The sequence below is a fragment of the Pseudarthrobacter sp. rb genome, assembly GCF_056389225.1.
On record NZ_JBWJAR010000002.1, the window covers coordinates 403,926 to 459,598 of the forward strand.

At 66.1% G+C, this 55,673-nt stretch carries 56 protein-coding genes and 1 pseudogene (2 of these 57 cut by a window edge); 27 read left to right on the plus strand and 30 right to left on the minus strand.

Features of this window, described 5'->3' with window-relative positions:
* The 4 genes from ACWRN3_RS04590 to ACWRN3_RS04605 all read left to right on the plus strand — a co-directional run.
* Positions 1-1,909, plus strand: the 3' portion of a protein-coding gene (locus tag ACWRN3_RS04590) for a cation-translocating P-type ATPase (RefSeq protein WP_476739976.1). Its footprint begins 902 nt before the window's first position; 1,909 of the gene's 2,811 nt are visible here — the last part of the coding sequence; the start codon falls outside the window, past its left edge; the stop codon is at positions 1,907-1,909.
* Between the two features lie 141 nt (positions 1,910-2,050).
* On the plus strand, positions 2,051-2,308 hold the full coding sequence (locus tag ACWRN3_RS04595) for an SHOCT domain-containing protein (RefSeq protein WP_255172366.1): 258 nt from the start codon (positions 2,051-2,053) through the stop codon (positions 2,306-2,308).
* A gap of 40 nt (positions 2,309-2,348) precedes the next feature.
* A complete protein-coding gene (locus ACWRN3_RS04600; protein ID WP_255172367.1) occupies positions 2,349-2,666 on the plus strand; it encodes a DUF3040 domain-containing protein in 318 nt (105 codons plus the stop codon).
* Positions 2,663-3,193, plus strand: a complete 531-nt coding sequence (locus tag ACWRN3_RS04605) for a hemerythrin domain-containing protein (RefSeq protein ID WP_476739977.1) — start codon at positions 2,663-2,665, stop codon at positions 3,191-3,193. The genes ACWRN3_RS04600 and ACWRN3_RS04605 overlap by 4 nt, the downstream gene beginning before the upstream one ends.
* Before the next feature lie 76 nt (positions 3,194-3,269).
* On the opposite strand, the gene ACWRN3_RS04610 is transcribed toward ACWRN3_RS04605, so the two are convergent.
* Positions 3,270-3,770: a universal stress protein gene (locus ACWRN3_RS04610; protein ID WP_476739978.1), complete on the minus strand. Its 501-nt coding sequence runs from the start codon at positions 3,768-3,770 to the stop codon at positions 3,270-3,272.
* A 248-nt stretch (positions 3,771-4,018) separates the two neighbouring features.
* Between ACWRN3_RS04610 and ACWRN3_RS04615 the strand changes: the two genes are divergently transcribed.
* Positions 4,019-4,693 carry a response regulator gene (locus ACWRN3_RS04615; RefSeq protein WP_307490489.1) on the plus strand — a complete coding sequence of 225 codons (675 nt, stop codon included), beginning with the start codon at positions 4,019-4,021 and terminating at the stop codon, positions 4,691-4,693.
* Positions 4,694-4,712: 19 nt separating this feature from the next.
* Here ACWRN3_RS04615 and ACWRN3_RS04620 read toward each other — a convergent pair whose 3' ends face one another.
* Positions 4,713-6,395, minus strand: a complete 1,683-nt coding sequence (locus ACWRN3_RS04620) for a GAF domain-containing sensor histidine kinase (RefSeq protein WP_476739979.1) — start codon at positions 6,393-6,395, stop codon at positions 4,713-4,715.
* A 243-nt stretch (positions 6,396-6,638) separates the two neighbouring features.
* On the opposite strand from ACWRN3_RS04620, the gene ACWRN3_RS04625 reads away from it, so the two are divergent.
* The 4 genes from ACWRN3_RS04625 to ACWRN3_RS04640 all read left to right on the plus strand — a co-directional run bounded on the left by ACWRN3_RS04625 (position 6,639) and on the right by ACWRN3_RS04640 (position 10,990).
* Complete coding sequence (locus ACWRN3_RS04625) at positions 6,639-7,097, plus strand: pyridoxamine 5'-phosphate oxidase family protein (protein WP_255172372.1); 459 nt, start codon at positions 6,639-6,641, stop codon at positions 7,095-7,097.
* A 52-nt stretch (positions 7,098-7,149) separates the two neighbouring features.
* On the plus strand, positions 7,150-8,010 hold the full coding sequence (locus ACWRN3_RS04630; RefSeq protein WP_476739980.1) for a universal stress protein: 861 nt from the start codon (positions 7,150-7,152) through the stop codon (positions 8,008-8,010).
* Positions 8,011-8,034: 24 nt separating this feature from the next.
* On the plus strand, positions 8,035-10,482 hold the full coding sequence (locus ACWRN3_RS04635; RefSeq protein WP_476739981.1) for an HAD-IC family P-type ATPase: 2,448 nt from the start codon (positions 8,035-8,037) through the stop codon (positions 10,480-10,482).
* 85 nt (positions 10,483-10,567) lie between these two features.
* Positions 10,568-10,990, plus strand: a complete 423-nt coding sequence (locus ACWRN3_RS04640; RefSeq protein ID WP_255172375.1) for an Hsp20/alpha crystallin family protein — start codon at positions 10,568-10,570, stop codon at positions 10,988-10,990.
* 51 nt (positions 10,991-11,041) lie between these two features.
* Here ACWRN3_RS04640 and ppsA read toward each other — a convergent pair whose 3' ends face one another.
* From ppsA to ACWRN3_RS04660, 4 genes are all read right to left on the minus strand, one after another.
* Positions 11,042-13,459, minus strand: a complete 2,418-nt coding sequence (gene ppsA, locus ACWRN3_RS04645) for a phosphoenolpyruvate synthase (RefSeq protein ID WP_476739982.1) — start codon at positions 13,457-13,459, stop codon at positions 11,042-11,044.
* A 47-nt stretch (positions 13,460-13,506) separates the two neighbouring features.
* Entirely contained in the window at positions 13,507-16,062 is a 2,556-nt protein-coding gene (locus ACWRN3_RS04650) for a cation-translocating P-type ATPase (RefSeq protein ID WP_476739983.1), read from the minus strand.
* A complete protein-coding gene (locus ACWRN3_RS04655) occupies positions 16,059-16,520 on the minus strand; it encodes a universal stress protein (protein WP_255172378.1) in 462 nt (153 codons plus the stop codon). The genes ACWRN3_RS04650 and ACWRN3_RS04655 overlap by 4 nt, the downstream gene beginning before the upstream one ends.
* 77 nt (positions 16,521-16,597) lie before the next feature.
* Complete coding sequence (locus ACWRN3_RS04660) at positions 16,598-18,577, minus strand: heavy metal translocating P-type ATPase (RefSeq protein ID WP_324642109.1); 1,980 nt, start codon at positions 18,575-18,577, stop codon at positions 16,598-16,600.
* A gap of 188 nt (positions 18,578-18,765) precedes the next feature.
* Here ACWRN3_RS04660 and ACWRN3_RS04665 point away from each other — a divergent pair, with 188 nt between their 5' ends.
* Positions 18,766-19,134, plus strand: coding sequence for a DUF5655 domain-containing protein (locus tag ACWRN3_RS04665; RefSeq protein ID WP_255172380.1), 369 nt, complete (start codon positions 18,766-18,768; stop codon positions 19,132-19,134).
* Positions 19,135-19,202: 68 nt separating this feature from the next.
* Entirely contained in the window at positions 19,203-19,673 is a 471-nt protein-coding gene (locus ACWRN3_RS04670) for a GyrI-like domain-containing protein (RefSeq protein WP_324642110.1), read from the plus strand.
* A 76-nt stretch (positions 19,674-19,749) separates the two neighbouring features.
* Here the strand turns inward: ACWRN3_RS04670 and ACWRN3_RS04675 are convergent, their stop codons facing one another.
* Positions 19,750-20,103: a hypothetical protein gene (locus ACWRN3_RS04675; RefSeq protein ID WP_255172381.1), complete on the minus strand. Its 354-nt coding sequence runs from the start codon at positions 20,101-20,103 to the stop codon at positions 19,750-19,752.
* Positions 20,104-20,280: 177 nt separating this feature from the next.
* Here ACWRN3_RS04675 and ACWRN3_RS04680 point away from each other — a divergent pair, with 177 nt between their 5' ends.
* Both ACWRN3_RS04680 and ACWRN3_RS04685 read left to right on the plus strand, forming a co-directional pair.
* Positions 20,281-21,030 carry a DUF4386 family protein gene (locus ACWRN3_RS04680; RefSeq protein ID WP_324642111.1) on the plus strand — a complete coding sequence of 250 codons (750 nt, stop codon included), beginning with the start codon at positions 20,281-20,283 and terminating at the stop codon, positions 21,028-21,030.
* 184 nt (positions 21,031-21,214) lie between these two features.
* Positions 21,215-21,496 (plus strand): YegP family protein, encoded by a 282-nt coding sequence (locus ACWRN3_RS04685; RefSeq protein WP_476739984.1) that lies wholly within the window; start codon positions 21,215-21,217, stop codon positions 21,494-21,496.
* Positions 21,497-21,614: 118 nt separating this feature from the next.
* Here the strand turns inward: ACWRN3_RS04685 and ACWRN3_RS04690 are convergent, their stop codons facing one another.
* The gene (locus ACWRN3_RS04690; protein ID WP_476739985.1) at positions 21,615-23,072 is read right to left on the minus strand and encodes a DUF5129 domain-containing protein; all 1,458 of its coding nucleotides are present in this window, start codon (positions 23,070-23,072) and stop codon (positions 21,615-21,617) included.
* A 103-nt stretch (positions 23,073-23,175) separates the two neighbouring features.
* Here ACWRN3_RS04690 and ACWRN3_RS04695 point away from each other — a divergent pair, with 103 nt between their 5' ends.
* The 6 genes from ACWRN3_RS04695 to ACWRN3_RS04720 are packed head-to-tail and all read left to right on the plus strand — an operon-like array spanning position 23,176 to position 27,855.
* On the plus strand, positions 23,176-24,024 hold the full coding sequence (locus ACWRN3_RS04695; RefSeq protein WP_476739986.1) for a universal stress protein: 849 nt from the start codon (positions 23,176-23,178) through the stop codon (positions 24,022-24,024).
* Positions 24,025-24,083: 59 nt separating this feature from the next.
* The gene (locus ACWRN3_RS04700) at positions 24,084-24,614 is read left to right on the plus strand and encodes a hypothetical protein (RefSeq protein ID WP_324642115.1); all 531 of its coding nucleotides are present in this window, start codon (positions 24,084-24,086) and stop codon (positions 24,612-24,614) included.
* Positions 24,611-24,805, plus strand: a complete 195-nt coding sequence (locus ACWRN3_RS04705) for a hypothetical protein (protein ID WP_159631839.1) — start codon at positions 24,611-24,613, stop codon at positions 24,803-24,805. The genes ACWRN3_RS04700 and ACWRN3_RS04705 overlap by 4 nt, the downstream gene beginning before the upstream one ends.
* Before the next feature lie 51 nt (positions 24,806-24,856).
* Positions 24,857-25,726, plus strand: coding sequence for an HNH endonuclease (locus tag ACWRN3_RS04710; RefSeq protein WP_324642116.1), 870 nt, complete (start codon positions 24,857-24,859; stop codon positions 25,724-25,726).
* A 30-nt stretch (positions 25,727-25,756) separates the two neighbouring features.
* Complete coding sequence (locus ACWRN3_RS04715) at positions 25,757-26,848, plus strand: alpha/beta hydrolase (protein WP_324642117.1); 1,092 nt, start codon at positions 25,757-25,759, stop codon at positions 26,846-26,848.
* A gap of 59 nt (positions 26,849-26,907) precedes the next feature.
* Positions 26,908-27,855, plus strand: coding sequence for an alpha/beta fold hydrolase (locus ACWRN3_RS04720; protein WP_324642118.1), 948 nt, complete (start codon positions 26,908-26,910; stop codon positions 27,853-27,855).
* A gap of 17 nt (positions 27,856-27,872) precedes the next feature.
* On the opposite strand, the gene ACWRN3_RS04725 is transcribed toward ACWRN3_RS04720, so the two are convergent.
* Both ACWRN3_RS04725 and ACWRN3_RS04730 read right to left on the minus strand, forming a co-directional pair.
* Positions 27,873-28,613 (minus strand): glycosyltransferase family 2 protein, encoded by a 741-nt coding sequence (locus ACWRN3_RS04725; protein ID WP_324642119.1) that lies wholly within the window; start codon positions 28,611-28,613, stop codon positions 27,873-27,875.
* A 14-nt stretch (positions 28,614-28,627) separates the two neighbouring features.
* A complete protein-coding gene (locus ACWRN3_RS04730; protein WP_324642120.1) occupies positions 28,628-29,236 on the minus strand; it encodes an SRPBCC family protein in 609 nt (202 codons plus the stop codon).
* Positions 29,237-29,425: 189 nt separating this feature from the next.
* On the opposite strand from ACWRN3_RS04730, the gene ACWRN3_RS04735 reads away from it, so the two are divergent.
* Genes ACWRN3_RS04735 through ACWRN3_RS04745 form a run of 3 tightly spaced genes read left to right on the plus strand, consistent with a single transcriptional unit; the run spans position 29,426 to position 31,083 of the window.
* The gene (locus tag ACWRN3_RS04735; RefSeq protein WP_324642121.1) at positions 29,426-29,944 is read left to right on the plus strand and encodes a DUF2087 domain-containing protein; all 519 of its coding nucleotides are present in this window, start codon (positions 29,426-29,428) and stop codon (positions 29,942-29,944) included.
* A gap of 42 nt (positions 29,945-29,986) precedes the next feature.
* Complete coding sequence (locus ACWRN3_RS04740) at positions 29,987-30,472, plus strand: hypothetical protein (RefSeq protein ID WP_324642122.1); 486 nt, start codon at positions 29,987-29,989, stop codon at positions 30,470-30,472.
* Positions 30,473-30,528: 56 nt separating this feature from the next.
* Positions 30,529-31,083, plus strand: a complete 555-nt coding sequence (locus tag ACWRN3_RS04745) for a DUF3090 domain-containing protein (protein WP_476739987.1) — start codon at positions 30,529-30,531, stop codon at positions 31,081-31,083.
* A 24-nt stretch (positions 31,084-31,107) separates the two neighbouring features.
* On the opposite strand, the gene ACWRN3_RS04750 is transcribed toward ACWRN3_RS04745, so the two are convergent.
* The 4 genes from ACWRN3_RS04750 to ACWRN3_RS04765 all read right to left on the minus strand — a co-directional run bounded on the left by ACWRN3_RS04750 (position 31,108) and on the right by ACWRN3_RS04765 (position 33,589).
* The gene (locus ACWRN3_RS04750; protein WP_476739988.1) at positions 31,108-31,653 is read right to left on the minus strand and encodes a hypothetical protein; all 546 of its coding nucleotides are present in this window, start codon (positions 31,651-31,653) and stop codon (positions 31,108-31,110) included.
* Between the two features lie 46 nt (positions 31,654-31,699).
* Positions 31,700-32,437 carry a PspA/IM30 family protein gene (locus ACWRN3_RS04755; protein WP_476739989.1) on the minus strand — a complete coding sequence of 246 codons (738 nt, stop codon included), beginning with the start codon at positions 32,435-32,437 and terminating at the stop codon, positions 31,700-31,702.
* Between the two features lie 302 nt (positions 32,438-32,739).
* Complete coding sequence (locus ACWRN3_RS04760) at positions 32,740-33,138, minus strand: DUF7793 family protein (protein WP_255172396.1); 399 nt, start codon at positions 33,136-33,138, stop codon at positions 32,740-32,742.
* Positions 33,139-33,316: 178 nt separating this feature from the next.
* Positions 33,317-33,589 (minus strand): hypothetical protein, encoded by a 273-nt coding sequence (locus ACWRN3_RS04765; protein ID WP_476739990.1) that lies wholly within the window; start codon positions 33,587-33,589, stop codon positions 33,317-33,319.
* Between the two features lie 104 nt (positions 33,590-33,693).
* Between ACWRN3_RS04765 and ACWRN3_RS04770 the strand changes: the two are divergent.
* Positions 33,694-34,888: pseudogene (locus ACWRN3_RS04770) on the plus strand (HNH endonuclease signature motif containing protein); the annotation flags it as partial.
* 132 nt (positions 34,889-35,020) lie between these two features.
* Here ACWRN3_RS04770 and nrdF read toward each other — a convergent pair.
* From nrdF to ACWRN3_RS04810, 8 genes are all read right to left on the minus strand, one after another.
* Positions 35,021-35,995, minus strand: coding sequence for a class 1b ribonucleoside-diphosphate reductase subunit beta (gene nrdF / locus ACWRN3_RS04775; protein WP_255172411.1), 975 nt, complete (start codon positions 35,993-35,995; stop codon positions 35,021-35,023).
* 89 nt (positions 35,996-36,084) lie between these two features.
* Positions 36,085-38,205, minus strand: coding sequence for a class 1b ribonucleoside-diphosphate reductase subunit alpha (gene nrdE, locus ACWRN3_RS04780; protein ID WP_255175597.1), 2,121 nt, complete (start codon positions 38,203-38,205; stop codon positions 36,085-36,087).
* A gap of 20 nt (positions 38,206-38,225) precedes the next feature.
* On the minus strand, positions 38,226-38,696 hold the full coding sequence (nrdI, locus tag ACWRN3_RS04785) for a class Ib ribonucleoside-diphosphate reductase assembly flavoprotein NrdI (RefSeq protein WP_476740013.1): 471 nt from the start codon (positions 38,694-38,696) through the stop codon (positions 38,226-38,228).
* A 104-nt stretch (positions 38,697-38,800) separates the two neighbouring features.
* Positions 38,801-39,046 carry a glutaredoxin-like protein NrdH gene (gene nrdH / locus ACWRN3_RS04790; protein ID WP_013601222.1) on the minus strand — a complete coding sequence of 82 codons (246 nt, stop codon included), beginning with the start codon at positions 39,044-39,046 and terminating at the stop codon, positions 38,801-38,803.
* Positions 39,047-39,412: 366 nt separating this feature from the next.
* Positions 39,413-39,934 (minus strand): TspO/MBR family protein, encoded by a 522-nt coding sequence (locus ACWRN3_RS04795; RefSeq protein WP_255172412.1) that lies wholly within the window; start codon positions 39,932-39,934, stop codon positions 39,413-39,415.
* Positions 39,935-39,971: 37 nt separating this feature from the next.
* Positions 39,972-41,348, minus strand: coding sequence for a class I SAM-dependent methyltransferase (locus ACWRN3_RS04800; protein ID WP_476739991.1), 1,377 nt, complete (start codon positions 41,346-41,348; stop codon positions 39,972-39,974).
* Positions 41,345-42,076, minus strand: coding sequence for a DUF1365 domain-containing protein (locus tag ACWRN3_RS04805; protein ID WP_255172414.1), 732 nt, complete (start codon positions 42,074-42,076; stop codon positions 41,345-41,347). The genes ACWRN3_RS04800 and ACWRN3_RS04805 overlap by 4 nt, the downstream gene beginning before the upstream one ends.
* On the minus strand, positions 42,073-43,470 hold the full coding sequence (locus ACWRN3_RS04810; RefSeq protein WP_476739992.1) for an NAD(P)/FAD-dependent oxidoreductase: 1,398 nt from the start codon (positions 43,468-43,470) through the stop codon (positions 42,073-42,075). The genes ACWRN3_RS04805 and ACWRN3_RS04810 overlap by 4 nt, the downstream gene beginning before the upstream one ends.
* A gap of 96 nt (positions 43,471-43,566) precedes the next feature.
* Between ACWRN3_RS04810 and ACWRN3_RS04815 the strand changes: the two genes are divergently transcribed.
* From ACWRN3_RS04815 to ACWRN3_RS04825, 3 genes are read left to right on the plus strand one after another with little or no spacing between them, the layout of a single operon-like run.
* Entirely contained in the window at positions 43,567-44,484 is a 918-nt protein-coding gene (locus ACWRN3_RS04815; protein WP_188573030.1) for a LysR family transcriptional regulator, read from the plus strand.
* A gap of 45 nt (positions 44,485-44,529) precedes the next feature.
* Positions 44,530-45,036 (plus strand): DUF2004 domain-containing protein, encoded by a 507-nt coding sequence (locus ACWRN3_RS04820; protein ID WP_255172416.1) that lies wholly within the window; start codon positions 44,530-44,532, stop codon positions 45,034-45,036.
* 45 nt (positions 45,037-45,081) lie between these two features.
* Positions 45,082-45,798, plus strand: a complete 717-nt coding sequence (locus tag ACWRN3_RS04825; RefSeq protein WP_476739993.1) for a hypothetical protein — start codon at positions 45,082-45,084, stop codon at positions 45,796-45,798.
* Positions 45,799-45,820: 22 nt separating this feature from the next.
* On the opposite strand, the gene metE is transcribed toward ACWRN3_RS04825, so the two are convergent.
* From metE to ACWRN3_RS04860, 7 genes are all read right to left on the minus strand, one after another.
* Positions 45,821-48,151: a 5-methyltetrahydropteroyltriglutamate--homocysteine S-methyltransferase gene (gene metE / locus ACWRN3_RS04830; RefSeq protein WP_476739994.1), complete on the minus strand. Its 2,331-nt coding sequence runs from the start codon at positions 48,149-48,151 to the stop codon at positions 45,821-45,823.
* A gap of 80 nt (positions 48,152-48,231) precedes the next feature.
* Positions 48,232-49,197 carry a methylenetetrahydrofolate reductase gene (locus ACWRN3_RS04835; RefSeq protein ID WP_255172419.1) on the minus strand — a complete coding sequence of 322 codons (966 nt, stop codon included), beginning with the start codon at positions 49,195-49,197 and terminating at the stop codon, positions 48,232-48,234.
* 325 nt (positions 49,198-49,522) lie between these two features.
* Positions 49,523-50,239, minus strand: coding sequence for a hypothetical protein (locus ACWRN3_RS04840; RefSeq protein WP_476739995.1), 717 nt, complete (start codon positions 50,237-50,239; stop codon positions 49,523-49,525).
* Positions 50,236-52,221, minus strand: a complete 1,986-nt coding sequence (locus ACWRN3_RS04845; RefSeq protein WP_324642134.1) for a VWA domain-containing protein — start codon at positions 52,219-52,221, stop codon at positions 50,236-50,238. The genes ACWRN3_RS04840 and ACWRN3_RS04845 overlap by 4 nt, the downstream gene beginning before the upstream one ends.
* Entirely contained in the window at positions 52,212-52,688 is a 477-nt protein-coding gene (locus ACWRN3_RS04850; RefSeq protein ID WP_255172423.1) for a hypothetical protein, read from the minus strand. Before ACWRN3_RS04850 ends, ACWRN3_RS04845 begins: the two co-directional genes overlap by 10 nt.
* Positions 52,678-53,580: a DUF58 domain-containing protein gene (locus ACWRN3_RS04855; protein ID WP_476739996.1), complete on the minus strand. Its 903-nt coding sequence runs from the start codon at positions 53,578-53,580 to the stop codon at positions 52,678-52,680. The genes ACWRN3_RS04850 and ACWRN3_RS04855 overlap by 11 nt, the downstream gene beginning before the upstream one ends.
* 6 nt (positions 53,581-53,586) lie before the next feature.
* The gene (locus tag ACWRN3_RS04860) at positions 53,587-54,594 is read right to left on the minus strand and encodes an AAA family ATPase (protein WP_255172425.1); all 1,008 of its coding nucleotides are present in this window, start codon (positions 54,592-54,594) and stop codon (positions 53,587-53,589) included.
* Positions 54,595-54,733: 139 nt separating this feature from the next.
* Between ACWRN3_RS04860 and ACWRN3_RS04865 the strand changes: the two genes are divergently transcribed.
* On the plus strand, positions 54,734-54,931 hold the full coding sequence (locus ACWRN3_RS04865) for a hypothetical protein (protein WP_251046755.1): 198 nt from the start codon (positions 54,734-54,736) through the stop codon (positions 54,929-54,931).
* Here the strand turns inward: ACWRN3_RS04865 and ACWRN3_RS04870 are convergent.
* A protein-coding gene (locus ACWRN3_RS04870; RefSeq protein ID WP_476739997.1) for a carbohydrate ABC transporter permease crosses the window boundary here: on the minus strand, positions 54,928-55,673 show its 3' portion. 85 nt of this gene lie beyond the right edge of the window; 746 of the gene's 831 nt are visible here — the last part of the coding sequence; the start codon falls outside the window, past its right edge; it ends in the stop codon at positions 54,928-54,930. The genes ACWRN3_RS04865 and ACWRN3_RS04870 overlap by 4 nt on opposite strands.

Consider the following 55,673-nt stretch of genomic DNA (forward strand, 5'->3'; position numbering starts at 1 on the left):
CCCTGAGGGACTTCCCGCCGCCGTGACGGTCACGCTTGCCATCGGCGTCCGGCGCATGGCCCGGCGCCGTGCCGTGGTGCGCCGGCTGCCCGTGGTCGAAACGCTGGGCAGCACCACGGTGATTTGCTCGGACAAGACGGGAACCTTCACCGAGAACCAAATGACAATCCGTGCGCTGTGGACACCCTCCGGGTGGTACGACGTGACAGGCTCCGGGTACGGTCCGGAAGGACACATCACCCCGTCCGGCGGACAGCAGCCGGACGGCCGGAACGTGCCCACCGGTGCGACACGTCCCGGAGGTGCTGCACTGCCTGGGGACGCCCTGCTGCCCGGGGATGCTGCCCTGCAGTGGTCCCTGTTGGGCGGAGCAGCCTGCAATGACGCCAGCATCCGCAGGGAGGGGTCCGGCTGGCAGGTGCGCGGTGATCCCACGGAGGCCGCGATGCTCGTGGCGGCAGGGAAGGGCGGCATCAAAGTGCAGGACTTCCTGGCTGCCAATCCGCGGCAGTCAGAGCTGCCCTTCACGTCCGAGCGGCAGTTCATGGCCACGCTCCACGCCTCTACGCTCCCGCAGGACGGCGGCACCGTGTTCGTAAAAGGCGCCGTGGAGCGTGTCCTGGAACTCTGCGCCCACGAAATGGACGGCCAGGGCGCCGGCAGCCCCGTGCGCAGGCACGCCGTGCTCGGTGCGGCCCACGCGCTCGCGGACAAGGGGCTCCGGGTCCTTGCCACGGCCATGATGAGCCTTCCGGCCGGCTCGGGTCCCCTCTCGGCCACGGCGTTGCGCGGCCGGATGACCCTGACCGGCCTTCACGCCATGCACGACCCACCGCGGGAAGCAGCCGCAGCATCGGTGAAGGCCTGCCAGCGCGCCGGCGTGGGCGTGAAGATGATCACCGGGGACCACGTGCGCACCGCCGTGACGGTGGCGGCGGCCGTGGGTCTGGCGGCTGACAGCGCCGCAGGGACGGCCCTGACCGGGGCGGATCTGGATGCCATCCCGGCGGACCGGCTGCCGGAGGCCGTGGAACGGGCCACGGTATTCGCCCGGGTTTCACCGGAACAGAAGCTTCGGCTCATCGATGCCCTGCAGTCCCGCGGGCACGTGGCCGCCATGACCGGGGACGGCGTCAACGATGCACCTGCCCTTCGCCAGGCAAACGTGGGCATCTCCATGGGACGCAGCGGAACGGAAGTGGCCAAGGAAGCATCGGACATTGTCCTGACCGACGATGACTTTGCCACCATCGAGGCAGCTGTTGAAGAAGGCCGGAACGTCTTTGACAACCTGACCAAATTCATTGTCTGGACCCTCCCCACCAACATGGCCGAGGGCCTGGTGATCCTCGTGGCCATCCTGCTGGGGGCGACGCTGCCCATCCTGCCCACCCAGATCCTCTGGATCAACATGACCACCGCCGTCGCCCTCGGCCTGATGCTCGCCTTCGAGCCGAAGGAACCGGGACTGATGTCCCGTCCGCCTCGCCCACCGGACCGTCCCCTGCTGACGTGGGCGCTCACCGTGCGGGTCCTGCTCGTGTCAGCCCTCCTGGTGGCCGGCACGTGGTGGCTCTTTGAACACGAGGTGGCCACCGGCGCCTCTGTTGCCCAGGCCCGCACTTCGGCCGTAAACCTGTTCGTGGCGGTGGAAGTCTTCTACCTATTCAGTTGCCGGTCCCTGACCCGGCCGGCCTGGCGGATTCATCCTTTCGGCAACCGGTGGCTCCTCCTCGGCGTCCTGGTCCAGGCAGGCGGCCAACTGGCCCTCACCTACACACCGCTGATGAACGGGCTTTTCCACACCGCCCCCATCGGCGCCGACGCCTGGCTGCGGATCCTCGGGCTGGCCCTGCTCGCATCTCTGGCCGTCGCCGTGGACAAGCGGCTCCGGCGCCGCGGCTTCTAGCACCTGGTCCCACCGGAAGGCCCCGCAGCCACGGGCCGAAACAGGACCAATGGCTCTCCCCCGGACCCCTGCGGGAGCCCAATACTGGAACGGAAAGCAGACGGCTGGCGTCCGCCTTTCAGTGGACCGGAGGTCGCGGAAGTGTACGGCTGGAACGACGGCATGGGCCTGTGGGGCTATGTCCTGATGAGCATCAGCATGGTGGTGGTCTGGGGAGCAATCATCACCGGCATTGTCCTGCTGGCCCGTTCCCTGCGGGCGCCCTCCCCATACGACGCCCACCCTCAACCCCCTCGGATGGCAGAAGACGTCCTGGCTGAGCGCTTCGCCCGCGGGGAGATCGACGCTGCCGAGTACCAGAACAGGCTGGCTGTCCTGCGCGGCCAGCCTGGTACCTGAGTCCGTGGCTCCCGCAGGCAATGGACAGTGGGGTGCTGCTATGCCACTCTCTGAATTCGAAAAACGCGAACTCGACCTGATCAGCCACGGCCTGGAAGCGGAAGACCCCAAGCTGGCAGCCCTGCTCAACAAGGATGCCTTTGCGCTGTCACTGCGTACCCGCTTCCGGCGGGGGCTCGTCCTTGTCGCAGCGGGCGCCTGCGTCCTGCTTCTTGGGTTGGTGGTCCGGGTCCCCTTGCTGGGCATCGCAGGTTTTGCGGTGATGAACGGGGCGGCCTACTGGGCAATCAAAGACCTTCGGTGGTCCCTGCGCACCACGAACCGGCATGTCACCCAACTGGAAGGCAACAGCGAATGAACGCCGTAAACGAAACAGGTAAGGATGCTTCCGCCGAGGCCCACGCGCTGCAGGCAGTCGAGGCGCATCACGCCGACATGCTGCGCCACCTGAACGGACTGGTGGGCCTGCTCACGGAGGCCGTGGAGGCGGGCGATCCCGGCGCCGGGCAGGAAACGCAGGCCGCCCTGCTGGACTGGTGTGACAAGGAGCTGGTGCCGCACGCACTGGCAGAAGAGGGACCCCTTTACAGCGGACCGCACGGCATGCCGGAGGCAAGGCTGCTGGTGGACGGCATGCTGGCCGAGCATCAGGTCATCGTGGGCCTGGTCGATGAGCTCAGGACGGCCGATGGCGTTGCTGCCGCGGTGGCCGCCGGTGCCATTCAGCGGATCTTCGCCCTCCACCTGGACAAGGAGAACCGGCTCCTGATGCCCTTCGTCGTCGAATCCCCCGGCCTGTCACTCGCCCAGGCGGTCGAAGGACTTCACGAACTGGTGGGAGAAGGTGCGGCCCACCGCCATGGGCAGGGCCACCACGGGCACTAGGACCACCAGGCACACGGACGACGGCGGCGGGCCGGGTGCCGGAGCCAGGGCCCGCGGGCGTCAGGTCACCACAGCGTCAGGGCACCACAGCAGGCTGGGGCTGGGCAGCATCGTCCCCGGCTCCGGTGTCCGGGGCGTGCACCACCAGCACGGGGCAGTGCGCGTGGCTCACACACGCGGAACTGACAGACCCTGGCACAAAGTTCCCATGGCCCCTCCGGCCGACAACCAGCAGCGACGCGTTGCGGCTCGCGTCGATCAGCGCGGGGCCGGGCCTGCCGCGCACCAAACGTGGGTGCACAAAGGTCGGCACTTCCTCGAAAGCATCCGCCAGCGCCTGCTCCAGCACCTGGTGGGCGGCATACTTGAAGCCCTCAATCCCCACGGCCAGGTACACGCCGTAACCGGCTGGAACGTCCCAGCAGGCCCAGGCCTCCACCGGTGCGGACAGCGGCTCCGCCAAGGCCCTGGCAACCCGCAGCGCCGCGATGGAAGCCTCGGAGCCGTCCACCCCCACAATGATCCTGGAGCGCCGACCGGAAGGAGGCACCGCTGCCCCGTTCCCTGCTGTTGCCACGTTGCCTCCTGTCGCCGTCCCACCCCAGCGTGAACCCGAACCTCTGCCCGGAACAGGGCCAAAGGTCATCACGGGTGCACCAGTGCCATCGTGCCATGCGCAACACCGGCAGCGACTTGCGCTGCCCGGCGGACTTTGGTCCCTTCCGGCACAGCGCCCGGCAGGGAACAATGGGACCAGGCCCTTCCCGGGGCCTGGCCCGCGCAGGCGGGACTGGGTCGTGAAGATTTTGGGAGCGTTCGGTGCAGATGCATGAAACTGGGGCTGATGAAGCGGCAGGATCTTCCGGGCAGGTCCGCGTGTTCATCCTTGATGACCACGAACTTGTCCGGCAGGGGCTGAAAGACCTGCTGGAAGGCGAAGGGTTCCTGGTGGTCGGCGAAAGCGGATCCGCGGCCGAAGCCACGCGGCGCATCCCCGCCCTGCACCCGGACATCGCCATACTGGACGGCCGGCTTCCGGACGGCACCGGGATCGAAGTCTGCCGGGACGTGCGTTCACTCGATCCCCGCCTGCGCTGCCTGATCCTCACCAGCTACGACGATGAACAGGCCCTCCGTGGGGCGGTCCTGGCCGGCGCCTCGGGGTACATCCTGAAGCAAATCAGGAGTGATGACCTCCTGGCGGGTATCCGCCGGGCCGCGGCGGGCGAGTCCCTGTTTGATCCGGGAGTCGAGCAGCAGATCATTGCAGGGCTGTCCACGGCACCCACCGACCCCCGGCTGGACGGCCTGAGCGCGCAGGAGAAAAAGGTGCTGGCCCTGATCGGCCAGGGGTTGACCAACCGCCAGATCGGCGATGACCTGTTCCTGGCCGAGAAAACCGTTAAGAATTACGTGTCGTCCATCCTGGCCAAACTGGGCTTCGAGCGCCGGACGCAGGCCGCCGTGTACGTCACCAAGAGCTCCACGGACTCTGCCTGACCCGCACCCTGGACGGGCCTTACGCCAGCGGGACGGACCATTTCACGCAGGTGCCCCCGCCCGGGACGCTGTCGATAACGCAACTGCCCTCCAGTTGCCCGGCGCGGTTGCGCATGTTGGCCAGGCCGCTCACCTGGACAGGTTCGGCGAAGCCCTGGCCGTTGTCACTGATAAGGAGCTCCACCTGCTCCCGGCCAACGGCGACCGAGACCTGGATTTCGTCTCCGCCGGAATGCCGCAAAGCGTTGCTGAGGCCCTCCGACGCCACAGACAACAAATGGACAGCCACGTCTTCCCCGATCGAATCGACCGGCCCGTCCAGGGACACCTTGGGAGTGACGGCGTAACTGCGTGAGCTCTCCCGGACTACGCGCAGGATGCGGCCCGTCAGGGGTTCGCGTTCCTCATCCGCGGTCCTGAGCGAGTAGATGGTGTCCCTGAGCTTGCGGATGGTGTCATCGAGTTCGGTGGTCACGGCGGCAATCCGCTCGTGCGCCACAGGGTCCAGGGTGTAGCGGCGCAGGGTCTGGATGCTGAGCCCGGCGGCAAACAAGCGCTGGATCACCAAGTCGTGGAGGTCCCGGGCGATCCGCTCCCGGTCTGTGAACAGGAGGTTTTGTTCACGCAGGGCATTCACCCGCGCCAGGTCCAGCGCCAGCCCAATCCGACTCCCAAAAATGGCACCGGATTCTGCCTCAGCCTGGTTGAACGCGGGCGCTCCGTGCGCGCGGGCCAGCAGGAGGACTCCGTTGTCGCCGGCGCTGTGGCCCAACGAAAACACAAGGACGGAGCCGAGCTTCTCTGCCATCCTGTCTTCGAAAACCTGCCGCGGGTTCCGTGCCACGAACGACCCCCCGTTCTGGATTACGCCGGAGACCGCACTCGAGGCCATCAGTTCCTGGCCTGTCTGGAGGCCCTGCACGCCAAGGCATGCCCTGCACCGCAGCGCTCCATCGCCCGCCGGCACGGCTATCACCGCAAGCGCCGAATCGGACACCTTCAAGGCGGTCTCGGCAACGACGTCAAGGTTGTCCGCATCCCCCGGTTGCGAGGTCATGATCAAGCGGCTGCTCAGCTCCATGCCCGCCTCCAGCCATTTCTGCCGCCGGCTGCTGTTTTCGAAGAGGCGGGCGTTCTGGATTGCCACACCTGCCGCTGCAGCCAGGGCAACGGCAAGGTCTTCGTCCTCCGGAGTGAAGTCCTCCCCGCCCTGTTTCTCGGTCAGGTAGAGGTTTCCGAACACTTCATCCCGGACGCGGACAGGGACTCCGAGGAAGGTCCGCATGGGCGGGTGGTTTGGGGGAAATCCGGACGTAATGGGATGCTGGCCCAGGTCATGGAGACGCAATGGCTTTGGGTCGCGGATGAGCAGGCCCAGGACGCCGTTGCCGGTGGGCAACTCGCCAATGGAACGGATGCCTTGTTCGTCGATGCCGACAGTGATGAAGTGGCTCAGCCGGCGGTCCTCGCCGATGACACCCAGGGCTCCGTACCTGGCGCCCACCAGGGCGCAGGCGGAGCGCACCAGGCGGTCCAGGACGGCTTCCAGGCTGAGGTCCTCAGCGAGGGCCACCACCGCAGCCAAAAGGCCATTGATGCGTTCCTGGGTGTCCGGCAGGTCATCTCCCCGGACGGTGAAGTCCCGCTGGTGGCCTTCCACGGTGTCCCTTATCGGGGAGTGCCGAGGCCGCTCAGTGCTCACGTCCCACCTCCTGCGGCAGGAACCTGCGGCGCTGCGGGTCCATGGCGCGGTCTAAGTGCATGAAACGGAAGTGCCGGCCTCCGCCCCCAATTCCGCCTTCACATGAGCATGAAGGCGCTTCGCCTCCCATTCTAGGAGAGGTGGGGAGAAAAAACCCTCAGTGAGCTTGTTAATTCGGGGCAGGCGCGCGCGGGACCTTCTTCTTCCCTATCCGTGGCGGGTAAGCGGCCCTAGGCTACGGCCATGAACAGCGCAGCGACAGAACCGGAAATCAAGGAACTCGGCGTCCACGATTGCTGGCGATACCTCAGGTCAACTTCCCTTTGCAGGATTGCCTTCACCGATGGCGTCACCGTGGAGAACTACCCGGTGAATTTTGTCCCCACCAACGGCACATTGCTCATCCGCACCGGCGAAGGAACAAAGCTCGCTTCCCTGACCGACCGGAAGGCTGTAACCGTCGAGGCGGACGGAATGAACCAGTACGGCACCATCGCCTGGAGCGTCGTCCTGAAGGGCCATGCCATGGTGGTGTCCGATGAGGAGGAGATCCGGGATGCCATGGAGGCAGGCCTGTCCCCCTGGCAGCCGGGTCAAAAAAACATCCTGATCCGGATCACGCCGGAGGAGATGACCGGCCGGAGGTTCGTGATCGCAGCTCCGACCCATTGGTGGCCGCCGCGCGAGCCCGCCGCAGACTAGCCCACCAGCCCGACCTGACACCCCTCACCAGAACCCCAAAGGATGGTTTCCCGTGGCACCTGCCAAGCCAATCGCCGTCGGCATCTCAGACACTGCGGCGTCCAATGCCGCCCTTTTGTGGGCAGCAGCCCGGGCCAACCGGCTCAAGTGCCCCCTCGCCGTCGTGAACGTTGTCGACGACCGCTGGATGGCGGCAGAAGTGCTTCCCTACCTTGAAGTCCTGCGTGAATCAGGCCTGGGCCTGCTGAAGGAGGCCGGCGAAAAAGCCGTCGCCGCCGAACCCGGCCTGCAGATTTCGCTCCAGCTCCTCGAAGGAGGGGTGGGGGCGGCACTGGGCGACTATTCCAGGAACGCCTCCATGCTTGTCCTGGGCACCAGCGGGCACAACCGCGGTGCACTGACGGACCGCGCGCTGCAGGCGGCTGCCACGGCTGAGTGCCCCGTTGCTGTCATCAGTGAAGGCCAGGCGGAGGGCCGCGGCATCCTGGTTGGCGTGGATGGGTCGCGTGAGTCAACCCAGGCAGTGGCATTCGCGGCCGCCGAAGCTGACGCGCTCGGCGAGGAACTGACGGTCCTCTACGCTTTCACCGGCCCCAACCGGTGGATCGCGGCCGGGCTCCCGCAGAGCAGCTTTGCCACCCATGTGGTCGAGGAAGAGCAGATCGTGCTCTCCGAAACAGAGGCGGGACTCCGGCAGGACTACCCGGACCTTGTGGTGCACACCGTGATGGAAACCGTGCTGGAGCCGGCGGACGCCCTGCTCCGGACTGCCGCAGGCGCCCGGCTGCTGGTCCTGGGCAGCCGCGGAAAGGGCGGCTTCGAGAGACTCGTGCTGGGTTCCACGGCGCACGCGGTGCTGACCCAGCCACCGTGCCCCACCGTGATCACCCGCATGCACAAGCACAACGGCTGACCGGGCCTGCTGCCTGGCCGCACCATGTCACCAGCTGGGGAAAACGGGACGCCGGTCCCGGGGGTGGACCTGCGCCATGCCCGGGACGGGCTTTCCACGGCCGAAGTACGCGAACGGACCGCTGCCGGCCGCATCAACAGCGTGCCCACGGCAACCAGCAGGAGCGTCGGTGAAATCGTCCAGGCCAACGTGTTCACCCTCTTCAACGGCGTGGTGGGAGGGTGCTTCATCCTGCTCCTGGTCCTTGGCCAGTGGCGTGATGCGCTCTTCGGCCTGTCAGCCGTCAGCAATTCGCTGATCGGCATCATCCAGGAGTACCGGGCCAAGCGGTCGCTCGACCAGCTGGCCATTTTGCAGGCTGCCCGGAGCACTGTGGTCAGGAACGGGGCCAGGGAAAGTATTTCTTCGGACGAACTGGTGCCGGACGACCTCGTTGTCCTCAACGCCGGAGACCAGGTCACGGCGGACCTGTTGCTGCTGGGCGAAAGCCCGCTTGAGGTGGACGAATCCCTGCTGACCGGCGAATCCGAGCCCGTCCCCAAGCAGGACGGGGCCGTACTGCTGTCCGGTTCACTGATCCTCGCGGGAAACGGGCAAGCCAGCGTGCTCCGGGTTGGACCTGAAACCTCCGCTTACCGGCTGGCCGCCGAGGCACGGCGATTCTCCCTGGTCACGTCGGAGATCCGCAGGAGCCTGGAAAAAGTCTTCACCGTCATCACCTGGCTGCTCCTGCCCGTCGCCTTGCTGCTCACGAATGCGCAGATGCAGGACCAGGGCGGTTGGACCGGAGCGATGGGATCGGGACGGTGGGTACCTGCGGTCGTGGGAGCTGTCGCCGGGATCATGGCCATGATTCCGCTTGGCCTGCTGCTGATGACCAGTGTGGCATTTGCCGTCGGCGGCCTCCGCCTTGCCCGCCAGAAAGTCCTGATCCAGGAACTCGCCGCCGTGGAAGTACTGGCACGGGTGGACGTCCTCTGCCTGGATAAAACGGGCACACTGTCCTCCGGCTCCATGGTCTTCGATGCCGTCCACGACACCGGGGACGGCCGCGCAGGCGGGTGGCGGAGGGCGGTGGAGTGGTTTGGCGCCAGTCCGGACGCCAGCAGTACCGCTGCCGCGATCGGGGCAGCGTTTCCTGCCCAAATTCCGCTCACGGAGCAGGATTCAATCCCGTTTTCCTCCGCCCGGAAGTGGAGTTCGGTGACGTTCGCGCCGGAATCCGCCGCTCCGGGCACGTGGGTCCTCGGAGCCCCCGACGCGGTGCTCGGCTCCCCTGGCTGCGGGAAAGCACACGGCAGGGCGGTGGCCCTGGCATCCACCGGGCTGAGGACGCTGGTACTGGCACATCTTCCGGGACCGCTGGCGCCGGACGCCGCAAAGGTGGACCTGCCGCCGGAGCTGGTGCCGGTCCTGCTGCTCACCTTCCGGGAAAGCATTCGCGCCGACGCAGCGAAAACGCTGGACTACTTCCGCCGGCAGGGGGTTACCGTCAAGATCATCTCCGGTGACGATCCCCGGACGGTGGCAGCACTGGCCCGCGGGGTGGGCTTTGGAACCGGGGCTGCCTATGACGCCCGCACACTGCCCCGGGACCCAATCCAACTGGAGGAGACCGTGGAAGCCTGCAACCTCTTTGGAAGCGTGACGCCATCCCAGAAGCGGGACCTGGTCCAGGCCCTGAAGCGACGGGGGCATACCGTGGCAATGACCGGGGACGGAGTGAACGACGTCCTGGCCCTCAAGGAGGCGGACCTGGGCATCGCCATGGACTCGGCGTCGCCTGCGACCAAGGCCGTGGCCCGTATGGTCCTCCTGGACGGCCGCTTCGAAAGGCTGCCGGCGGTGGTGGACGAGGGGCGCCGCGCCATCAGCAACATTGAGCGCGTCTCCCTGGTCTTCCTGAGCAAGACCGTCTATGCAACGGTCATCTCCGTGGTCACCGGCATCCTGTTGCTGGCCTTTCCGTTCCTGCCGCGGCAGCTGTCCGCCCTGGACGGACTGACCATCGGCCTGCCGGCGTTCTTCCTGGCCCTGCAGCCAGGCGGTCAGCGTTACGCCGCCGGGTTCCTGCGGCGTTCCCTCGCCTTCGCGGTCCCGGCAGGAATCTGCACGGCCCTGTGCGTCCTGGCGGTCAGCGCGTATGGGCAGTTATGGGGCGGACACAGCCTTGCGTCCGCCCAGTCTGCGGCGACCATGACCCTGGGACTGGTGGCGGCGTGGATCCTGGTGATGGCATCGCGTCCCCTCAACTGGACCAAGGTGCTGATCCTCGCCGGAATGTACGCGGGCCTGGTCCTGCTGTTCACCGTGCCGTTGACGCAGGAATTCTTCCGCGTGGACTGGCCCCCGGCCGGCCTGCTGGTCCCCGCGGTTGCAGTGGCCGCGGCAGGATGCGCGGCCATCGAAATCATTGGCCGTCTGACACGCCGCCGGCCCGCGGCCGCCGATGGACCGGGCTGGGACCTTTGACTCTGGAACCGGCATCACGGGAAGGGGATGGTGGAAATGCCGGGCACCGCGATGGTCCGGTATCCAGATGAGCAGGAGGCAAAGAATGACTGACCTGATGAAATGGTTCGAAAGCCGCCGTTCCCCGATGGATGTCATCGAGAGGCTTTTCGAAGGCGACGTGGGTTCCTCGGCCATTCGGGTTGAGGAGATGGTGGACGGCAACACGCTCGTGGTGCGCGCCGAACTGCCCGGCATCGATCCGGAGAAGGACGTCGACGTGACGGTTACGGACGGCGTGCTGTCCATCAAGGCGGAGCGGCAGGAGAAGACGGAGCAAAAGGACAAGGACAGCTACCGGTCCGAGTTCCGGTACGGATCCTTTGTCCGGCGGATTCCCCTTCCCAGCGGCGTCCAGCAGGGTGACGTCACCGCCTCCTACAAGGACGGCCTCCTTGAAGTCCGGGCACCCATGCCGGACCAGGGACAGGCGGCCGCGGCGTCGAAGATCCCCATCAGCAGGGGTTGAGGACAGTCAGGGTACGACGCCGGTGCCTGGCCCTGTGACGGGCCAGGCACTTTATTGCCCCTTGGCCAAGGCGGCCTCCGCCGCCGCAATGACGGGCAGCGTTTTTACGTACGTATCAGGGTTCAGGGACACCGAATCGATTCCCTGGCTGACCAGGAACTCCGCCAGGTCCGGATGGTTGCTGGGCCCCTGACCGCAGATGCCGATTTTGATGCCGGCGGCGTGGGCCTTGGTGATCGCCTGGGCAATCATGGACATCACCGCCGGGTCCCGCTCATCGAACAGTCCGGCAAGCTCCTCCGAGTCGCGGTCCACGCCAAGCACCAGCTGTGTGAGGTCGTTGGACCCGATGGAAAAGCCGTCAAAGCGCTTGGCGAATTCCTCCGCCAGAACCACGTTGGCAGGGATCTCGCACATCATGTACAGCTGCAGCCCGTCCACGCCGCGCACCAGGCCGTGCTCTTCCATGGCCTGGATGACCTTGTCCGCTTCACGCACCGTGCGGCAGAAGGGAACCATGACGATGACGTTGGCGAACCCGGCCTGTTCCCGTACCCGTTTGAGGGCCTTGCACTCCAGGGCGAACCCCTCCCGGTAGTGGCTGCTGTAGTAGCGGGACGCCCCGCGGAACCCCAGCATGGGGTTCTCCTCCGGGCGCTCAAACGCGCTGCCGCCGATCAGGTGGCTGTATTCGTTGCTCTTGAAGTCGCTGAGCCGGACGATCACCGGCTTGGGGTGGAACGGAGCGGCGATCTTGGCGATTCCGGTAGCCAGCACGTCAATGAAGTACTCCTGCGGGTCCTGGTAGCCGCGGGTGAGCTGCCGGATCAGCGCCGCCTCATCCGGGTCAACCACCCTTTCAGGGTGGACCAGGGCCATGGGGTGGATGCGGACCAGGTTGTTGATGATGAACTCCATCCGGGCCAGGCCCACGCCTGCCGCGGGCAAACGCCACCATTTGAAGGCTGCCGCCGGGCTGGCGATGTTGATCATCACGTCCGTGCGGGTGGCCGGGAGGGCCTGCATGTCCACGTCTTCCACGGAGAACTCCAACAGCCCCTCATAGACGCGTCCCTCCTCGCCTTCCGCGCACGATAATGTGACCTGGACGCCGTCGGCAACCACCTCGGTGGCGTTACGGGTCCCCACGACGGCGGGCACACCCAGTTCGCGGCTGACGATGGCGGCGTGGCTGGTTGGGCCGCCATGGTCGGTGATGATGCCCGCGGCCCGCTTCATGATGGGCACCCAGTCCGGGTCAGTCATCCGGGTGACCAGCACGGAGCCATCAACAAATGATTCGATGTCCTTCGCATCCTGGACCACACATGCCCGGCCCCTGGCGATGGAGTCGCCGATCGCGGCGCCGGTGACCAGGACCGGGCCCGGTTGCACAAGATGATAGGTGCGGAAGGTGGACGTGCTCCGGCGGGCCTGCACCGTCTCCGGCCTTGCCTGGACCATGAAAAGCTCTCCGGTCACCCCGTCCTTGGCCCACTCCATGTCCATCGGCCGCCCGTAATGGTCCTCCACCGCAACGGCCCAGCGGGCCAGCAGGACCACTTCCCGGTCATCCAGCACCAGCGAGCGCTGCTCCCGCTCGGTGGTTTCGACGGTCCTGGTCCGTGCATCCCCGCCCTGGCTGTAGACCATTTTTCGTTCCTTGGCCCCCAACTCCCGCTCGATGACGGGGCTGAAGCGCCGGTCTGCCAGGAGTGGCTTGAACACCTGGAATTTGTCGGGATTGATAGTCCCCTGGACCACCGTCTCCCCCAGTCCCCAGGCGGCGCTGATGACCACCACGCCGGGAAAACCGGACTCGGTGTCGATCGAGAACATCACCCCTGATGCGCCAAGGTCCGAGCGGACCATCCGCTGCACGCCCACCGAGAGGGCAACGTCCAAGTGCCCGTAACCCTTCATTTCCCGGTAGCTGATGGCCCGGTCCGTGAACAGGGAAGCGTAGCAGCGCCGGCACGCGTCGAGGACCCCGCGCTCCCCGGCCACATTGAGGAAAGTTTCCTGCTGCCCGGCGAAGCTGGCATCCGGCAGGTCCTCGGCCGTGGCGCTGCTGCGGACCGCAACGGAAGCCTGGGCCTGCCCGGCGCGGCGGCAGAGGGTCCGGTAGTGCTCCTGGATGTCAGCCGCGATGCTTTGGGGGAAGGTTGCCTGCAGGAACAGTTCACGGATCGCTGCCCCCGCCTGGCGCAGCGTAATGGTCCCCGCGCGCTGTTCCTCCATGTACTGCTTGATCCGGGGCTCCAGGTTATTGGCAGCAAGGAAGGCGCGGTAGGCGGCGGCCGTGGTGGCGAAGCCTTCGGGAACCCTGACGCCGGCGGATTTCAGTGCCCGGCTCAGCTCCCCAAGGGACGCATTCTTGCCTCCCACGGAGGGGATGTCCGCGATTCCTGTATCTTCGATCCACTTGACGCTGATGTCGGCCAGGAAGGTTTCTGCGGCGGCAGTCATGGCTCGATTGTGGCCTCCGGCCAACGGGCCAGGCAGAGTCTTTGGTCCTAGCTCCGCCGCAGCCGCCTCCGGGCCGCTTTGTGGATCCAGTCAGCGACGAGAACGGCCGGGACCGCGAGGAGTGCGATCTGGAATCCTATCGGGGCAGGTGGTGCCTGGCCCAGCAATTCGGCGAGGTAGGGCACGAACAGGCACACCGCCAGGATGGCCAGTTCAGCCAGCACGGCCCACACCAGGAGCTTGTTGGTGCCCCACCCCAGTGTCCAGGGCGGCAGGCTGGCACTGCGGCAGGCAAAAGCGTTGGCGAGCTGCCCCAGGACGACGGCGGTGAAGGCGGCACCGGAGGCAGCCATCAGGAGCCCTGTGTCCGGGACCTGTCCCCGGCTCCAGCCACCCGCAAAAAGGACGGCCGAAAATGCTGACATCTCCATAAACGCCTCCACGGGACCGAGGACGGCGAATACCCGGATCATCAGTTGCCGGTCCATCAGGTGGCGGCGCTCGGGGGCCCTGGCCAGGATGCGTTGCCCTGGCCGTTCGGCTCCGAGGGCCAGCGCCGGCAGCAGGTCCGTCCCGATGTCCAGGGCCAGGATCTGCAGGACGCCCAGGGCAAGGGGGAACTGGCCGGCGGAAAGCGCCCAAATCACAAAGGGAGTAAGTTCCGCCACATTGTCGGTGAGGTGGTAAGTGAGGAACCGGTGGATATTCGCATAGGTTGCCCTGCCTTGTTCGATGGCCGCCACGATGGTGGCGAAATGGTCGTCCAGCAGGACCAGGTCGGATGCCTCCCGCGCGACGTCGGTTCCGCTCAGGCCCATGGCCACGCCGATATCGGCCTCACGAAGGGCGGGGCCGTCATTGACGCCGTCGCCGGTCATAGCCACGACATGGCCCCGGGCCTGCAGCGCCTTCGCCACCCGAAGCTTCTGTTCCGGCGATACCCTGCTGACCACGATGCCGTCGCGGTCCAGGAGCGCTCCAAGCATCTGCCCGTCATCCGGAAGGTCCGCGCCCTCCACCACGCATTCGGGAGCTCCGATCAGACCGATCTGCCGGGCAATTGCGGCCGCCGTGGCGGGATGGTCGCCGGTGATCATGGCGATTTTCAGGCCCGCCCGGCGGGCCGTTCGGATGACTTCGCTGACGTCCGGCCGCGGCGGGTCATGGAGTCCGATCAAGCCCAACAGCTCCATGCCCGATTCAAGGTCAGCGGCGGGAGCGGTCTGCCATGGACGGGGTGGACCGTCGAGCCCCCGCCGCGCCACCGCGATCACCCGTAGTCCCCGGGAAGCCATCTCCTCCACCTGGTCCTTGACCGCCGGGGGCACAAACTCGCAGAGGGGAAGCACGGTTTCCGGGGCGCCTTTGCAGAACAGGTGCGGCCCGGCGATCACGGATTCGCGCCGGCGCACGGGGTCGAACGGCAACCGGCGCGTAAGGGCCGGTTCGGTCCCGGTGCCAGTCAGCCTCCGCGCGAGGACGTCCAGTGCGGCTTCCATCGGGTCGCCGCGGGCACGCCATTGTCCGCCGTGCAGTTCAGCCCGGCCCTGCGACGCGGCACGCGCCGCCAGCGCCGCGTCAGCAGCCCTTAGCAGCCCCTGCCCCTTGATTTCCGCTTCCGGGGCATAGCCCTCACCTGTCACCAGGACGGACCCTTCGGTGGTATAGACCTCGACGGCGTTCATCCGGTTCTGCGTCAGGGTCCCGGTCTTGTCCGTGCAAATGAAGGTCGTGGAGCCCAGGGTTTCCACGGCCTCCAGGTTGCGGATCAGGGCATTGCGGGAGGCCATCCGCTGCGCCCCCATGGCCAAGGACAACGTAACGGTGGGCAGGAGGCCTTCCGGGACCAGGGCAACCGCAACTCCAATGGCGAACAGGAACGAATCGCGCCACTGAAACCCCACCAACAGCGATACCAGGAAAAAGAGAGCGGCAATGCCAAGGGCCACCACGGCGATGACCCGCACTATCCTGCGCAGCTCCAGCGACAGCGGAGTGGGTGGAGGAATAGCACCGCTGGTCAGGGCCGCTATCCCGGCCAGGCGGGTGTCACCGCCGGTTGCGGCGACCGCTGCCTCGGCGTCGCCATTGACCAGGAAGGTTCCGCCCCACGCGGAGTCGCCGCCGGCTTTCGGGACCGGCTCGCTCTCCCCGGTCAACATGGACTCATCCACGGCGCAGGCGGATGCTGAGAGAAGAATGACGTCGGCGGGAACCCGGTCACCGGCGTTGAGCAGCACCACGTCGCCGGCCACCAGCTCGCTCGCGTGGACTTTGCGCGCCCTGCCATCGCGCCGGACCATCACGTCGGCGGGCAGCAATCCGCGCAGCTTGGCCGCCGCATGCTGGGCACGTTCCTGCTGGATGTGGGCGAACACTCCGTTGACTATCACGACGACGACGATCGCCACCGCGAGCTGCGGCATGTCCGCGATGAAGGCCAGGCCGGCAGCGCACCACAGCATGAGGGCGAAGAAGTGCGTCATCTCCCCCCACAGCTTCCGCCATTGCGGGACCGGTTTTTCCCCGGGCAGCTGGTTGGGGCCAGTCTGCTCCAGGAGCTGCGCGGCCCGTTCAGAGCTCAGGCCCTCAGCGGTCCTCACACAGCGTCCGCCTCCTGCCCCACCAACAGCACCGGGCACTTGGAGTGGGCCGCGCAAGCCCTGCTGACCGAGCCCATCGACGACTTAAGCAGCCCGCCCTCGCCATGCCGTCCAACCACCAGCATCTGTGCCCGCCCGCTCTCCTCCACCAGCACCTTCGCCGGCGGCCCGAACTTGACGGTCACATCGATGTTTTCCGGCCGCTCCCCCGAAAAGGCCCGGCCCAGGGCATCCTCGACCAGCCGCCCTGCAGCATCCTCGAGCCTGGCGGTGAACTGCCGGTCCGCCCCTTCAAGGCGGGACATGACCAGGTAGTCCGGCATCCCGACGCATGAGATGACTTCGAGCCGGGTGCCCAGGCGGGCTGCCAGCGTGCCCGCGTAACGGAGGGCTGCGGAGGAGTATTCAGAACCGTCCACACCCACGATGACGGGCTTCGCCCCTGTTTCTGCGTTCATGGACACCACGATCCCGGCCCCGGGTTGCGGAGGGAAGGGCCGAAAGTCATGCCGGCCGGCCCCCGTCCCTGGCTGGCTCAGCCGGAAGCAACTGCTCTTGGCTGCGCTGCCGGTTTTCGGTCAGCCCCGCTTTTCCGGTCAGCCCCATGCAATGCCCTCAGCCCGTTCAGGATGGTGGCCAGGTCCACGAGCTCCTGCAGGAGGGCGCCGGCGACGGCGGGAATGTATCCCGTCATGGCTATGGCCATCAGGACCAGGCTGAGTCCTATCCCGGTCCAGATACTCACCAAAGCCACCGCCACCGTCCGTTTTCCGATGGCCACGGCCTGGGCCACCTTGGACACGTCGTCGAGCATGATCACAACGTCCGCCGATTCACTGGCCGCGGTGGCACCCTTGGCGCCCATTGCGATTCCCACGTCTGCCGCTGCAAGGACGGGGGCATCATTGACGCCGTCGCCCACCATCAGGACGGGCCGTTCCTGGATGCCGGCCACCGTGTTGACCTTGTCCTCGGGAAGGCATTCGGCCTGGACCCGGCCGATTCCCGCTTCCTCGGCGATGTGTGCAGCCGTAGCGTGGGCATCACCGGTCAGGAGCATGGTGTTCCGGACACCCAGGCTGTTCAGGCGGGCCAGGGTGTCCACGGCATTGCGTCGCAACGGGTCCTTCATGATCAGTGCACCGGCGTACTCGCCGTCCACCGCCACGTGGACAGCCAGCTGGCCGCTGCGCACGGCTGCCTCCCGGAATCCGGTTGATGAACTCCGCACCAGGCCTGCTTTCCCCACCACCACCCGCTGCCCGTCGCAGACGGCGTCCACGCCGTGGGTGGCGCTCTCCGTCGCCTGTTGCACCGTCAGCAGTCCAAGGCCGGCGGCCTTGGCGGCTTCAATCACGGAGCCTGCGAGCACGTGCGAGGAGTACTGCTCAGCGGAGGCAGCCAACTGCAGGATCCTTCGGCTCCCCAGGGCTTCGCCGTAGCCCGGCGCCAGCTGGATCTCGTCCAGGACGGGGCGCCCTGACGTGAGCGTGCCGGTCTTGTCGAAGACCGCTGTTTGTGCCTTTGCAAGTTGCTCGAGGGTCCGGGTGTTCTTGATGATGATGCCTTTGTGGGCGGCCTGGCTCGTGCCGGCAAGAAAGGCCACCGGAGCGGCGATGAGGAGCGGGCAGGGCGTTGCCACCACCAGGACCTGGGCGAAACGGAGCGGCTCGCCGGACAGGAACCAGGCTGTTCCGGCCATCGCCAGCGCCAGGACGGTGAAGGGAACGGCGTAGCGGTCCGCCAGGCGGACCACCGGCGCGCGGCTGTTGGACGCCTCCTCCACCAAGGCGATGATCCGGCTGTATTGGGAATCGGCCGCGCTGGCCGTTGCACGCATGCGTATGGCGGCTACCCCATTCACCGCGCCACTGAGCAGCGTTTGCCCCCTGGTGTGTTCCACCGGCAGGCTTTCGCCGGTGAGCGATGATTCGTCGAGGCTGGCGGAATCGGACAGCAGTTCGCCGTCAACGGGTACCAGCTCCGAAGGCCGGACCACCAGAACGTCTCCCGGGGCCACATCACCGATTGGCGTCTCCTCGAGTACGGCACCAGCCCCCTCCCGGTGGGCAAAACGCGGAGCCCGGTCCAGCAGGGACCGCAGCTCACGCGCCGCACGTCCCTGCGCAAAGTTCTCCAGCGCTTCACCGCCCGTGAGCATCAGGATCACCACCAGCGCGGCGAGATACTCGCCCACCACCACCGTGCTGGCGATCGCCATCAGGGCCAGGAGGTCGATCCCCCAGCGCCCCTCCCGCAACGACCGGACCATTCCGGCCGCCCGTACCACCACAATGACGGCCGCGTAGGCGGACGCGAGCACGCGGACCTGAAGTCCCAGATTAAACTGCAGCAGCACCAAAGTGGCCACGAGCACCAGGAAGGTCAGGGCGACGACGGGATACCGCCTGACGAAGCCCCGGGCCTTTTCGACGGGCGAGCCGGCAGGTTCCTCGTCGTCAAAGCTGCCGGCACTCCCACCGGTTCCCGCAGACGGGGCGGCCTGCTTCCTCATCCGTGACACTTCGACACGGGATGGAAACGGTCATCGCACATAGAGCCGAACCTACCCTGATCCTGTCAACCGGGGTAGGGCATTTGGCCCCGCCCACCCCTACGGCATGACTTTTGGCACTCCCCCGGTGCCGGGTCCCGGGAGAGAGTTGAAGGCGCCCTGATCCTTACGCACACCCGGAGCCCACCATGAATGCTGCGCCTTGGACGGTGGAGCGGTTTTTCGACGGCGACCCGGCGGCCCTGGGGCTTTACCAGGCTGCGGAACGGATGGCATCGGAACTGGGTCCCCATGAGGTCCGGGTCAGCAAGAGCCAGGTCTCTTTTCGCCGGCGCCGCGGGTACGCCTACCTCTGGCGGCCGGGGGTCTACGTCAAATCCGCGGTTCCACTGGTGCTGTCCCTTGCCTTGCCCCGCACCTTGGACTCACCGCGCTTCAAGCAGGTCGTCCAACCGGCACCCGGAACCTGGATGCACCACCTGGAGCTCACAGACGGCAGGCAGCTCGATCCCGAGGTCCGCGGCTGGATGCTTGAAGCGTACGAGGCGGCCGGCTGATCAGGGGTGGTGGCCCCCAGGGTCCTATGGCCCTGTCACTTCCCAGCGCGGATGGCAAGGCTGATGGCATGACTGAAAATGGCCAGCAGCCGCAAAAGATCCACATCACCGAACAGCCCGTCGCCGTTGTCCGCGAACGTGTTCCCATGGACGCATTGACCGGTTTCTTCGGCCGGGCCTTTGGTGCCGTCATGGCCGCGGTCCAGATGCAGGGCGCCAGCCCGGCCGGCCCGCCGTTTGCGCTGTACCACGGCATGCCGGGCGAAACGGTGGACGTTGAAGCCGGGTTCCCCGTCGCCGGAAGTTTCCACGGCACCGGTGAGGTGGCCAGCAGCACGCTTCCCGACACGGATGCCTTCGAAGCCATCCACACCGGCCCCTACGACACCCTGGGCACCACGTACGATGCGATCAGGAAGAGCATTGAAGCCGACGGCGCTTCCCCTGCAGACTCCATGTGGGAGTACTACCTGACCGATCCGGAACAGCAACCGGACCCTGCCACCTGGCAAACAAGGGTGGTCTGGCCGGTCGCCTGAGGCCGGGATCAGGCGACCCAGAACCGGCCGGAACCGTGGCCGGCCATGGAAACCCGCCGGCCGCCAAGCACAGCGGTCAGGACCCCCGGCGACGGCTGTAGGTCACATCCCAAGGCTGCGTGCCGCGGCTGGTTTCCAACCATCCGTCCCGGACGATCTCCTGCCGCAGCCGGGTAAGGCTCGCCTCCAGGCCAGGTGCCCACGCCTCCTCGGGAGGCGTTCGGTTCAGGGGCGGCCCGGGGAACGTATCGCCTGTATAGAGCCGCCGGCCGTCCTCCGCCTTTCCCACGAACCGCAGCTGTGTCCGCCCGTACTGTGAGCCAAGTGTGTACAGGATCCGCGCCCACCATTTCACGGATGCAGCATCCTCCAGCTCTATTCGCAGCCGCTCCTCCGTGCCGTGGCCTGAATGGGGGCCATTTGTCGCCATCTCTGCCTCCTGGTGCGGGACCATGGTTCAATTCAGCAAGCTTCCCAGACCCCGCTGCAGGGCCAAGGGTCCTTGGTCACGGAACACGGAAGAACCTGAAGCCCGGTCGGGCCCAAAGGCACTATCCGGCCCGCGGGTCGGGTAGCAGAGTCGGGGCATGACCAGGAACCGTTCCTCATGACTGGCAGTCCGGGCGTCCGGCGCACGCCAGGGGCCGCCGGTGCTGCCGTCCAGGCCGGCGACCACCACGGCTGGAAGCTCCTCTACCTTGTGGCGGGCGCGTCGTCCATCCTGTTTGTGCTTCTGCTGATAACGGCCCTGGTGCTCGACTTCATGGCTCCCCCTCCCGTTCACGGCGGAGCCGCCACCCTTGACTTCATTGCGTCGCACAAGGCGGGCTATGTGGCCGAGCAAATCCTGTGGATCCTCCCGAACATCTTCCCGGTCCTTGTTTTTACTGCCCTCTTCGTTGCCCTCTCGGCCTTCCGGAAGAGCTTGCCCCTGATGGCGCTGGTCGTCGGCGCCCTCCCTTGGGCGCTGCTGCTTGCCGTTCCGGTCAGCAGCCGCGGCTCCCTCAACCTGGTCTATCTCAGCGACCGCTTCGTGGCCGCCGGGACCGAGGAGGAACGCAGGACCTATGCCACCGCCGCCGAAGCCATCATCGCCGAAAACAACACCCCGGCCATCGTCGGCGTCCTCTCCGCCCTTGGGATCCTGCTGATGGGACTGGCCATGCTCACGTCCGGCAAGGCAACCTTCCCGCGGTACCTGGCGTGGCTGGGCATTGCCACTGGCGCACTGGGGGTGGTCAGCGAGCTCCTTCGCCACGCAGCTCCCGGCTTCTATTGGGGGTACGGCATTTTGCTGTGGGTGTGGTTCATTACCACCGGAGTTGCGTTGATCCGTTTGTCGCGCGTAGCGGCCTGATTCCCCCCGGCACCTGCGATCAGGGACCTTGGTCCCTAAAAGTGGGGAGGTGGCCTCTGAGATGGTGGTTTAGGTCGAAAGGCGCACCACGATGGGGTAGTGCGCCCTGAGTTTTGCCGTGCCGTTTCCGGCATGGCATGCAGCCTCACCACTGGAGGCAGGACGATTGAGGAGAACAAGGCTTATGGCAGGTACGTTCGAACTGTTTGTCGATGATGATTCACAGATTCGGTTCCGGCTTGTGATGCCCGATGGACATGTGCTGGCGGTTTCCGGACAGTTCACGGACAAGCATGCGGCGGCCGCCGCCATCGAGGAGGTACGGGAATGTGCAGGCACCGGCCTGATCCAGGACGTAGCGCCGCCGCCGCCGAACGTTCTCCTCGCTCCCCCGCAGCACCCGCAGCACCCGCACTACACCGTCCGCCGCGGGACCCGCAGACTCAACTCCCTCGGCGCCGCCTAGGTCCGGGCTGTAAAGGCCGACGGCGGAACCCGCCGTCCAGGCCATGCATTCAGCCAGTGGGGCACATCCAACGACGGGCCCCACTGCTGTGTCCGCAGCGCCGTGTGTGCCCGCTGCGCTAGAAGCCTGATGAGCTGCCGGAGCCGGAAAAGCTGCCGCCGCTGCTGCCGTATCCGGTGGTGCTGCCGCCGCCCCTGGCGGAATTGACGCTGCTGACCCCGGTATTGAAGCCGGAGTTGAACGTGGCCACGGAGAAGAACATGTAGGACGGGTACACCGTGCCAAGGATGCTCGGTTCGTAAGTCCGCTGCCTGCGGTGGTCCGTGCCCTCATGGGCCGTCTCCATTTGTTCGCGCATCAGGCGTGCCTCGCGGTCATTCCTGGCAAATCCCTGGATGACCGTTTCGGCATGGTTCTCCAACAGCTCCGAGAGCCGGGAACGCGCCGCATAGAGACGGTCCAGGGCCTCTTCCGGGCTAATCCGCCGGTCGGCCAGTTCAGCGGTCCACCGCTCAATCTCCCGCAGGCTTTCGTCGCGGAAGGACCGCAGTGCAGCAGCCGTTGCCGAGTCCCCCTGCCCGTGGCGTTTGGCCAGGAGCTGCTCCAGTCCGGCCAGGTCCTTGCGGAACGGGGCCAACTGCCGGTCCCAGGCAGTGGGCCACGTGTCGGCGCGGTTCAGGAAGGCGTTGCTGTCCGCGATGACGTCATCCAGGGCATCCAGCTCGGCGGCACTGTCCGCGAACTGCCGGGCAAGCTTGAGGTTCTTCCGGCTGCTCAAGGCCCGCCTGCCCAGTGCGTGCACCTGGTTGGAAAGCTGCGTAACGGCGGCATAGCGGCTAAGGAACGTGCGGTGTTTCTCCAGGACCTGGCTGCCGTAGCGGGATGATTCGGGAATGGTGCCGGCATTCAGTTCCGTGACGTCCAGGTCCATGCTGACGTTGGAGTAGCTGCGATCCCCGCGTTCCATCTGCTTTCGGCATCCGGTCCTGGTCACGGCACGGACAATCAGCCATGCGGCCGCGCCCAGGGCCGCGGTTCCCGCGGTGACCCAGGCGGTAACCAGGAAGGCCGCGGAGCGGTACCAGGGCTGGTTGATGAGCTCTGCGCCGCGGCGGATGCCGGCCACGGTGCCGTCCGTCCACTGGGCGTCGCGGAAAAGTTCCTTGGACGCGTCCTGGATGTCGCTGCGCTGCTCGAGCGACACCTTCCGGTCCTCGCCCATGTACGTCCCCACATGCCGGCCCACGGGGTCGAGCGCGAAGATGAACAGTCCGTCGGCCCATTTTTGGCCGTCCGGGCTGATCCACTCCGGATGCCTGGACCGCGCGAATTTCAGGACCTCTTCATTGAGGTTGTCCTCCGCCTTGCCGTTGTACGTGAAGACGGCAACGCGGGTGGGCTCGTAGAACTGGATCCGTTCGACGGCGGGCACCAGGGTGTTCTGGTCGAGCACCCCTGCCGTGTCCTCCACAATGACGGCTGCCGGCACCACAGCGGTGCCCGGCGCCGCCGCCCCCACCAGCAGGGCAGCCAGGGCGAGCACCATCAACACGATCCGGCGCACCATGCTGCCCATGTCCCTCCCCACTGCCTAGAATCAGGATGAAACCAAGGAGCAGGCCGGCCAAAGGGCCGAAGGTCCCGCCGGTGAAGATCATGGCGGTCAGGAGCGCTGAGACGTGACGCAGGAGTCAGGGTCCATTGTGGCCGGCTATGACGGGTCGGATGAGGCTGCCGCCGCCGTCCGCTGGGCGGCGCGCTGCGCACACGCCACCAACGGCTCCCTCCGTGTGGTGCACTGTTCGCTGTGGCCGCTGCTGACCCGGCACCTCGGTCCGGTCCCTGGCGTGTCGGGCAGCGGCCTGGAACAGTCGGCCAGGTCCATCCTCGAGGACGGCGTCGCGGTGGCCACCGCGGAGGTACCCGGGCTTCAGGTCAGGAGCACCCTGCTGCACGGATTGCCGGCGCAGCATCTGGCCGAAATTTCCGCAGGTGAACGGATGCTCGTGGTGGGCAGCCGCGGCCTGGGCGGCTTCCTGGGCCTCCTGGTGGGCTCCGTGAGCCTGGAACTGGCAGCCACCGCCACCTGCCCTGTTGCGGTGATCCGGCCGGAGCTCCACCCGGACGGTCCCGTCGTCGTTGCCGTCGATGCGTCGGGTTCCCCCGCAGCACTGGATGATGCATGCGCCCTGGCGTCGGCATGGCAGGCACCCCTCAAGGTGGTCCACGTCCGGCACGAGCCCGCAGGCTATCAACTGCCTGACCGACAGGGCGCCGCCGGAGCCCAGGAAATCCTGGCGTCGGCAGTGAACCGCGCAACTGCCAAAGCGCCCCTTGTGCGGGTGGACGGTGAAGTGCTTGCGGACACCTCGGTCCCCCACGCCATCCTCAAAGCCGCAGGGGAAGCCCGGATGGTTGTGGTGGGTTCCCAGGGCCGCGGCATCCTCAGGGAGACCATCGGCTCAACTGCACACGCCGTTTTGCACCACGCCCGCGGACCTGTCCTCATTTCACGGCACGGCGGCTGATGCAGCGGACTGCGGGTGTCGGCCCGGCTGCCGGCCGCGCTGCGGCCTAAGCTGGTCGGGTGACCCCTGTTCCCTCCCCCGGCCCGTTGGATGTCGTGGTCCATTCCGGCCCGGCGGACTGGTGGGTCATCCTGGCCGGCCTCGGACCCCTGGCGGTCCTCATCGCCGCGTTGCTGGCCTTTTACATCAACTGGCGCACGCTCAAGCAGCGCACGGCCGCCGACAAAACAGCGCTGGAGCAGAAGCGCGAGGCCGACGCCAACGCCCTTCAGCAAAAGACCGAGTCGGACAGCCGGGCCGAGTGGTGGCGACGGACCCAGTGGGCGCTGGACCGGGCACTCGATCCCTATGAAGGGACCAAGGCGCTGGGGCTGGCGACGCTGGAAGTCCTGGCCCGGAGCGAACTGGCCCGCAACGAGGAGCTCGAGCTGTTCGACATCGCCTGGAAGAGCGTGTCCGGAGACGAGAACGGCGATGAGCCTGAGCCTGACGCCGGCTCCGGGCAGGAATCGGCCTTCGTGGACGACCGCGGCAACTTAGGCGAGAATGGAACGACGGATGAAGACAGTACCAAGGAGGTTGGACCATGAGCGCAACGTCGCCTGAACACCGGTTTGTCCACGCTCCCCGGAACAGCGCTGCCAAGCCCGCCACGAAAAAGGCCTCACCTGCCGAGCACCGTGTCCAGGTTGCCGCCGCACGGCTGCGCGTCACCCTGGATGAACGCCTGGGGCGCGAGACGCCCGCAAAGACCAAGGCACTGGCCAAGGAACCGATCTAACCCGCCTTCAGGGCTTGGGGGTCGACGACGCGTGGCGGGGTTTGGTGGACAGTGGCTGCAGTAATTCTCCGCTGCGACGCCGAAACGCTGCGTCGCTGGAACTACCGTGCCGCCGTCGCGCAGGTATCCGGGTCCGGAACCTTCCTGGACCGCTGGCACACCGGCTTCCGTCCTGACGTCAGTCCGGGAACCGAGGCCTGGCTCCTCCTGGAGGGAAGCAATGACGCCGCGAGCGGCCTGATCGGCCACGGGTTCGTGACGTCCGAGCCGTACCAGGCTGCCGCCGGTGTGGAGGCCGTCTCCCTTGGCTGGTTCTTCGCGCTGGCTTTGGATTCACTCCTGCCGCTCGGCGAGCAGATCCGTCCCGGCATCCTGGGCGGCGCCCTCCCCAACGGCCTGCGCACCAGCCTGAAGGACCCGTCCTTGGTGACCCTGCCGCCGTCGTCCGTGCCTGTACTGCGCCGGCTGTGGCGGGACCACGGGCCGTCGACGGCGGACCCTGCGCAGGTGGCGGGCGGAACCTTCCCGCCGGACGCCGTCAGCACCATCCAGGTGAACCGCTACGAGCGGGATGCCGATGCGCGACGGGCCTGCCTGGCCTTCCATGGCACGTCGTGCGCCTCCTGCAGCTTCTCATTCGAGTCCGTCTACGGCGGGGCGGGGACGGGGGTGATGGGCGTCCACCATCTGGCTCCCCCAGCGATGCTTGACGGCCCTTATCAGCTTGACCCCATTGCCGACCTCGTTCCGCTCTGCCACAACTGCCATGCCGTGGCGCACAGCGCAAGCCCGCCGCTGACCGTGACCGAACTCCGAAGCATCATCTCCGCCGCCGGCCATGTGAAGGGTGAGGTGGTCACGGAGGTGGCACTCCGGGCGCAGGAGGATGCACGGCGGATCCTCGATGGCGGCCAGGCGTAGGTTCCATGAGCTGGCGGTAAAATTGCAGGGATGACGTTGGCCGCCAGTTCCGCCGGGGCGTTGCCCTTTGCGCGGAAAGCCCGCAGTGTAATGCGCCGCGTACCCGTGTGGGCGTGGCGCCTCTTGATGCGCTCGGTCAGCGCCCGCGAGCAGGCGCGGTTCAATACGGACCCAATCACTGCGGTGGCTTACACGCACGACATTGACTACGTGGGCGATGGCCTCCGTTCCCACCGCCTCGACATACTGGCGCCGCTAAACCCGGCACCCCGCTCTGCCGGCGGAGGGGACGTGGCCGGCCGAGGGGACGTGACCGGCCGACTGCTTCCCGTTTACGTGTACTTCCATGGCGGAGGCTGGACGTCCGGTGACAAGGCAGCGCTGACCAAGTACTGCGCCAACCAGGTGCTGGGCGGGATGGTGGTGGTCAACGTCAACTACCGGCACGCACCCAGGTTCCACATGGGACACGTGCTTGAGGATGCCAACGCGGCCGTGGCGTGGGTCGCCGCCAACATCGAGGGATACGGCGGGGATCCCGGGCGCCTGGTGCTGGGAGGGGACTCAGCCGGCGGCCAGATCGCTGCTTTGCTGACCGCTGCCAGCCTGCGCCCCGAGTTGGCGGCGCACTACTCCCTGCGGCCCGCTGTTCCCGCCGCGCATCTGAAAGGGCTTGTTCAACACTGCAGTGCAGTGGATTTCTCGGTTTTCTTTGAGGCCGGGTTTGTCCTCAGCCTCAATTTCGTCCGTATGCTCCTTCCTGCCGCGGCGGCGGCAGCGGATCCGGAGGCAACAGCTCCGTCCGGAGGCGGCAGCCACGGGCCGTCGCCGACCCGCACGACCAGTGCGCGGCTAAGGGTTGCCGCCGGCTTCCTGTCCCCGATCGAATGGCTGGACGGGAGCCATCCCCCCGTGCTCGTCACCACCTCCGAGCGGGATTACTTCTACCAGGCGAACTTGAACTTCATCGACCGGCTTCAGCAGCACGGCATTCCCGTGGATACCCTGATCTACCCCTGGAACAGCGCTAACACTGAGCACACCTGGCAACAGGATTACCGCTACCCGGAATCCCAGGAGGTGTACCGGCGCCTGCACGCATTCGTCCGTGATGTTGCCTGACTGACCGCCGCTTCCTCCCGGTCCTGACGAAGGTCAACGGGCTGGACTATGTTTGGACCATGCCGGAGCCGGACCAAGAAGACTGCGGGGTCAACCTTGACGAGTTTGGTTCCGCCCGCGTGGATGCCGCCGCGAGGCTGGATGCGGAGCTCGGTGACGTGGACTGGTTCGTGCCGCCTCCCGGCGCGGTCCACTGCAGCATCGACGTTCCCAGTGGCCAACTGGCCGCCATGGCGCTGGGCGACCCCGGTGATCCCGGCGTTGTTCTGGTTCCCGGCGCCACGGGGTCCAAAGAGGATTTTTCACTCATGATGCCCGACCTCGCCAACGCCGGCTACTTCACCCTGAGCTATGACCTGGCGGGCCAGTACCAGTCCGCAGCAGCGGGCCCGGAGAGGCTGGTGCCGCCCAGAAAGCACTATGACTACCGGCTCTTCGTGGACGACTTCCTGGCGGTCCTTGAAACGGCCACTGCCCCTGTCCATGTTGTGGCTTACTCCTTCGCGGGCATCATAGCCCAGCTGGCCTATGTGGAGCGGCCCGAGCTCTTCAGGTCCCTTACCCTGCTCAGCTGCCCGCCGGAGCCGGGCCACAGCTTCAGGGGCGTCAGCCGCATTGGCCGGTTCAGCACGTGGGTAAATGGCCGGGCCGGCGCTGCCCTGCTGATCTGGGGCATCCGCAGCGGCAGGGTGGCCCACGTACCAGCGGGAAGGCAACGGTTCGTGGACTACCGTTTCCGCTTCACGCGCCGCGAGTCCGTGCGCGACATCTACACACTGATGCAGAACGTTCCGGACCTTCGGCAACGACTCGCCGAGGCGCCCTTGACCAAGTTCGTGGCGGTCGGCGAACACGACCTGTGGCCGCTCCAGCTTCACCGCCTGTTCGCGCAGTCTATCCGGGCCCGGATTGGGGTCTACAGGGGTGGGCACAGTCCATGCGAAACGTCGCCGCATGAGCTCAGCCGGGACCTCCTGGCCCTTTATGCCAAGGCAGAGGAAGGGTGAAAGCTTACCCGTGGATGCTACCGCTGCCGGCGGGAATGTTCGCGTCGGCGGCGCAGGGGTGGCTGGTACCGGAATTCAACGCGAAACGTGACCAGCGACATTATGAGCCGGCGTTTGAACGCGGACCAACTGGTGAAGGGGCGCGCGGATACGCCCACTCGAAGCGTGGGATCGTAAATGACATCCATTTCCGGCCGGAGCCGGTAGGAGATGTCCAGGTCGTCGTGGACCAGCGCGTTGTCCCGGACAACTGCTGTCCGGATGCCGGCCCACAGTTCCCGGTGAAGCGCGAAATTGGATCCATACACGGGAGGATGGCCCAACAGAAAGCCAATCAGTCCGAAGTAACCGCCCAGGAGCAGGCACCGGCCGGCCAGGCGGGCCAAGAAGTTTCCACCATGGAAGTCGCCGGGCCCGGTAACGGCGGTGAGGGGTCCGGAAGCGAGGAGGATCTGTTCGATGCGCTCGAGCCAATCCGACGGCGGCCGCGAGTCACTGTCCAGTCTGGCGATGATTGCGCCTGCCGCCGCATCAAAACCCGCCGCAGCCGTGGCCGGAATGCCCGGCAGATCCACAGGTAACCGCCGCACACCGGCGGCTGCACAAATGTTGGCAGTGTCATCGCTGCTGGCGTTGTCCACCACAATGATCTCGTCCGCAGGCCTGGTCTGCACGGCCAGCAGGGCCAGGCAGGCCCTCAACTCACTGGCGTCATTGCGCGTCGGAATGACCACGGAGATGGGAATGACGGCGTCCATGCCCGGCAGCCTATCTAGGTTTGCGCCGTTCCGGCACGCTCGCGGATGTTTAGCAGCATCTTGCGCATCATCCAAATGTCACCGAACTCCACAAGCGCGGAGAAGGCCAGCGTCGGGGAGAGCCACCGGTATCGGGAGCGGATACGGCTAACAAGCCGGGTTGAGCCTTCCGTGAGGGGGTCAAGCTGCCACGTCCAGCTGGTGTCCCCGGGAGTGCCCCAGACCATGAACCGCGGAGGCTGCATCGCGCGGACCGGGATGCCGTGTTTGCCGTCGGGACTCATGGGCACGATGTCGCCCACCGCCAGGTTCTGCAGTTCCGGGATGATGCGCCGTGCGCTCGGCCGCCCGAGGTTATCGAGGAGGTCGTAGCTGTACCAGCCGCCGCGGGTAACTCCGGCCTGCACCAGCCACGGCCAGACCCTCTCCGGTGGTGCGGCGATGGTGATGGCACGGGTGGCGTTGAAGGTCGGCTTGGGCACGAGGTCATCGCCCGGCAGTGGCCTGGAAACCTCTTCCGGCGTGGCACCCCAGGTGAGCTGCCATGGGCGAACCCAGCGGACATAGACGACAGCCGCGGCCGCAGCCACCAGGACAGGGACCAATCGCGTGCCGGATCGCATTCCCCAAGTCTGGCAACAACGGCCTGCCGGGTCCCAGTGCCGAATGTCCCTTCGGATCGAGCCGCTGCGGACAGGGCACCGGTACAGATCCACTGAACCGGGGCTTCCCGGAACCACGGCATCAGGGCTAGGATCTTTCGGCACACTCCAACACCTGGGCGTGAGTCAGCGGCAGAGGGGAAAACCGACGTGGCCGGAGGCACCGGAATAAACGGCCCGCACTGGCGGCGGGTGCTGGCAACACTGGGCAATGCTGATGCGAGGATTGCATACGCCCAGATAGTGCTGGGTGCGGCGGCCAAGGACGTCCTGCCTGAGCTGAAGGAACAGCGGCGGGTACGGGCCCTCGCAGCACTGACTGAGTCGGGGCTCGTTCAACAGCACGCATCGGGTGGGCTGGTGGCAGTGGACTCGATTTTCCGCGACCTGCTGGCCCAGCAGCCACGCCGGCAGCCGCGGACTGGGCTGGACAGATTCATGCGGCTGGGGCGGATCGAGCGATACCCCGCGAACGTTGCCGAGCGGCGGGCCCTGTTGGCAAAGATCGCCAACGAGATCATCGAACCTGGCGAAACGCTGACGGAGCGGCAAATCAACGAGCGGCTGCTCAGCTATACCGACGACGTCGTCCTGCTCCGCCGCTACTTGGTCGACTTCGGCCTTTTGCAGCGCACGCCCACGGGCTCTTCATACTCCTTGGTGGAGTAGCCGGCCCCGTGCCCTTTGCTGGAGTGCAGTAGCTTGGAGCGCATGAGCGACTCGTCATGTGTGAAGCCGGGAGGCGCTATGAAGGGGGCCGTGGCTTTCGGCGCGGTCGCGCTGTTGTGCGTTGTGGCAGGCGGGTTGGTTGCGGCAGTCACCGGTCCGCTCCATCTTGAGCATGGGTCGTGGGCAGCTGCGTACCTGGTGCTCGTCGGAGGAGTGGCACAGGGGGCTTTGGGCATTGCCCAGTACTTCCTGGCACCGAAACGCCTTACCGGCTGGAAAAGCGTTGCGGGGCTGGTGGCATGGAACGGCGCCTCCGCTGCAGTCATCGGGGGGACATTAATCGGCAACCCATGGGTTGTCGATGCCGGCGGGGCGCTGCTGGTTGTTGCGCTGGCATTGATGTTCCGGACCGTGCAAGGTCGGGGCGCAACGTCCGGTTGGCCTCTTTGGGGATACCGGGCCCTGCTGGTAGTGATCGCCGTCAGCATACCTATCGGGCTGGTGCTGGCTCATTTGCGTGCTCCGTGAACTCCCCTGCGGCAGGGCAGACCCACCGCGGACCTTGTCTCCCCTAAAATACTCACATGCCTACACTTGTTCACGAGTTTGCCTGGCCGGATCGGGTCGTCATCGGCACCATCGGAGCTCCGGGTGCGCGCACGTTCTACCTGCAGGTACGCGCCGGGGCGCAGCTCGTGAGCATCGCCATGGAGAAGCAGCAATCGGCCCTGCTCGCCGAGAAGGTCGACGAAATACTCGACCAACTCATCACCCTCGAGGGGAACCCCTTCAGCGTTCCCACCGGCACGCCCATCGAGCTGGTTGACAACGATCCGCTTGAGGCTGTTGAGGAGCAGTTCCGCACCGGCGCCATGGGCCTGGGCTGGGACCCAGCGACGGCGCAGGTGGTGATTGAGGCCTACCCCCTCACCGACGCCGATGCTGATGCGGACGACGAATCCCTGAACCAGGACGGGGCCGAGGCACCCGAAATGCTGTTGGTGCGGATGCCGGTGGGAACGGCCCGCGCCTTCACCAAGCGCACGCGTGAGGTAGTGGGCGCCGGGAGACCCCTCTGCCCGCTCTGCGGATACCCGATCGACGCCGAGGGGCACGTCTGCACTCCTCCGGAGCTGTGATTCCGGCGATCTGCCAGCCAAAGGCTACGGGGACGGAGACTGGGCGGCGTGCTGGATTTTCTGGAGGGTAGCCGGGCCGGCTGCAATTTCAATGACGCCGCCGTCTGAGTCCAGGGTGAGGATCCGGAAGTCCAACGGCACGTCCTGTTGATTGTCGTGGCGGTTAGCTTTCCGCACCGGGACGCCTGTTGTTCCAAGCCCGGTGAAAGCCTTGCGGCGGCCAGTGGGGATCAGCGTGTCGTCGACGATCGGCTGGAAATCGATCCGCTTATCGCCCGGCCTGGCAATCCCCATCTGCCAAATGCTGCTCAACGAGCCCGCCGATGAATCGGGGAATCGCAGGAAGACGACCAAGTTGCCGCGTTCATCAAGCTTCTCCGCCGTCGTCGGGAACCGTTTCGTCAGGAAGAACACCCCGCCACCGATCATCAGCGCGTAGAAAACGGCGTTGGAGATGGCGTCGTCGAGGCTTCCCTTGGCGATAAGCCCTGCCGCCAGAATGACGGCGCACGCGACTGTACCAACCAGAGCGGCACGGAGCGCGGGATGCATCTCGCCCCACTTCCTCATGGCGCCATCCTAGGGGCAGAATCTTCCCGCAGCTACGGCTCTGTCCTCACTCTTCCCGTGAGCCGAGGGCCTTACGGTCGCCCGCTTTGAGGGCCGCCAGCCGGGCTTCCACTTCGGTCTGCTCTCCGAGGTTTTCCAGGGAGGCGAACTGGGCTTCAAGGGAGGAGGCAGCAAGTTCCTGCTGGCCGCGGACGGTGGCTTCCTGGCGGCGGACACTGTCCTCGTAACGGCCGATCGCCGATGCCGGGTCTCCGCCGCCCAGGGCTTTGAGGGCGTCGTTGACCTGGGACTGGGTGGCGGCGACCCGGGCACGGTTGACCAGCTCGTTGCGCTTTACGGTCAGTTCCCGGAGCTTGGCCCGCATCATGTCCAGGCCGTTCTTCAGCTGGTCGACGACCTGGTTTTGCGCGGCCAATTTGGGCGCCTGGGACTTGGCGGTGGATTCGGCGGTCATTTGCCGGCCGAGGGCGAGCCTGGCCAGGGCGTCAAACTTGTCGGCGTCCGCGTTGTTGCCTGCGGCGCGGAACTCGTCGGCCTTGCGCGAGGCGGCTGCGGCCTTGCTGCCCCAGGTATTCGCGTCGTTCACTGCCCGCTTATAGTCATCTTCGGCCATCCGGAGGTTGCCGATCGTCTGCGCCGCGGCGGCCTCGGCTTCGCGGATGTTCTCCGAGTAATCCCGGATCATCTGGTCCAACATCTTCTGCGGATTTTCGGCTGAGTCCAGGAGGGTGTTCAGGTTGGCCTTGGCGAGCTGGGCAACGCGGGCGAAAATACTCTGCTTCACGGGGTCTTTCTATCGTCGGTGGAATTCGCATCCTATCTGACCACCGTCATGCGGAAACCAGCGGTGCTGCCAGAGCCACTCTTGAGCGAACCTTGTGCCCATCGTGGGTTGCCGTTCAGTGACGGGCCCTATCGTTGAGGTCAAGATCCTGCCGCTGGGGCAGGGTCTGCACAGCGAGCCAGGGCCGGCGGCCGGAGCATCCCGAGACCGGATGCAGCCCCCCAATCCGCCGCCGGCCCCGTGCCCCTCGGCTGCGGGCCTGCAGGCGTTCCTCGCGGGAGTTGCCTGCATGGGAACGGCAATCAGTCGGTGTCGCCCGGTCCCGTGGCTTCCTCCTCTGAGTCCTCAAGCAGCCACGCCATTGCCTTGTCCCGGGACGAGAAATACCTGACCGGGAATCCGGTCGGCGCCAGGGGGAGGCGGAACATGGCGATGACGCGATCAACGGGAGAGGAACCCAGCAATGCCATACGCGAAATGCTGGATGCGTCGGGAAAGACTTTTCGAGCGGCCGCGGAGTGGGTCACACCCTGGATCTCGACCAGCATCGGCAACCTGGTGCCCTGGGCCAAGGAGGTGATGGCCGCGAGGGCGGCGTTGGCCACGTCGATGCCTATGTAGGTCCCCAGCTTCCAGCTCAGGCGAAGGACTCCACCGGACAACTCCAGCGTCCCTTTGCCTTTGATGTCCACCTTGCTCATGTGTCCCCTGTCCTGGAAGTCGAGCCCCGCTCTTGACGGTAGCCGAACGGCACCGCCTTCGCAGCAGACCCGGACCGCCCGACGAGGGCCACTGGGCGACACCCCTTTCATCTGCTCACTTAGCCTAGGGGGCAAAGACTATGCAGGGGTAGTAGCCAAAACTTTTCGTTGCGGTCCACTACTCGCTCAGCGCGTAGGACTGTGCCGGAAGTGCACCGGCGGCGCGGTCGCCGATGGCCAGGAGGCAGCCCACCTCCGCGGCGATGGCCATTTCCTGCGCCTGCACCGTGATGTCTGGGGGAGCGATAGACCGCGCTGACTCCGCGAACGTGGCCACAGCCTCGGCCTTCAGTGCGGCGACACGGGCCTCGGTCCGAGCCGCTCCGGCCAGGATGTCCAGGCATTTGTCGGCCAAGGCGGCCAATGGATCGTTGGCTGCGGCGCTCCGCACGCGGCTTTGGCTACCTCGCCACGGACCACGGCAAGGGCGGCGTCGATCGCCTCAAATGCCTCTGCCACCGCGTCCCGTCCCATGTACCGATGGTGAAGGGAGGGTCCGACAATGTGACGACCTCGCTGCCCCGGACTTTGGAAAGCACTCAAGGCTGGAACTATGTCGTGGCAGCACGCCCGCGTCATGGTGGAGGAGGCAGCCACCCACAACCCTGACGCCGCGACCGCGTTGGAGGCCCACTTCCTCGGCCCGGACGCGCCGGACGCTGCCCGCGGTTGCCCCGCAGGGGAGATGCCCGCATACCGCTTCCGGCGCAAGGCCCGGATCTGGCGCGAACGCAACCACCCGGACAGCATCGAAAAACGGCACGCAAAGAGCGTGGAGGAGAGGTGCCTCGAGTTCGCTCCGGAGCAGGACGGCATGGCACGCTTGTCCGCATACCTGCCGGCGGACAAGGCCACGGCCATCTGGAACCGCTACACCGCCATCGCCCGGGGCCTCCAGGGACCCAACGAGGAGCGCACCCTCACCCAACTTCGCGCGGATCTTTTCGCGGCCACAGCCCTCCGCGGGGGCAGCGGCTGCACCGGTTGCTGCGGTGGGTCCGCCGGAACTGACGACGCCGGTACCGCGTCGAAAGGGCTTGCTGACATCCCCGTTCCCCGCGCCGAAGTCCTGGTCACCGTCCCGGTATTTTCCCTCCTCGGTGCCACCAACGAACCCGCTATGCTGGACAGTTTTGGCCCCATCCCGGCTACCATGGCACGGGATCTCGTGGCCAACGGAGCCGATTCGTTTTACCGCGTGCTCGTGGATCCTCGTGACGGCGCCCCGCTGGAAATAGGCCGCACTAGCTACCGGCTCACCAAGGCCATGCGGAGGTGGATGCGGTTGCGGGACGGCAAGTGTCCCTTCCCTGGCTGCAACAACAATTCTTTGGACAACGAAGCAGATCATCTGCTCGCCTGGCACCTGGGCGGGACCACTGGAATCAGCAACTTGGGACAGCCATGTCCCAGGCACCATCGGTTGCGACACACCAGCCGGTGGCGGCCGACGGCGGCGTCAAAGAATGAGCCGCCCGGATGGGTTTCGCCCTCCGGGCGCAAATACAAGAGTGAGCACCAGGACTGGGAGCCACCGAAGTTGCCTTCGCCGCCGCAGGCGCGCGCTGACATCCTGGCTCAACCAGGCAGCAACTCAATGATGCCAGCGGGCAAAGGCACAGTGGACTACTTCCGCCTGCCACGGTCCCTCGGAGAGGACTGCCTGGCTGAGTACCTCGCCGCGCGGTGAGCTCAACGTGTGCTATCGGTTCGTGCCGCCCGGGAAGCGCAATGGACCCCGCACAAAGCGTGCGGGGTCCATTGAAACCGGCTGTCACAGTACAGAATGTGCCGCCGGCCTGCGTATCGAAGAAAAAACCTGTTAGAAGTCCCAGTCCTCGTCTTCGGTGTTAACGGCCTTGCCGATCACGTAGGAGGAACCGGACCCGGAGAAGAAGTCGTGGTTCTCGTCCGCGTTCGGGGACAGGGCCGAAAGGATGGCCGGGTTCACGTCCGTGACGGAGGCCGGGAACATCGCTTCGTAGCCCAGGTTCATCAGCGCCTTGTTGGCGTTGTAGTGCAGGAACTTCTTGACGTCCTCGGCCAGGCCCACGCCGTCGTACAGGTCGTGCGTGTACTGGACCTCGTTCTCGTACAGCTCGAAGAGCAGCTCGAACGTGTAGTCCTTGATTTCCTGCCGGCGCTCCTCGGACACGGTCTCCAGCGCGCGCTGGAACTTGTAGCCGATGTAGTAGCCGTGCACGGCCTCGTCGCGGATGATCAGGCGGATCAGGTCAGCCGTGTTTGTCAGCTTGGCGCGTGAGGACCAGTACATGGGCAGGTAGAAGCCCGAGTAGAAGAGGAAGCTTTCCAGCAGCGTGGAGGCAACCTTGCGCTTCAGGGGGTCGTCGCCCTGGTAGTAGTCCATGACGATCTGCGCCTTCTTCTGAAGGTTCGCGTTCTCCGTGGACCAGCGGAACGCCTCATCGATCTCCTTGGTGGAGGCCAGGGTGGAGAAGATGGAGGAGTAGCTCTTGGCGTGCACCGACTCCATGAAGGCGATGTTGGTGTACACGGCTTCCTCGTGCGGGGTCAGCGCATCCGGAATCAGTGAGACCGCACCGACGGTGCCCTGGATGGTGTCCAGCAGGGTCAGGCCGGTGAACACGCGCATGGTGAGCTGCTGCTCGGCGGTGGTCAGCGTGTTCCAGGACTGGACGTCGTTGGACAGCGGCACCTTCTCCGGCAGCCAGAAGTTGTTCACCAGGCGGTTCCAGACCTCCACGTCCTTGTCATCCTGGATCCGGTTCCAGTTGATGGCCTCGACGTGGCTCAGCAGCTTGACCTTCTCGGTCATGTCATCCCCTCAATGTTGGGTAATTCTCTAAGTTAAAGCGTACGACGGCGGGCGGGCGCCCGCCGTCGTACGTCAAGGTTCAGTTGGAGCTACAGCATGCAGCTGACGCAGCCCTCAACCTCGGTCCCTTCCAGCGCGAGCTGGCGGAGACGGATGTAGTAGATGGTCTTGATGCCCTTTTTCCAGGCGTAGATCTGGGCCTTGTTGATGTCGCGGGTGGTGGCCGTGTCCTTGAAGAACAGCGTCAGGGACAGGCCCTGGTCCACGTGCTGGGTGGCCGCGGCGTAGGTGTCGATGACCTTCTCGTAGCCGATCTCGTACGCGTCCTGGTAGTACTCCAGGTTGTCGTTCGTCAGATACGGCGCCGGGTAGTAGACGCGGCCGATCTTGCCTTCCTTGCGGATCTCGATCTTGGACGCCACCGGGTGGATCGAGGAGGTGGAGTTGTTGATGTAGGAGATCGAACCGGTGGGCGGAACAGCTTGCAGGTTCTGGTTGTAGATGCCGTGCTCCATCACGGAGGCCTTCAGCGCCAGCCAGTCAGCCTGCGTGGGGATGTGCACGTTCTTGAACAGCTCGCGGACCTTCTCGGTCTGCGGCACCCACTCCTGCTCCGTGTACTTGTCGAAGAACTCACCGGAGGCGTACTTGGACTTCTCGAAGCCGCCGAACGTCTGGCCGGTTTCGATGGCCAGCAGATTGGAGGCGCGGACGGCGTGGTACACCACCGAGTAGAAGTAGATGTTGGTGAAGTCCAGGCCCTCTTCGGAGCCGTAGTGGACCCGCTCACGGGCCAGGTAGCCGTGCAGGTTCATCTGGCCCAGGCCAATGGCGTGGCTCTGGTCGTTGCCCTTGGCGATGGACGGCACCGAGGTGATGTTGGACATGTCGGACACTGCGGACAGGGACCGGATGGCCGTCTCGATGGTCAGGCCGAAGTCCGGCGAGTCCATGGTCTTGGCGATGTTCAGCGAGCCCAGGTTGCAGGAGATGTCCTTGCCGGTCTCGTCGTAGGACAGGTCATCGTTGTACGTGGTGGGCTGGGAAACCTGGAGGATTTCCGAGCACAGGTTGGACATGATGATCTTGCCGTCGATCGGGTTGGCCCGGTTCACAGTGTCCTCGAACATGATGTACGGGTAGCCGGATTCGAACTGGATCTCGGCGAGGGTCTGGAAGAACTCGCGCGCCTTGATCTTGGTCTTCTTGATCCGGGAATCGTCCACCATCTCGTAGTACTTCTCGGTGACCGAGACGTCGGAGAAGGGCATGCCGTAGACGCGCTCCACGTCGTAGGGCGAGAACAGGTACATGTCCTCATCCTTCTTGGCCAGCTCGAACGTGATGTCCGGGATGACGACGCCCAGCGAGAGGGTCTTGATGCGGATCTTCTCATCCGCGTTCTCGCGCTTGGTGTCCAGGAAACGGTAGATGTCCGGGTGGTGCGCGTGCAGGTACACGGCGCCGGCACCCTGGCGGGCACCGAGCTGGTTGGCGTAGGAGAAGCTGTCTTCGAGGAGCTTCATCACGGGGATGACGCCGGAGGACTGGTTCTCGATCTGCTTGATGGGCGCACCCACCTCGCGGATGTTGGTCAGTGCGAACGCCACGCCGCCGCCGCGCTTGGACAGCTGCAGTGCGGAGTTGATGGAGCGGCCGATCGACTCCATGTTGTCTTCGATGCGGAGCAGGAAGCAGGAGACCAGCTCGCCGCGCTGCTTCTTCCCGGCGTTGAGGAAGGTGGGGGTGGCCGGCTGGAAGCGGCCGTCAATGATCTCATCCACCATCTGCAGGGCCAGCTGCTCGTTGCCGCGCGCCAGGTGCAGGGCCACCATGCAGACGCGGTCCTCATAGCGCTCCAGGAAGCGCTTGCCGTCGAACGTCTTCAGCGTGTATGAGGTGTAGAACTTGAAGGCGCCCAGGAAGGTCTCGAAGCGGAACTTCTTCTTGTAGGCGCGGTTGAACAGGTCACGGATGAAGTTCATCGTGTACTGGTCCAGCGTCTCGCGCTCGTAGTACTGGTTCTTCACCAGGTAGTCGAGCTTCTCCTCCAGGTCATGGAAGAACACGGTGTTGTTGTTCACGTGCTGCAGGAAGTACTGGTGGGCGGCCTCGCGGTCGGCGTCGAACTGGATTTCGCCGTTCGGGCCGTAGAGGTTCAGCATGGCGTTCAGCTCGTGATAACCCAAGCCCTTGTAGGCGGCGGGCATCTCAGGCTTCTGGGCCCTGGTTACTTCTGTGTCTGCGACAGTCGTGTCCAAAACGTGTCCAATCCTTGGTTGACCCGGGTGACGTCTTCCGGCGTTCCCATAAGTTCAAATCGATAAAGGTGGGGTACCTGGCATTTGGCGGCGATGATGTCCGCGGCCATGCAGTAGTTTTCCCCGAAGTTTGTGTTGCCGGCGCCGATGACGCCGCGGAGCAGTTGCCTGTTCTGCGGGTTGTTCAGGAACCGGATGACCTGCTTGGGAACGGACCCCTCTCCCCCGGTGCCGCCGTAGGTTGGCACCACCAGCACGAACGGCCGGGTGGCGAGGAGGGGTGCGTCCCTTGCATACAACGGGATCCGGGCCACCTCACGGCCAAGCTTCGCGACGAAGCGGCTGGTGTTCTCGGATGCCGAGGAAAAGTAGATGAGCCGGCTGTCCGTGACAACCTGCTCCGGTTGGTGGTGCGAAGTGGCCGGCGGGGACACCTCCACGCGCTGAGCCGCGTGGTGTTGCGAAGCGCTTCGCTGTGCTGTTGGTGCTGCCATGGGAGTCACCTCAGCTGGTTGATGGTTGCCGGCAGGAAAAGCTGTGGCTCCTAGGCCACGGAGGAAACGGCCGAGAGCGCGAGTTCCTCGATCTTGTCGGGGCGGAAGCCGGACCAGTGGTCCTGGTCGGTGACCACAACGGGAGCCTGCATGTAGCCCAGTGCCTTCAGGCGCTCGAGTGCCTCGGCGTCCTGGGAGATGTCAACGCTCTGGTAGGTGATGCCCTTCTTGTCGAGCGCGCGGTAAGTGGCGTTGCACTGAACACAAGCAGGCTTCGTGTAAACCGTTACGGTCATTGTCCCTGTCCCCTTAGTTGAACTCTTCTGCTGGGTCGGTGTCCCCGTCCAGCTGTATGTAGATACTACATGTAGTGCAGACGCCTCTTTGGAACCCCAAGATGATGTATTACAAGTATGTCATTTAATGCACCGTTAATCCACAGGCAGGGATCGGAAAAATGCCCGCGATCACGGGATTTTTGCGGGCTGGGTCCACACCCTGTGGATGGAGTTGAACACATTTGCACACTCCGCGTGTCGTAATTTCCGGCGTGTCGCCGCGCTCCTGCCGCCAACAGGAAGGGTCCGCAACCACTACATGTAGTGGTTGCGGACCCTTTGGTTGCGTGCTTGCTGCCGGCCTCCCCCGGTCAGCCCGGCGGCCTACGGCCTGGCTGGATTGAGCCTGGCTATTGCGGTGGACAGTGCAGTCGCGAAGCCGCACCATGCCGCGTACGGAGCCAACGATGCTCCGGCAACCCGGTTCAGCCGGTACGTCCTGCGCACCAGGTCCGCGCTGCTGGCCGCCAGCACCGCCGCCTCGGCAGCAGCCAGCCACGGTCGGCGGGAGCGCCAGAAGAACCAGCTCCAGGAAGCGTTGAGGACCAGGTTGGCGGCCAGCGCACCCCGGTAGGCGCGCAGTTCCCGGCTGTGGTCCTTCCTGACCGGACCCGGGCTGTCGGCAGCCCTGTCCTGCTCCGCCGCGCTGTCGAGTGCGGCGGCGGAGGCCACGGCAAGGTCCGCATACAGGGCCGTCCACACCACGGGAAAGGCAATCGCGGGCGGCTGCCAGTCCGGTTTGCGGAGCTTCAGGTACCAGCCGCTCCGGGGGTCCGTCGCAACACCGCCCGCCGCGGCGGTGGCGACCGTCGCCGCGGTGGTCCATGCCAGAGTCTTCAGTTTCATGCGTCCTCCTTGTTCCCCGCTGGGTACACGGTGAAACCTACAGCTGCGCCTCCCGGCGGTCCAGCACAATCTGCTGGACGTCCAGGTACCCGGACTGGAACCCGGCGCGCGAGTAGCAGAGGTAGAACAGCCACATCCGCTGGAACACGGCGTCGAAGCCCATGTCCCCTACCTCGCGGGAGCGGGCAAGGAACCGCTCCTCCCACAGCCGCAGGGTGGCGGCGTAGTGGTCTCCCATGCCCATCCTCTCCCGCACCCGCAGGGTGGTGTGCTGCTGGGTCACGCCCTCGATGGCCCGGACGGACGGCAGGAAGCCGCCGGGAAAGATGTACTTGTGCACCCAGGTGTAGGCGTTGCGGGTGGCCAGCATGCGTCCGTGCGGCATGGTGATCGCCTGGATGGCAACCTTTCCGCCGGGGGCCAGGACGCGGTCGATCGTCTGGAAATAGATGGGCCAGTACTCATACCCCACGGCCTCGATCATCTCGACCGACACCACGGCGTCGTACTCCCCTTCCACGGCGCGGTAGTCCTGCAGGGCCACCGTCACGCGGTCCGCGAAGCCGGCTTCCGCAATGCGTTCCTGCGCCAGCACCTGCTGCTCACTGGACAGCGTGACGCTGTAGACGGTGGCGCCACGGGCAGCGGCACGCAGGGCAAGCTCGCCCCAGCCGGTGCCGATTTCCAGCAGCCGGGTACCCTCGCCCACGCCGGCTTTGTCCAGCAGCCGGTCGATCTTGGCCTGCTGGGCCTCCACCAGGGAATCCCACGCCACTGAGGACAGCGGCCCGGCCCCGCCGGGAAACAGCGCCGACGAGTAGCTCATGGTGGAGTCCAGGAAGTTGGAAAACAGTTCGTTGGACAGGTCGTAGTGCCGCGAAATGTTGCTGCGGGTGTTCTGTTCGGCGTTGCGTTCCTGTCGCGGCGTTCGCGGCAGGTACAGCGAGCGCAGCTTTTGCAGCGGCATGGGGATCAGCGTGTCCACCGATGCGGCGAAGACTTCCAGCACCGCGGCAAGGTCGGATGCCTCCCAGTCGCCGGCCATGAAGGATTCACCCAGTCCGATCAGCCCGTTGTCGCCGATCCGGGCCTCGAACGCTGCCGGCCTCAGCATGGTCATCACGGGAGCGTCCGGTCCGCCCATCCCCAGGACCGAACCGTCAGGGTAGTCAACGCGCAGCGGAAGCCGCTTGACTGCACCCCTGAACATCAGGCCTGCTGCCTTCCCGGCAACATCGGCCTTGAGGCCCGACGGCGGCTGGGCAACACCGGGCCACAGGGCAGGATCGATGGTGGCGGGCGCAGTGGGGACACCGCCGGTGGTCCAGGCCGCGGGAGTGTGGGTGGCTGCCGGCCCGCGGGTCTTGTTGTCGACGGAAGCTGAAGCAGTTCCGTTGTCGTCAGTCATTGTCATTGAACTGCCTCCTGTGAGGGGTGATGTGGTCTGGCAACGACGGGCAGGCGTCTTGCCCAGAGTTTAATGCCCTGGACCCGGATCAGGGCGGATACCAGCAGTGGCGCGGCAGGCACCGTCAAAGCCGCGGCGAGGACGTTGGAAATGGTGGCCGGCCTGCGGCGGCCATCCATGGTGGCCACGAAGGGGCGCTGCCCTTCACGCTCCAGCACAATGGACACCGCAAGCCTGTCCCCGGGCGCGGGGAGCTTCATCCGGTACTGCCCGTCGACGTCGTTGAAAGGTGAAACGTAGAAGGCTTTCGGCACCGAAGCGCGGCCGCCGGGATCGGTGTGCAGCAGGTAGCAGTGCCGCTCGCCATAGGTGTTGTGGACCTCGGCCACCACGCATTGCAGTTCCCCGGTGGAGCGGTAGCACCAGAACAGGGTGAGCGGATTGAAGACATAGCCAAAAACCCTGGCGCTGGTCAGCATGTGGATGGCGCCGCCGTCGGGCTCTATGCCTTGGGTCCGGAGGTACCGCTCCACGTTGGACCGGATACCGGCCTCCGGATCGCCCAGATGGTCCCCGGCACGGAACACCGCCAGGGGCCGGAGCAGGAAGGGCAGCCGGGGAAGATCATCGACGTCCACGAACCAGCTGTAGCTCCGGTAGGTGAACGCGTTCTTCAACGGGGTACGCCGCACGTGCGAAATGGATGTGCGGTAGATCGAGGCCTCCATGGTCACACGGGTTCTGCCGACAGCAGTTCCCGCTCCCCCTCGCCGGTGGAGTCCACGGGATCGGCGGCCCGGACAACCGGCCAGGTGCGGCCCAGCTTCTCCGCAGCGCGTACCCCGGAGAGGGCGCCGTCCTCGTGGAAGCCCCAGCCAAGGAACGCCCCGGCGTACGCGATCCGGCTGTCGCTTAGCGCCGCGATGGCCTGCTGGGCCTTCAGGGAGTCAGGCGTGTACTGCGGGTGCTCGTACACCATCCGTTCCAGTACCGCACTGTCGGAAATCAGCTCCGACTCGCCCAGGCTCACGAGGTAGGGCCGGCCGTCTGCCGGCGCGAGCCGCTGCAGCCGGGTGAGGTCATAGCTCACCAGCACCTTGTCCGGGCGGGCGTCGCAGGCCGGGAGCCGGTAGTTCCAGGACGCCCTGGCGTTCTCCGCCGCGGGCAGGACCGCCGGATCCTGGTGGAATACGGTGTGGTTCACGGAATAGGGCATGCCGGCGAGCGCCTCCTTCTCCTCCGGCGTGGCGTCGGCCAGGAACCCGAGCGCCTGCGCCGGATGGGTGGCGACCACGACGGCGTCAAAGCTTTCCAGGCCGCCGGCCGTTGCGAGCTCCACGCCCTCGGGCAGGCGCCGGATGGCGGTCACGGGAGTGTTGAGGCGCACGTCGGGGAGCGTGGCGGCAAGCTTTTCGACGTACCGTGCCGAACCGCCGGTCACGGTGCGCCACTGCGGTGAGCCCTTGATGCCCAGCATGCCGTGGTGGCCAAGGAACGTGAAGAGGTACCGCGCCGGATAGGCCAGGGCGGTGGTGGGATCGCAGGACCAGACGGCGCTGACCACCGGGGTCATGAAGTGGGAAATGAAGTAGCTGCTGAACTTTTCCCGCGCCAGGAACTCCCCCAGCGTCAGTTCGGGCACGTCAACTTCGTCGCTGACGGCCGACGGCGGCGCCGTCCTGAGCAGTTCCCTCGCCTTCCGGTAAAAGCGGGTGACCTCCAGCAGCATCAGCAGGTAGCGGCCGCGCAGCAGGCTGGAGGGCTTGGCAATGATTCCGCGCGCGCCGTCGCGGGCGCCGGCGTATTCCAGTCCGCAGCCGTCGCAGCGGATGGACATGCTCATCTCGGAGTCCTGGGTTTCGACGCCCAGCTCCGCGAACAACCGCAGCAGGGTGGGATAGGTCCGTTCGTTGTGCACGATGAACCCTGTGTCCACGCCGATGACGCTTCCGTCGGCCTGTGGCATGTCGTGGGTGTGGGCATGGCCGCCCAGCCGTGAATCGGCTTCAAACAGGGTGACGTCGTCCTGCCTGTTCAGTACGTAGGCAGCGGTCAATCCGGCCACCCCGCTGCCGATCACGGCCACGCGCCGCCGGCCGCCTTCACTTACTGCTGGGTCAAGTGACACTTCATGCTCCTCTGCTGAACATTTGCCGCTGTGCTGGTTATACAGAGGGCTATTCGGCGCGGTCGCGGCGGCGGATGGGTGAAGTACTGTGAACTGGTGGTAAATCCCGTGCACCTGAAGACCCTCCTGGAGGTCACGCGGCTGGGCTCCTTCGCTGCGGCAGCCGCAACGCTTGGCTATACGGCCTCCGCCGTCTCGCAGCAGATGTCCGCATTGGAGCGGGAAACGGGCGTCACTCTCTTCCAGCGGTCGGCGCGCGCCGTGATCCCTACGGAAGCCGCCGTCGTCATGACCCGGCACGCCGCCAAGGTGCTCACGGACATCGAAGCGCTGATGGCCGCCGCCTCACGGACGCAGGATACCGAAAGCCAGGAACTGCGGCTGGGGATCTTTCCCAGCCTGGCCACGTACGTCCTGCCGCGGATCCTCAAGAATCCCGCGTGGAAGAAGCTGGGGATCGACCTGCGGGTATCCGTCGCAGAACCGGGCCAGACCATCCAGGGGCTGCGCACCGGAGGCGACCTGGACCTGGCCGTGGTGTTCCAAGTGGGCCAGACCGGCTTCGCGTGGCCCAACACGATCAACCGGCAATGGATCGGCGACGATGACTTCCGTGTGGTGCTTCCCGCCGGCTGGGGCTTCCGGGCCGACGCGAAGGTCGCGGCCGACCACTTGTCGGAGATGCCCTGGATCATGCACCATCCCGGCACCAGCGACGCCATGGTCATCGAGCGCCTCTTCGCCGGCTGCAACCTCCACCCGCGGGTGGTGGCGCACAGCGATGACTTCCATGCCAGCCTGGAGATGGCGGCTGCCGGCCTGGGCGCTGCCCTGGTTCCGGAACTGGCGCTGCGGAACAAGCCGGCAGGCGTTGTGGTGCTGGACGTCCCGGAAATCCGGCTGGCACGGAACGTCTTTGCGCTGCTGATCAATGACCGGAAAACGGCCCGGGTGCAGCTTTTCGTTGACCTGTTGGCCGAAACACTGGCGGGGATGCGTACCGCGGTCAATTAGCCCGGAACGCTGGAATGGTCTGCCCTTCGGGTCTATGTTGAGACTATGAACAAGGTAGCGAGCCAGCACTTTGGGGAGATTGAGCTCAACCACGGCATGGATCACCTCTTCGCCGCCAAACATGAGCTGCGCGGCCATCCGCTGGAACTCGACCTGAACATCGACGCCCACGACCACTTCGATGAAGCCGCGCTGCGCAAAGTCGAGTACCGGCTGCGGTTCCTGCCCGAGCTGGTGGACGAGGTCCGGGAAATGATTGCCGAGGAGCTGGAACAGGAGGGCACCAGCCCGCAGGAGTACCTCCACTTCCACTGCAACGCGCTCAAGGAAGAACAGCTGCACAAGGTCTTCGGCGTCCAGGACCGGAGCCAGCTCACCAACGAGGTATTCCTCAAGGCCCTGAAATTGGGGCATGTGGCCATCTATCCCGGCCAGCCGGAGCGCTACTTCGTCCTGGATTTCACCCTCGGGGAGCACTTCACCGATGAGGTCCTGGTGGCGTCCGCCGACCAGGACGGCGTGGTGGACGACGAAATCGTCTGGGAGTCCTGAAGCAGGGCTCCACGAAACGCCCCGCGCAGAGGATGGTGGGCGGCCATGGATGGGATCCAGGGCAGGCGCAGGACCTGGCGGCTGGCTGCGTCCCTCCTTCTTGCCGGTGTTGTGGCCTCGATTCTTGCCGGTCTGTTTCACGCCGAATCCCACGACGCAAACGACCACGTTGCCTCTTTCACCGCGTACGCCAACAGCAGTACCTGGACCGCTGTCCATCTGGGCCAGTTCGTAGGTATGGCCCTGGTGTGCGCCGGACTGGTGGCCCTTTGGGCCGCCGTCGATGTCCAGCGGCACGGCGTGTCCTGGACAGCCCGCTTCGGTGTTCTCTCCGCAGCTGCCGCTCTGGCGCTTTATGCAGCCTTGCAGGCGGTGGACGGCGTGGCCCTGAAGCAGGCGGTGGACGCCTGGACCGCTGCGCCTGAGCCGGAGAAGGCCGTACGGTTCGCCACTGCGGAGGGTATCCGCTGGCTGGAATGGGGAATGCGCAGCTACCAGAACTTCCTGCTGGGCACCGCCCTGGTGCTTTGGGGTGTTGTTGTCGCAGCGGCGCGCGACGTTTCCCGCATGATCGGCTACCTCATGGCACTGTCCGGGCTGGCCTACCTGGTCCAGGGCTGGATCATTGGGATATCAGGATTTTCGGCGGCAAACTCGTTGCCCACCCTGCTGGGCATTGTGGCGATCGTCGCCTGGACTGTGTGGCTGTTCATCACCGCCGTGAGGATGAAAGAGACGACGACGGCGGGTCACCCAGAGTGACCCGCCATCGTCGCGCGTTGTCTTACTTCGCCGTTTCCAGCAGGCCTGCGCGGACCGCCTGGGTTGCCTTGACCAGGTTCCGCAGGGACTCTTCAGTCTCGGCGTAGCCACGGGTCTTCAGGCCACAGTCCGGGTTGACCCAGAGCTGCCGGGTCGGGACGTGCTTGACGGCGGTGCGGAGCAGCTCGGTGACTTCCTGCTCGCCGGGCACGCGCGGCGAGTGGATGTCGTAGACGCCCGGGCCCACCCCGCGGCCGAAGCCATGGGCCTCGAGGTCGTGGACAACCTCCATGCGGGACCGGGCGGCCTCGATGGAAGTCACGTCAGCGTCCAGGCCGTCGATTGCATCGATGATCACACCGAACTCCGAGTAGCAGAGGTGGGTGTGGATCTGGGTGGAATCGGCGGCACCGGCGGTGGCCAGGCGGAAGGAGTCAACGGACCACTTCAGGTAATCGGCCTGGTCGGCCTTGCGCAGCGGCAGCAGTTCGCGCAGGGCGGGCTCGTCCACCTGGATGACCTTGATGCCGGCGGCTTCGAGGTCGGCGATCTCGTCGCGCAGCGCCAGGCCCACCTGGTTGGCGGTCTCGCCCAGCGGCTGGTCATCGCGGACGAAGGACCACGCCAGGATGGTGACCGGACCGGTGAGCATGCCCTTCATCGGCTTGCTGGTCAGGGACTGCGCGTACTCCGCCCACTTGACCGTGATGGGGGCGCTGCGGGTGACGTCACCCCAGAGGATGGACGGGCGGGTGCAGCGTGAACCGTAGGACTGGACCCAGCCGTGGACCGTGACGTCGAAGCCCTCGAGGTTTTCCGCGAAGTACTGGACCATGTCGTTGCGCTCGGGCTCACCGTGCACCAGGACGTCGTAGCCCAGCTCTTCCTGCAGGTCCACCACGCGCTTGATTTCGTCCTTCATGAGCTGCCCGTACTGCTCATCACTGAGCTCACCCTTGGTGTTGCGCGCACGGGCCGAGCGGATCTCTGACGTCTGCGGGAAGGACCCGATGGTGGTGGTGGGCAGCGGCGGCAGGCGCAGCGCCTCCTCCTGGGCCGCTTCTCGGACGGCGTAGTCGGACCGGGTGAAGTCGGCTGCGGTCAGGGCTTCGGTGCGGGCCCGGACGTCAGCGCGGTGGACGCCTTCTGCGGTGGCGCGGGAGGCGATCACGGCCGTTGCGTCGTCGATGGCGGCTTTGGCGGAGGCAGGGTTTGCCAGGTAGGAGGCCAGGGTGGCAACCTCGACGGCTTTCTGGTCCGAGAACGCCAGCCAGCTGCGGAGCTGTGCGGGCAGTTGGGTTTCCTCGGCGACGTCGTGCGGGACGTGCTGGGTTGAGGTGGACGTGGAGACGGCCACCTTTCCGGACGCGGCCCTCAGCTCATCGAGCTTCGCGGCGGACGCGGCGAGGTCGTTGCGCCAGATGTTGTGGCCGTCCACCACGCCGGCAACCAGGGTCTTGGTGCCCAGGCCGGCCAGTGCTGCCGCGGAGGGAACGGCGCCCTTGAAGACGTCGATGTGCAGGGCGTCGATGTTGGTGGCGGCAAGGGTTCCCAACTGGGCGCCGAGCGAACCGTACGGGGTGGACACAAGGATCTGCGGGCGGCTGGCCGCAGCCGCCAGGACGTCGTAGGCCCGGGCAACGGCTGCTTCGACCTCTGCGGCCGGGGTCTCCTGGTCGACCACCAGGGCGGGCTCGTCGAGCTGGACCCAGCCGGCGCCGGCGGCGGCCAGCTTCTCAAGCAGCTGGACGTACACGGGCAGGATGTCCTCGAGGCGGGACAGCGGAGCGAATCCGGCCGGGGCGTCGTCGGAAGCCTTGGACAGCAGCAGGTAGGTGACCGGGCCAACGATATACGGGCGGGTCTCGATGCCGTTGGCCAGTGCGAAGGCGAACTCGTCGACCTTGGCGGTGGAGGCCAGGGTGAATTCGGTTTCGGGGCCGATCTCAGGGACCAGGTAGTGGTAATTGGTGTCGAACCACTTGGTCATTTCCAGCGGCTGCTGGTCCTTGGTGCCGCGGGCCAGGGTGAAGTAGCCGTCGATGTCCAGCTGCCCGTCGGCGTTGAGGAGCGTGCCGAAGCGTGCGGGCACCGCCCCGAGGTGGGCGGTGGCATCCAGGACCTGGTCGTAGTAGGAGAACGTCCCGGGAACAGCTGCTGCTTCGGTCAGGCCGAGTTCCTGCAGGCGCCTGGCGGTGGTCAGCTGGATGTCCTTGGCTGCCGCGTCAAGGGCTGCGGCGTCGATCCGGCCGGCCCAGTAGGCTTCGACGGCCTTTTTGAGTTCGCGGCGGCGGCCGATGCGGGGGTAGCCGAGGAGGGAGGCGGAGGGGAAGGGCGTGTTGTTTTCAGGCATGGCAAAGGTCCTCAGTTCGGAGGTAGGTCAAAAGGGCGTGGGTTAGTGCTGTGAAGCGTGGAGCGGTGCCGGGTCGGCGTTCAGCTGGCCAGCTGTGGCCTGGCTGCGGCACCCCGGGCGTGGCTGCTGCGGTTATGGCGCGGCAGGGCCAGCTTGTCCAGCACTTCCAGTGCACTCTGGTGCTCGTTGAAGGTGTAGAGGTGGATTCCGGGGGCTCCGGCATCCAGGGCAGCGTTGGCCAGGTCAACAGTGGCATCGACGCCAATGTGGAGCCGTTCAATGTCATTGTCGGCGGCCGCGAGGCGTTCCATCAGCTTGGGAGCCGGTTCCACTCCAGCCAGTTCCCCCAGCCGGTTAAGCCGGCGAAGGCTGGTAAACGGCATGACGCCGGGAATGATGGGAATGGTCACGCCCGCACGGCGGGCACGGGTGAGCAGGTCCTCATACTGTGCAGCTTCGAAGAACACCTGGGTGATGGCGAAGTCGGCGCCGGAACGTTGCTTGGCGAGCAGCACTTCGACGTCGTGGTCCTCGCTGGGTGACTCCGGATGGCGGGTGGGGTACGCCGCCACGCCAACCGCGATCTTTCCGGCGCACAGCAGCGCGGAACGGCGCTGCTCCACCCGGCGGATGAGGTCGATCAGGTCCTGGGCGTACCGCAGGGACCCGGCTGACGGCTGGCCGCCGTCCTTGGGGAGATCGCCGCGCAGGGCGAGGATGCCCCGGACCCCGATGTCCAGCAGCTCGCCGATGATCGCAGCGAGTTCCTGCGGAGTATTCCCCACGCAGGTCAGGTGGGCCAGCGGCCGCAGCGTGGTTTCGACCAGGAGCCGGTTGATGAGCTCGAGGGCGGTGTCCCGGTTTGATCCACTGGCGCCGTACGTCACGGAGACGTAGTCGGGCTCAGTGGTCTCCAGCTCGCGGATAGTGGTCCAGAGGGTCTCCGCTGCCGCCGGCGAACGCGGGGGGAACAACTCGTAGGAGAGCGCTACCGGAGCGGTGTCGGAAAGATGGGGATGTGTGTCAATAAGGCTTGGAGGTGACATTTGCGTCCTTGGCTTTGGGCCATTGGGGGTGCCTGCCTGGAGGCGGACAACCGGCAATGAATTTGAGTTTGGGGAACACGGAGGGACTCCACGAGGACGCAGCCGCGACTGTTACGCCTGGAATGAAGTAGTCCGTGAGCAAATGTCAGGCCCACATGGGGGCACCCACACCCTCCGGAACGGAGGATCGCTGACACGTTACCGCGGTAACTTGTTTAAGACTCTATGGCTGCCGGCGGCGCAGGTACAAGTCGACGCCGAATTAAGACGCAGTTTTACAGGTGGTTTCTTCCGGCAACAGAATTTCCTTCGCCTGCAGCCGTTCCTACCAGGGCCGCTCCGGGACGGTCCCGCCGTTGCTGTCCAGGTACTCCCCGCGTTCGCGCCCGCTGTTCCGCTCACGTTCGGCCTGCCGGGCACTGTCCTGCAATTGGTCCAGCTGGTTCTGCCGGCTGTCACCGGATGGGCCCGGAGAAGGTTCCTCCGCCGGTGCCGGCGCCTGGTCCGGAGCTGGTCCCATGGCCTGGAGTTTGTTCTCCAGCCGCTTCCCGGCATCCGCCAGCCGGCCAGCCGCACCACCCTCCGCGTCCGCCGACAGGCAGCCTTCGGGCGCCTCCCGGGCAACGTCCAGCGCCTGCTTGAAAAGGGAACCGGCCGACGCCGGGTCGCCGGCCTGGAAACGCTGGTCACCCATGCGTTCAATCACCAGGACCAGGTTCACCCGAACCAGGCATTCGTCGCCGGAGCCGGCCGGGACCATCTGAAGTGACTGTTCAAACAGGGCCTTGGCAGTTCCGTCATCACCGGCCAGCACGGCAGCGTCCCCCGCGGCGAACGGCGCCTTGTGCGGCTCCACCAAGTTGGCGATCCCCAGTCCGCCGGCCGCAGTGCCCACCGTGGACGCGTTTCCGGCTTCGAAACCGGCGGCGGCCTGACGGGCGAGGACGCCCACGCTGAGCAGCTTGGCGGCGAGGCACAGGATGAGGAGCACCGGCAGGGCGGACCACAGCAGCAGGCGGCGCCTGCGGACCTTGGCGTTCACTGCAGCCCCCTGCCGCCGGGAGGAGTCCGAAGCCCGCGAAGCTGCCGCAGGATGCCCACCGCTTCCGGCAAGGCCAGCAGGAAAACTCCGGCGGCGAAGATCCAATACAGTTCAGTGGCGGCGGCCAGCGAACCGTCCTGGTCTGAACGTTCGGCCCTGCCGGGGTGTGCCTGCTGCAGCATGGCTGCCACCGGGTCGCCGGCGGCACGGTGGACGTAGGGCACGCCCAGCTGGGAGGCGATGGTCCGCAGCCGGCCTTCGTCGATGATCGATAGTGCGTCCCCTGCGCTGCCGGCCCGGGTGTCCTGCACGTACTCCGCCGGCGCCGGCGGAACGTTCCCTCCGCCGGTGCCCCCGCTTTGTGAAGCCTGGCCGGTGTTCTCCTTCATCCGGCCGCCGCCGGACGTCCCGTAACCCAGCACCGCTCCCCCGGCGACCAGTCCGCCGTCGACCTTCATGGCCTCCGGCTCTTTGCCGCTGGTTTGCTCGCCGTCCCCCAGGTAGTACACCAGCCTGGGCCGGCCGGGCTGGCTGTCGCGCGCGGCGGCCAAACGCTCGGAGAGCACCTGCGTGGCGGCGGTGATAGTGCTGCCCTTGGCATAGGCGGTCACTTGGGGTTCCATGACGTCCGTGATGGTTTCCAGGGCCAGGGTGTCGGTGCTGAGCGGCATCCGGACGTGCGCGGTGGTGTCGAAGGTGATGACGGAAAAACGGGCGCCGGGCAGCCGTTCTGCGATGGCCTTGATGTCTTTGCGGACGCCCTCCAGCCGCGGAGCCCCATCGCCGTAGTCCTCGGCCACCATGCTGGTGGTGGTGTCCACCACGAAGAACACGTTGAGGTCGGCAGTGGCCGCCTGCACGGAGCCGCCGGGCAGGCTGGGCCGCACCGCTGCTGCCAGGAGCAACAGGACAATGGGCCCCCGCCGCAGCCACGCCCTGCTGCGCAGGGGTCTCCGCTCCAGGCGCCACAGGATTGTGCACAGGACCAGCCCGGACAACAACGCAACACCCAACGGCAGGACCGGAACTTCCGAGAACACGGCCCGTGGCGCGCCCTGGATCCCCGCCGTTTCGGTTTGCTCCACGGCGGCGACAATTCCCGGCACAGCATCGGGACTGTCCAGGGCGTGGTACGAGCCGCCGGTTGACTCCGCTGCAGCACGCAGCTGGGCACCGGGCTGGTCGGAGCCGCTGCCGTAGTCCAGGTCGCCTGGATTCAAGGCGTAGACGCGCACGGACCGTTCCTTGGCCAGCTGCGCAGCCTGCTCCAGGGTCATGATCGGCTTGCCGGAAAGGAAGTTGTCCGTAGCCAGCACCACCGACCGCGAACGCGTGGGCGCACTGCCCCTGCCTGCGGCGTCCCCGGCAGCAGCCGAGGATCCGCCGGTGGCACCAGGGAAGCTGTTGAGGCAGGATGCCAGGCCGTCCCCGATCAGTGACGATCCCCTGCCGCTCCACGTGCCGTCCAGGAATCCTGAACTGCCGGGTTCGCCGTCGAAGGCGTCTTTGGCGCCCTTGAGCTGCTCCTGGGCGTAGGCGTAGTCGTCGGTCAGCGGAAAAACCTGGATGGCGCTGCTGTCGAAGATGGTCAGGCCGATCCGCTCGCCGTCGAAGTCTTTCGCCAGGCCGGCGAAGACGTCCACGACCGCGGCGTCAGCACTGCTCATGGAGCCGGACGCGTCCAAACAAAGCATGATGTCCCGGTTGTGCTGCTCCGGGCGGATGGTGGTCACGTCAGCGGGCCGTGCTGCCGCAACAGCCGCCGAGGCCAGCAGCACCGCGCAGGCGGTTCCGGCCGCTGCCAGCAAGCGGCGGTGCCGCCTGAGGGCTGCCTGGTATTCCGGGAGCCCCGTAAGCCTGTCGGCGTGCGCCACGGGCCGTCGTCGTTCATGCGGCCACCGGTTCCTGCGCAACGCAATCCATGCCGCCGCCCCGGCAGCAACAGCGGCGGGCGGCAGCAGCCACCAGAAGATCAGTTCCACGCCCGCACCGCCTCGGAAGCCCTTGCCGCGGACGCAGTTACGGATGGCAGCGGGCCGGGCCCGAATTCGGCAGGGTAAAGGGCTTCGATGACGTCGGCCGCCGCGGGCAGCGGGTGCCGGGCCAGGTCCTGGTGCGTCATCCGGGTGGCATCGACACCTGTTGCGTCCCGGACAAACCCGCGCAGCAGGAGGCTGATCTCCTGGTGCGCGGCACGTTCCGCAAGGTTTCCCGCCGCCACCTCCCGGTCCACATCATGGATGCGCTGCAGGTACGCCGCCTTGAGTGCAGGCAGGTCCGTCAGGGCGGACCGGGAGCCGGCGCTGCCGGGTTTGGAGCGGGCAGCCGGGCCGGTGGTGGCAAGCACGAAGACGTACCACCCAACCACCAGGGCCAGAAGTGCCGCGCCGCACCACATCCAGGCGGGGCTGTATTGCAGCGGGCCGTAGAAACCGGGATCAGCCTGCACGCCGGTGCCTCTCGAGAAGGGCGAACAGGCCGGTGATGACGTCCCCGCTCCCGGCCACTTCGCCCTCCGTGATCCCGGCCGCGCGCAACATGGCCTTGCGGCCTGCGTCGCGTTCCGCGGCGGCTGTGGCGTAGGCGGCCGCCACCGCGGCGGACTTAGCCGGCTGCCAGGCCAGGAAGGAGGAATCGGCCACGCTGTAGGAGTCACTGCCTGTGTTTGGACTTGCCCCGGCCACGGGTGATGGCACCAGTTCCGCGTCCCTGACCGTCAGCCAGAGGATCTCGTGCTGGGCGCGCAGCCGGCGCAGGAGCCGACCGGTGGAATCGTCCGCGGCCAGTTCGTCAGCGACGACGAAGAGCAGATGCCGGCCCTTGATGTTGCGCGCCACGTAGTCGAGCTGGTCCTCGATGCTGCTGGCTGCCGCTTCCAGGCCGGTGTGGGAGTCCACGTGCCGCAGCAGCCGTTCCAGGTGGGCCTCTCCACTCTTTGCCGGGAAGGAACGGGTGGCCGATGAGTCACCGCACACCAGCCCCACCACGTCGCCGTGCCGGTGGGCCAGGTAGCCCAGGACGCCGAGGGACAGCACGGCGATGTCCTTTTTCACTTCCCCGGACAGCGCCTCCGCGGCCATGTTGCGCCCCGTGTCGGTGACGAGGAGGACAGTCTGGCGGCGGACAGCGACGTAGCGCCGGATCAGGGGTGAGCCGTGGCGCGCCGACGCTTTCCAGTCGATATCGCGGACCTCGTCGCCGGGCACGTAGGCGCGCAGGTCATCGAAGTCCAGGCTGCGGCCCCTGAACACCGAACCGTATTCGCCGTCGAGCACGCCGCGGGCCTTGCGGTGCGCGAAGATGGCCATCTTCGATTTCACGCGCTGGAGGAGGCTGGCCATGCGGGGTCAGGGAGTCTGGACGGCGGCCACGACGGCGTCGATCACCGATTCCACGGGAACCTGCTCGGCCACCGCATCGAAGTTCAGGATAAGCCGGTGCCGCAGCACCCTGTGGGCCAACGACCTGACGTCCTCTGGGATGACATGGTCCCTGCCGTTCAGCAGCGCCACCGCACGGGCTGCCCGGCTGAAGGCGATGCTGGCACGGGGACTGGCGCCGAACTCGATGAACCCGGCAAGTCTGGCATCGATGTACTGGGACGCGTTCCGGGTCACGTACACCAGCCCCACGATGTAGTTGATGACGGCCGGATCGATGTAGATGCGGGTGGCCAGTTCCTGGATCTCGGTGACGGCATCCAGGGAGGCGGCCGCAGCGGGTTTCTGTTCGGGCGCATAGACGCCGGCGTCGATCCTGCGGATGATCTCGGCCTCTTCCGCGGGACTGGGGTAATCCAGGACGTCCTTGAGCATGAAACGGTCCATCTGGGCCTCAGGCAGCTGGTACGTGCCCTCCTGCTCAATGGGGTTCTGGGTGGCCAGTACCAGGAACGGGGAGGGCAGCCGGTAGTCCTGTCCGCCAATGGACGTCTGGCGTTCCTGCATCGCCTCGAGCATGGCGCTCTGGGTCTTGGCGCTCGAGCGGTTGATCTCATCCAGCAACACGATGTTGGCGTGGACCGGGCCGAGCTGGGTGTGGAAGCTGCCCTTGGCGGCGTCATAGATCTGGGTTCCCACGATGTCGCTGGGCAGCAGGTCCGGGGTGCACTGGATGCGGCGGAATTCACCGCTGACGGCGTCGGCCAGGGTCTGCGCGGCGGTGGTCTTGGCCAGTCCCGGGACGCTCTCCAGCAGTATGTGGCCGCCGGTCAGCAGCCCCACCAGAAGCGATTCCCGCAGCCGGGACTGCCCCACCACCTTCGCGTCGAAACTTCGTGAAATGTTGGCGGCCACTTGCTGCGCCCTGGCCAGCTCCGCAGGCTGGATTCGTGCGGGCACGCTGGTCGAAAGCACTGGTTTCCCCCTGGTGACGGTGTTGGGCGCGCGGTCCGGGCCGGCCGTGTCCCGCCCGCCATCCTATCCAAGCCCGGCAGCCCAAGACCGGCAATGGGCACCCCTCCCCATGAGGGGTCCGCGGGTCTATCCTTTTGCCATGATTGAGCTTCCAGCCAGTTACAAGGAATATCTCGCCGACAAGAGCCAGATGGTCATCGACACGGTCAGGCCCGTCCTGATGCAGTCCGCGGCCGAAAAGCTGCACGGCGTCCGCGTGGTCAACAACCCCACCGGCCACCAGGCCCACCTGGACGACACCCTGCCGTTCGGCGTGGTGCTTGAGGACATCGATTAGCCCCTGACAGCTCCCGACAGGGCCAGCGAGTTGCCGGACCCGCGCGCCACGATGGCGTACAGGGCCAGGACCGGAACCGAATAGAGGATTGAGAATGCGGCCAGCTGGCCGTACGCCACTGCCCCGTGCTGGCCGAAGAAGCTGAAGATCGATACTGCTGCCGGCTGCCTGCCCTCGGAGAGCAGCAGCACGAACGGGACGAAGAAGTTCCCCCAGGCCTGGATGAACACGAAGATGAACACCACGCCCAGGCCCGGGCCCATGAGGGGAAGCACGATTGAACGCAGGCCGGCGAGCCTGGAGGCGCCGTCCACCCAGGCTGCTTCCTCCAGCGCCAGCGGTACAGCGTCCATGAAGTTCCTGGTCATCCAGATCGCCATGGGCAAGCTGGTGGCGGCCAGGAACAGCACCGTGGCCGGCAGGGAATCCAGCAGCCGGAGCTGCACGAACAGACCGTAGACCGGCACCATGATGGCCGTGATGGGCAGGCAGGTGCCGAACAGGATGCCGTACATGAAGGGCGCAGTGAAGCGTGACCGGTAGCGGGACAGGGGGTAGGCGGCAAGCACGGCCGCTGCCAGCGTCACCAGCCCGGTACCCGCGGACAACAGGAGGCTGTTCCATAGCGGGCGGAAGAGCAGTTCAGGAGTGAGGACGGCGGCGAAATTATCCAGTCCGGGCTGTTGCGGGACCTTGACCGCGTGTCCGGCGGCGGGGTCCACTGAACCGAGGACCAGCCAGA

What these genes read in the sequence shown, in the direction of transcription:
- ACWRN3_RS04750 (WP_476739988.1), bottom strand. Translation starts at nt 31,653, where the DNA reads ATGAGGAAGTGGGGCGAGATGCATCCCGCGCTCCGTGCCGCTCTGGTT.
- nrdH (WP_013601222.1), bottom strand. Translation starts at nt 39,046, where the DNA reads ATGACCGTAACGGTTTACACGAAGCCTGCTTGTGTTCAGTGCAACGCC.
- ACWRN3_RS04835 (WP_255172419.1), bottom strand. Translation starts at nt 49,197, where the DNA reads ATGTCACCTCCAAGCCTTATTGACACACATCCCCATCTTTCCGACACC.
- ACWRN3_RS04675 (WP_255172381.1), bottom strand. Translation starts at nt 20,103, where the DNA reads ATGGCGACAAATGGCCCCCATTCAGGCCACGGCACGGAGGAGCGGCTG.
- ACWRN3_RS04795 (WP_255172412.1), bottom strand. Translation starts at nt 39,934, where the DNA reads ATGAAACTGAAGACTCTGGCATGGACCACCGCGGCGACGGTCGCCACC.
- ACWRN3_RS04665 (WP_255172380.1), top strand. Translation starts at nt 18,766, where the DNA reads ATGAATGCTGCGCCTTGGACGGTGGAGCGGTTTTTCGACGGCGACCCG.
- ACWRN3_RS04685 (WP_476739984.1), top strand. Translation starts at nt 21,215, where the DNA reads ATGGCAGGTACGTTCGAACTGTTTGTCGATGATGATTCACAGATTCGG.
- ACWRN3_RS04640 (WP_255172375.1), top strand. Translation starts at nt 10,568, where the DNA reads ATGACTGACCTGATGAAATGGTTCGAAAGCCGCCGTTCCCCGATGGAT.
- ACWRN3_RS04720 (WP_324642118.1), top strand. Translation starts at nt 26,908, where the DNA reads ATGCCGGAGCCGGACCAAGAAGACTGCGGGGTCAACCTTGACGAGTTT.
- ACWRN3_RS04660 (WP_324642109.1), bottom strand. Translation starts at nt 18,577, where the DNA reads ATGAGGAAGCAGGCCGCCCCGTCTGCGGGAACCGGTGGGAGTGCCGGC.
- ACWRN3_RS04615 (WP_307490489.1), top strand. Translation starts at nt 4,019, where the DNA reads ATGCATGAAACTGGGGCTGATGAAGCGGCAGGATCTTCCGGGCAGGTC.
- ACWRN3_RS04865 (WP_251046755.1), top strand. Translation starts at nt 54,734, where the DNA reads ATGATTGAGCTTCCAGCCAGTTACAAGGAATATCTCGCCGACAAGAGC.
- ACWRN3_RS04715 (WP_324642117.1), top strand. Translation starts at nt 25,757, where the DNA reads ATGACGTTGGCCGCCAGTTCCGCCGGGGCGTTGCCCTTTGCGCGGAAA.
- ACWRN3_RS04600 (WP_255172367.1), top strand. Translation starts at nt 2,349, where the DNA reads ATGCCACTCTCTGAATTCGAAAAACGCGAACTCGACCTGATCAGCCAC.
- ACWRN3_RS04655 (WP_255172378.1), bottom strand. Translation starts at nt 16,520, where the DNA reads ATGAACGCAGAAACAGGGGCGAAGCCCGTCATCGTGGGTGTGGACGGT.
- ACWRN3_RS04705 (WP_159631839.1), top strand. Translation starts at nt 24,611, where the DNA reads ATGAGCGCAACGTCGCCTGAACACCGGTTTGTCCACGCTCCCCGGAAC.
- ACWRN3_RS04740 (WP_324642122.1), top strand. Translation starts at nt 29,987, where the DNA reads ATGAGCGACTCGTCATGTGTGAAGCCGGGAGGCGCTATGAAGGGGGCC.
- ACWRN3_RS04855 (WP_476739996.1), bottom strand. Translation starts at nt 53,580, where the DNA reads ATGGCCAGCCTCCTCCAGCGCGTGAAATCGAAGATGGCCATCTTCGCG.
- ACWRN3_RS04745 (WP_476739987.1), top strand. Translation starts at nt 30,529, where the DNA reads ATGCCTACACTTGTTCACGAGTTTGCCTGGCCGGATCGGGTCGTCATC.
- nrdE (WP_255175597.1), bottom strand. Translation starts at nt 38,205, where the DNA reads ATGCCCGCCGCCTACAAGGGCTTGGGTTATCACGAGCTGAACGCCATG.
- metE (WP_476739994.1), bottom strand. Translation starts at nt 48,151, where the DNA reads ATGCCTGAAAACAACACGCCCTTCCCCTCCGCCTCCCTCCTCGGCTAC.
- ACWRN3_RS04670 (WP_324642110.1), top strand. Translation starts at nt 19,203, where the DNA reads ATGACTGAAAATGGCCAGCAGCCGCAAAAGATCCACATCACCGAACAG.
- ACWRN3_RS04605 (WP_476739977.1), top strand. Translation starts at nt 2,663, where the DNA reads ATGAACGCCGTAAACGAAACAGGTAAGGATGCTTCCGCCGAGGCCCAC.
- ACWRN3_RS04680 (WP_324642111.1), top strand. Translation starts at nt 20,281, where the DNA reads ATGACTGGCAGTCCGGGCGTCCGGCGCACGCCAGGGGCCGCCGGTGCT.
- ACWRN3_RS04625 (WP_255172372.1), top strand. Translation starts at nt 6,639, where the DNA reads ATGAACAGCGCAGCGACAGAACCGGAAATCAAGGAACTCGGCGTCCAC.
- ACWRN3_RS04690 (WP_476739985.1), bottom strand. Translation starts at nt 23,072, where the DNA reads ATGGGCAGCATGGTGCGCCGGATCGTGTTGATGGTGCTCGCCCTGGCT.
- ACWRN3_RS04635 (WP_476739981.1), top strand. Translation starts at nt 8,035, where the DNA reads ATGTCACCAGCTGGGGAAAACGGGACGCCGGTCCCGGGGGTGGACCTG.
- ppsA (WP_476739982.1), bottom strand. Translation starts at nt 13,459, where the DNA reads ATGACTGCCGCCGCAGAAACCTTCCTGGCCGACATCAGCGTCAAGTGG.
- ACWRN3_RS04825 (WP_476739993.1), top strand. Translation starts at nt 45,082, where the DNA reads ATGGATGGGATCCAGGGCAGGCGCAGGACCTGGCGGCTGGCTGCGTCC.
- ACWRN3_RS04760 (WP_255172396.1), bottom strand. Translation starts at nt 33,138, where the DNA reads ATGAGCAAGGTGGACATCAAAGGCAAAGGGACGCTGGAGTTGTCCGGT.
- ACWRN3_RS04730 (WP_324642120.1), bottom strand. Translation starts at nt 29,236, where the DNA reads ATGCGATCCGGCACGCGATTGGTCCCTGTCCTGGTGGCTGCGGCCGCG.
- ACWRN3_RS04725 (WP_324642119.1), bottom strand. Translation starts at nt 28,613, where the DNA reads ATGGACGCCGTCATTCCCATCTCCGTGGTCATTCCGACGCGCAATGAC.
- ACWRN3_RS04820 (WP_255172416.1), top strand. Translation starts at nt 44,530, where the DNA reads ATGAACAAGGTAGCGAGCCAGCACTTTGGGGAGATTGAGCTCAACCAC.
- nrdF (WP_255172411.1), bottom strand. Translation starts at nt 35,995, where the DNA reads ATGACCGAGAAGGTCAAGCTGCTGAGCCACGTCGAGGCCATCAACTGG.
- ACWRN3_RS04800 (WP_476739991.1), bottom strand. Translation starts at nt 41,348, where the DNA reads ATGACAATGACTGACGACAACGGAACTGCTTCAGCTTCCGTCGACAAC.